Origin of the sequence: Algoriphagus aquatilis (assembly GCF_042657405.1) — a bacterium.
Lineage (GTDB): Bacteria > Bacteroidota > Bacteroidia > Cytophagales > Cyclobacteriaceae > Algoriphagus > Algoriphagus aquatilis.
Window position 1 is genome coordinate 1 of sequence record NZ_JBHSKS010000001.1, and the last position, 57,157, is coordinate 57,157.

At 45.4% G+C, this 57,157-nt stretch carries 54 protein-coding genes (1 of these 54 cut by a window edge); 24 read left to right on the forward strand and 30 right to left on the reverse strand.

Annotated elements, in window-relative coordinates; translation table 11 throughout:
* Positions 1-309 precede the first annotated feature (309 nt).
* The 3 genes from ACFPIK_RS00005 to ACFPIK_RS00015 are packed head-to-tail and all read right to left on the reverse strand — an operon-like array spanning position 310 to position 3,474.
* Complete coding sequence (locus ACFPIK_RS00005; protein WP_377910977.1) at positions 310-1,440, reverse strand: TIGR03364 family FAD-dependent oxidoreductase; 1,131 nt, start codon at positions 1,438-1,440, stop codon at positions 310-312.
* Positions 1,437-2,759, reverse strand: a complete 1,323-nt coding sequence (locus ACFPIK_RS00010; protein WP_377910978.1) for a DUF5690 family protein — start codon at positions 2,757-2,759, stop codon at positions 1,437-1,439. Before ACFPIK_RS00010 ends, ACFPIK_RS00005 begins: the two co-directional genes overlap by 4 nt.
* A 1-nt stretch (position 2,760) precedes the next feature.
* Positions 2,761-3,474, reverse strand: a complete 714-nt coding sequence (locus tag ACFPIK_RS00015) for an HAD hydrolase-like protein (protein ID WP_377910979.1) — start codon at positions 3,472-3,474, stop codon at positions 2,761-2,763.
* A 302-nt stretch (positions 3,475-3,776) separates the two neighbouring features.
* On the opposite strand from ACFPIK_RS00015, the gene ACFPIK_RS00020 reads away from it, so the two are divergent.
* Complete coding sequence (locus ACFPIK_RS00020; protein ID WP_377910980.1) at positions 3,777-4,346, forward strand: phosphonate degradation HD-domain oxygenase; 570 nt, start codon at positions 3,777-3,779, stop codon at positions 4,344-4,346.
* 106 nt (positions 4,347-4,452) lie between these two features.
* Here ACFPIK_RS00020 and ACFPIK_RS00025 read toward each other — a convergent pair whose 3' ends face one another.
* The 5 genes from ACFPIK_RS00025 to ACFPIK_RS00045 form a co-directional block, all read right to left on the reverse strand.
* Positions 4,453-6,171, reverse strand: a complete 1,719-nt coding sequence (locus ACFPIK_RS00025; RefSeq protein WP_377910981.1) for a metallophosphoesterase family protein — start codon at positions 6,169-6,171, stop codon at positions 4,453-4,455.
* Positions 6,168-7,259: a sulfatase-like hydrolase/transferase gene (locus ACFPIK_RS00030; RefSeq protein WP_377910982.1), complete on the reverse strand. Its 1,092-nt coding sequence runs from the start codon at positions 7,257-7,259 to the stop codon at positions 6,168-6,170. The genes ACFPIK_RS00025 and ACFPIK_RS00030 overlap by 4 nt, the downstream gene beginning before the upstream one ends.
* 75 nt (positions 7,260-7,334) lie before the next feature.
* Positions 7,335-8,885, reverse strand: coding sequence for a SusD/RagB family nutrient-binding outer membrane lipoprotein (locus tag ACFPIK_RS00035; protein ID WP_377910983.1), 1,551 nt, complete (start codon positions 8,883-8,885; stop codon positions 7,335-7,337).
* A 38-nt stretch (positions 8,886-8,923) separates the two neighbouring features.
* Entirely contained in the window at positions 8,924-12,139 is a 3,216-nt protein-coding gene (locus tag ACFPIK_RS00040) for a SusC/RagA family TonB-linked outer membrane protein (RefSeq protein WP_377910984.1), read from the reverse strand.
* A gap of 316 nt (positions 12,140-12,455) precedes the next feature.
* On the reverse strand, positions 12,456-13,139 hold the full coding sequence (locus ACFPIK_RS00045) for a GNAT family N-acetyltransferase (RefSeq protein WP_377910985.1): 684 nt from the start codon (positions 13,137-13,139) through the stop codon (positions 12,456-12,458).
* 391 nt (positions 13,140-13,530) lie between these two features.
* Here ACFPIK_RS00045 and pta point away from each other — a divergent pair, with 391 nt between their 5' ends.
* Both pta and ACFPIK_RS00055 read left to right on the forward strand, forming a co-directional pair.
* Positions 13,531-15,621 (forward strand): phosphate acetyltransferase, encoded by a 2,091-nt coding sequence (gene pta / locus ACFPIK_RS00050; RefSeq protein ID WP_377910986.1) that lies wholly within the window; start codon positions 13,531-13,533, stop codon positions 15,619-15,621.
* Between the two features lie 259 nt (positions 15,622-15,880).
* Positions 15,881-17,071, forward strand: a complete 1,191-nt coding sequence (locus ACFPIK_RS00055) for an acetate/propionate family kinase (protein WP_377910987.1) — start codon at positions 15,881-15,883, stop codon at positions 17,069-17,071.
* A gap of 515 nt (positions 17,072-17,586) precedes the next feature.
* On the opposite strand, the gene ACFPIK_RS00060 is transcribed toward ACFPIK_RS00055, so the two are convergent.
* The 5 genes from ACFPIK_RS00060 to ACFPIK_RS00080 form a co-directional block, all read right to left on the reverse strand.
* Positions 17,587-18,165: a YdeI/OmpD-associated family protein gene (locus ACFPIK_RS00060; protein ID WP_377910988.1), complete on the reverse strand. Its 579-nt coding sequence runs from the start codon at positions 18,163-18,165 to the stop codon at positions 17,587-17,589.
* Positions 18,166-18,264: 99 nt separating this feature from the next.
* The gene (locus ACFPIK_RS00065; protein WP_377910989.1) at positions 18,265-18,696 is read right to left on the reverse strand and encodes a VOC family protein; all 432 of its coding nucleotides are present in this window, start codon (positions 18,694-18,696) and stop codon (positions 18,265-18,267) included.
* 177 nt (positions 18,697-18,873) lie between these two features.
* Positions 18,874-19,281: a VOC family protein gene (locus ACFPIK_RS00070; protein ID WP_377910990.1), complete on the reverse strand. Its 408-nt coding sequence runs from the start codon at positions 19,279-19,281 to the stop codon at positions 18,874-18,876.
* A gap of 36 nt (positions 19,282-19,317) precedes the next feature.
* On the reverse strand, positions 19,318-19,617 hold the full coding sequence (locus tag ACFPIK_RS00075) for a hypothetical protein (protein ID WP_377910991.1): 300 nt from the start codon (positions 19,615-19,617) through the stop codon (positions 19,318-19,320).
* A gap of 438 nt (positions 19,618-20,055) precedes the next feature.
* Positions 20,056-20,985 (reverse strand): alpha/beta hydrolase family protein, encoded by a 930-nt coding sequence (locus ACFPIK_RS00080; RefSeq protein ID WP_377910992.1) that lies wholly within the window; start codon positions 20,983-20,985, stop codon positions 20,056-20,058.
* A gap of 297 nt (positions 20,986-21,282) precedes the next feature.
* Between ACFPIK_RS00080 and ACFPIK_RS00085 the strand changes: the two genes are divergently transcribed.
* A complete protein-coding gene (locus ACFPIK_RS00085) occupies positions 21,283-21,732 on the forward strand; it encodes a KTSC domain-containing protein (protein ID WP_377910993.1) in 450 nt (149 codons plus the stop codon).
* Between the two features lie 248 nt (positions 21,733-21,980).
* Here the strand turns inward: ACFPIK_RS00085 and ACFPIK_RS00090 are convergent, their stop codons facing one another.
* The 3 genes from ACFPIK_RS00090 to ACFPIK_RS00100 all read right to left on the reverse strand — a co-directional run bounded on the left by ACFPIK_RS00090 (position 21,981) and on the right by ACFPIK_RS00100 (position 25,933).
* A complete protein-coding gene (locus tag ACFPIK_RS00090; RefSeq protein WP_377910994.1) occupies positions 21,981-22,847 on the reverse strand; it encodes a cation diffusion facilitator family transporter in 867 nt (288 codons plus the stop codon).
* Between the two features lie 524 nt (positions 22,848-23,371).
* Positions 23,372-24,676: an APC family permease gene (locus ACFPIK_RS00095; RefSeq protein WP_377910995.1), complete on the reverse strand. Its 1,305-nt coding sequence runs from the start codon at positions 24,674-24,676 to the stop codon at positions 23,372-23,374.
* A gap of 288 nt (positions 24,677-24,964) precedes the next feature.
* Complete coding sequence (locus ACFPIK_RS00100) at positions 24,965-25,933, reverse strand: Kelch repeat-containing protein (RefSeq protein WP_377910996.1); 969 nt, start codon at positions 25,931-25,933, stop codon at positions 24,965-24,967.
* Positions 25,934-26,075: 142 nt separating this feature from the next.
* Here ACFPIK_RS00100 and ACFPIK_RS00105 point away from each other — a divergent pair, with 142 nt between their 5' ends.
* Positions 26,076-26,441, forward strand: a complete 366-nt coding sequence (locus ACFPIK_RS00105) for a four helix bundle protein (RefSeq protein ID WP_377910997.1) — start codon at positions 26,076-26,078, stop codon at positions 26,439-26,441.
* Positions 26,442-26,516: 75 nt separating this feature from the next.
* On the opposite strand, the gene ACFPIK_RS00110 is transcribed toward ACFPIK_RS00105, so the two are convergent.
* From ACFPIK_RS00110 to ACFPIK_RS00135, 6 genes are all read right to left on the reverse strand, one after another.
* Positions 26,517-27,365, reverse strand: coding sequence for a prephenate dehydrogenase (locus tag ACFPIK_RS00110; RefSeq protein WP_377910998.1), 849 nt, complete (start codon positions 27,363-27,365; stop codon positions 26,517-26,519).
* Between the two features lie 7 nt (positions 27,366-27,372).
* The gene (locus tag ACFPIK_RS00115) at positions 27,373-28,521 is read right to left on the reverse strand and encodes a pyridoxal phosphate-dependent aminotransferase (protein WP_377910999.1); all 1,149 of its coding nucleotides are present in this window, start codon (positions 28,519-28,521) and stop codon (positions 27,373-27,375) included.
* A complete protein-coding gene (locus ACFPIK_RS00120; RefSeq protein WP_377911000.1) occupies positions 28,518-29,342 on the reverse strand; it encodes a prephenate dehydratase in 825 nt (274 codons plus the stop codon). The genes ACFPIK_RS00115 and ACFPIK_RS00120 overlap by 4 nt, the downstream gene beginning before the upstream one ends.
* A complete protein-coding gene (locus ACFPIK_RS00125) occupies positions 29,339-30,571 on the reverse strand; it encodes a 3-phosphoshikimate 1-carboxyvinyltransferase (RefSeq protein WP_377911001.1) in 1,233 nt (410 codons plus the stop codon). The genes ACFPIK_RS00120 and ACFPIK_RS00125 overlap by 4 nt, the downstream gene beginning before the upstream one ends.
* 12 nt (positions 30,572-30,583) lie before the next feature.
* Positions 30,584-31,633 carry a 3-dehydroquinate synthase gene (aroB, locus tag ACFPIK_RS00130; protein ID WP_377911002.1) on the reverse strand — a complete coding sequence of 350 codons (1,050 nt, stop codon included), beginning with the start codon at positions 31,631-31,633 and terminating at the stop codon, positions 30,584-30,586.
* A gap of 79 nt (positions 31,634-31,712) precedes the next feature.
* Positions 31,713-32,810, reverse strand: coding sequence for a chorismate mutase (locus tag ACFPIK_RS00135; RefSeq protein WP_377911003.1), 1,098 nt, complete (start codon positions 32,808-32,810; stop codon positions 31,713-31,715).
* A gap of 607 nt (positions 32,811-33,417) precedes the next feature.
* Here ACFPIK_RS00135 and ACFPIK_RS00140 point away from each other — a divergent pair.
* Positions 33,418-34,596 carry a proline dehydrogenase family protein gene (locus tag ACFPIK_RS00140; protein ID WP_377911782.1) on the forward strand — a complete coding sequence of 393 codons (1,179 nt, stop codon included), beginning with the start codon at positions 33,418-33,420 and terminating at the stop codon, positions 34,594-34,596.
* A 157-nt stretch (positions 34,597-34,753) separates the two neighbouring features.
* A complete protein-coding gene (gene lysS / locus ACFPIK_RS00145; protein WP_377911004.1) occupies positions 34,754-36,460 on the forward strand; it encodes a lysine--tRNA ligase in 1,707 nt (568 codons plus the stop codon).
* 163 nt (positions 36,461-36,623) lie between these two features.
* On the opposite strand, the gene ACFPIK_RS00150 is transcribed toward lysS, so the two are convergent.
* Positions 36,624-37,370: a DUF4197 domain-containing protein gene (locus ACFPIK_RS00150; protein ID WP_377911005.1), complete on the reverse strand. Its 747-nt coding sequence runs from the start codon at positions 37,368-37,370 to the stop codon at positions 36,624-36,626.
* A gap of 212 nt (positions 37,371-37,582) precedes the next feature.
* Here ACFPIK_RS00150 and ACFPIK_RS00155 point away from each other — a divergent pair, with 212 nt between their 5' ends.
* The gene (locus ACFPIK_RS00155) at positions 37,583-38,797 is read left to right on the forward strand and encodes an arginine deiminase (protein ID WP_377911006.1); all 1,215 of its coding nucleotides are present in this window, start codon (positions 37,583-37,585) and stop codon (positions 38,795-38,797) included.
* 83 nt (positions 38,798-38,880) lie between these two features.
* Here ACFPIK_RS00155 and ACFPIK_RS00160 read toward each other — a convergent pair whose 3' ends face one another.
* Complete coding sequence (locus ACFPIK_RS00160) at positions 38,881-41,586, reverse strand: putative LPS assembly protein LptD (protein WP_377911007.1); 2,706 nt, start codon at positions 41,584-41,586, stop codon at positions 38,881-38,883.
* An 84-nt stretch (positions 41,587-41,670) separates the two neighbouring features.
* On the opposite strand from ACFPIK_RS00160, the gene ACFPIK_RS00165 reads away from it, so the two are divergent.
* From ACFPIK_RS00165 to ACFPIK_RS00175, 3 genes are all read left to right on the forward strand, one after another.
* Complete coding sequence (locus ACFPIK_RS00165; protein WP_377911008.1) at positions 41,671-42,471, forward strand: N-acetylmuramoyl-L-alanine amidase family protein; 801 nt, start codon at positions 41,671-41,673, stop codon at positions 42,469-42,471.
* Between the two features lie 135 nt (positions 42,472-42,606).
* The gene (locus ACFPIK_RS00170; RefSeq protein ID WP_377911009.1) at positions 42,607-44,223 is read left to right on the forward strand and encodes an acyl-CoA carboxylase subunit beta; all 1,617 of its coding nucleotides are present in this window, start codon (positions 42,607-42,609) and stop codon (positions 44,221-44,223) included.
* 36 nt (positions 44,224-44,259) lie between these two features.
* Positions 44,260-45,105, forward strand: a complete 846-nt coding sequence (locus ACFPIK_RS00175) for a transglutaminase family protein (protein ID WP_377911010.1) — start codon at positions 44,260-44,262, stop codon at positions 45,103-45,105.
* Here the strand turns inward: ACFPIK_RS00175 and ACFPIK_RS00180 are convergent.
* Together ACFPIK_RS00180 and ACFPIK_RS00185 are read right to left on the reverse strand one after the other, a co-directional pair.
* Positions 45,099-45,677, reverse strand: coding sequence for a thioredoxin domain-containing protein (locus tag ACFPIK_RS00180; protein WP_377911011.1), 579 nt, complete (start codon positions 45,675-45,677; stop codon positions 45,099-45,101). The two genes, ACFPIK_RS00175 and ACFPIK_RS00180, sit on opposite strands and share 7 nt — an antisense overlap.
* An 11-nt stretch (positions 45,678-45,688) precedes the next feature.
* Positions 45,689-46,318: a 4'-phosphopantetheinyl transferase family protein gene (locus ACFPIK_RS00185; RefSeq protein ID WP_377911012.1), complete on the reverse strand. Its 630-nt coding sequence runs from the start codon at positions 46,316-46,318 to the stop codon at positions 45,689-45,691.
* A gap of 36 nt (positions 46,319-46,354) precedes the next feature.
* Here ACFPIK_RS00185 and ACFPIK_RS00190 point away from each other — a divergent pair, with 36 nt between their 5' ends.
* Genes ACFPIK_RS00190 through ACFPIK_RS00205 form a run of 4 tightly spaced genes read left to right on the forward strand, consistent with a single transcriptional unit; the run spans position 46,355 to position 49,078 of the window.
* Complete coding sequence (locus tag ACFPIK_RS00190) at positions 46,355-47,275, forward strand: WD40 repeat domain-containing protein (protein WP_377911013.1); 921 nt, start codon at positions 46,355-46,357, stop codon at positions 47,273-47,275.
* On the forward strand, positions 47,272-48,249 hold the full coding sequence (locus tag ACFPIK_RS00195; protein ID WP_377911014.1) for a DivIVA domain-containing protein: 978 nt from the start codon (positions 47,272-47,274) through the stop codon (positions 48,247-48,249). Before ACFPIK_RS00190 ends, ACFPIK_RS00195 begins: the two co-directional genes overlap by 4 nt.
* Positions 48,249-48,614, forward strand: coding sequence for a dihydroneopterin aldolase (folB, locus tag ACFPIK_RS00200; protein WP_377911015.1), 366 nt, complete (start codon positions 48,249-48,251; stop codon positions 48,612-48,614). Before ACFPIK_RS00195 ends, folB begins: the two co-directional genes overlap by 1 nt.
* 5 nt (positions 48,615-48,619) lie before the next feature.
* On the forward strand, positions 48,620-49,078 hold the full coding sequence (locus ACFPIK_RS00205; protein ID WP_377911016.1) for a DUF4268 domain-containing protein: 459 nt from the start codon (positions 48,620-48,622) through the stop codon (positions 49,076-49,078).
* Here ACFPIK_RS00205 and ACFPIK_RS00210 read toward each other — a convergent pair.
* Both ACFPIK_RS00210 and ACFPIK_RS00215 read right to left on the reverse strand, forming a co-directional pair.
* Complete coding sequence (locus tag ACFPIK_RS00210) at positions 49,075-49,569, reverse strand: DUF6265 family protein (protein ID WP_377911017.1); 495 nt, start codon at positions 49,567-49,569, stop codon at positions 49,075-49,077. The genes ACFPIK_RS00205 and ACFPIK_RS00210 overlap by 4 nt on opposite strands.
* A gap of 36 nt (positions 49,570-49,605) precedes the next feature.
* Positions 49,606-49,920 (reverse strand): HesB/IscA family protein, encoded by a 315-nt coding sequence (locus tag ACFPIK_RS00215; RefSeq protein WP_377911018.1) that lies wholly within the window; start codon positions 49,918-49,920, stop codon positions 49,606-49,608.
* Between the two features lie 113 nt (positions 49,921-50,033).
* Here ACFPIK_RS00215 and ACFPIK_RS00220 point away from each other — a divergent pair, with 113 nt between their 5' ends.
* The 5 genes from ACFPIK_RS00220 to dtd are packed head-to-tail and all read left to right on the forward strand — an operon-like array spanning position 50,034 to position 52,795.
* Complete coding sequence (locus ACFPIK_RS00220; protein ID WP_377911019.1) at positions 50,034-50,555, forward strand: DUF7935 family protein; 522 nt, start codon at positions 50,034-50,036, stop codon at positions 50,553-50,555.
* A gap of 5 nt (positions 50,556-50,560) precedes the next feature.
* Entirely contained in the window at positions 50,561-50,974 is a 414-nt protein-coding gene (locus ACFPIK_RS00225; RefSeq protein ID WP_377911020.1) for a YkvA family protein, read from the forward strand.
* A gap of 32 nt (positions 50,975-51,006) precedes the next feature.
* The gene (locus ACFPIK_RS00230; protein ID WP_377911021.1) at positions 51,007-51,627 is read left to right on the forward strand and encodes a thioredoxin family protein; all 621 of its coding nucleotides are present in this window, start codon (positions 51,007-51,009) and stop codon (positions 51,625-51,627) included.
* Positions 51,627-52,346, forward strand: coding sequence for a Rossmann-fold NAD(P)-binding domain-containing protein (locus ACFPIK_RS00235; protein ID WP_377911022.1), 720 nt, complete (start codon positions 51,627-51,629; stop codon positions 52,344-52,346). Before ACFPIK_RS00230 ends, ACFPIK_RS00235 begins: the two co-directional genes overlap by 1 nt.
* Positions 52,343-52,795: a D-aminoacyl-tRNA deacylase gene (gene dtd / locus ACFPIK_RS00240; RefSeq protein ID WP_377911023.1), complete on the forward strand. Its 453-nt coding sequence runs from the start codon at positions 52,343-52,345 to the stop codon at positions 52,793-52,795. Before ACFPIK_RS00235 ends, dtd begins: the two co-directional genes overlap by 4 nt.
* Positions 52,796-52,850: 55 nt before the next feature.
* On the opposite strand, the gene thiL is transcribed toward dtd, so the two are convergent.
* Together thiL and mce are read right to left on the reverse strand one after the other, a co-directional pair.
* Positions 52,851-53,879, reverse strand: a complete 1,029-nt coding sequence (gene thiL, locus ACFPIK_RS00245; RefSeq protein WP_377911024.1) for a thiamine-phosphate kinase — start codon at positions 53,877-53,879, stop codon at positions 52,851-52,853.
* 260 nt (positions 53,880-54,139) lie between these two features.
* The gene (gene mce, locus ACFPIK_RS00250; protein WP_377911025.1) at positions 54,140-54,541 is read right to left on the reverse strand and encodes a methylmalonyl-CoA epimerase; all 402 of its coding nucleotides are present in this window, start codon (positions 54,539-54,541) and stop codon (positions 54,140-54,142) included.
* Between the two features lie 97 nt (positions 54,542-54,638).
* Here mce and ACFPIK_RS00255 point away from each other — a divergent pair, with 97 nt between their 5' ends.
* The 4 genes from ACFPIK_RS00255 to ACFPIK_RS00270 form a co-directional block, all read left to right on the forward strand.
* Entirely contained in the window at positions 54,639-54,965 is a 327-nt protein-coding gene (locus ACFPIK_RS00255) for a HesB/IscA family protein (RefSeq protein ID WP_377911026.1), read from the forward strand.
* A 145-nt stretch (positions 54,966-55,110) separates the two neighbouring features.
* Positions 55,111-56,205 carry a glycine cleavage system aminomethyltransferase GcvT gene (gene gcvT, locus ACFPIK_RS00260; protein ID WP_377911027.1) on the forward strand — a complete coding sequence of 365 codons (1,095 nt, stop codon included), beginning with the start codon at positions 55,111-55,113 and terminating at the stop codon, positions 56,203-56,205.
* Positions 56,205-56,912, forward strand: coding sequence for a 2-phosphosulfolactate phosphatase (locus ACFPIK_RS00265; protein WP_377911028.1), 708 nt, complete (start codon positions 56,205-56,207; stop codon positions 56,910-56,912). Before gcvT ends, ACFPIK_RS00265 begins: the two co-directional genes overlap by 1 nt.
* Before the next feature lie 62 nt (positions 56,913-56,974).
* Positions 56,975-57,157, forward strand: the start of a protein-coding gene (locus ACFPIK_RS00270; RefSeq protein WP_377911029.1) for a hypothetical protein. Its footprint extends 300 nt past the window's final position; only the first 183 of its 483 coding nucleotides appear in the window; its start codon is at positions 56,975-56,977; its stop codon lies beyond the right edge, outside the window.

A 57,157-nucleotide genomic window follows, 5' to 3' on the forward strand; every position in this document is an offset into this window, starting at 1 on the left:
TAGCAACCATGAACGCTCAGACAAAATGGAACGGAACCATCTTCGCATGGCCATCAATTAGAAAAGACCTAATCGCTTACTTTGAAGATCGATTTAACCAAACTGACACAGTTTAGTGAACACTCCCCTAAAAGCATTCTGTGAACAATTTTTAAAATAACTGATCTAATCAGACCCCTACATCGCACGATCAATTAGATTATTTCAACCGTATTTCCATTCTATTTCTACTGTATTTCAATTGTTGTTCTAAAGTAATTTCAGCTTATTTCCACTGTATTCCAACGGTATCTTCCATCTTTTCCATCCTCATTCCCCCATTCCAGCCACCACTTCTTCACCCAAACCAAAAGACAGGGTCATGCCATTTCCCCCCATGCCATTGACGATAGTGACGACCTCGTCAATTTGCTGAATCCATTCGGTAGCCCCATTAGTCATTTTGGGGTAAATGCCATGCCAAGCCGAGTCGATTTTCCAATCTTTAAACTGTGCAAAGCCTTTTAGAAAATCCAAGATCATTCGGTTCACATCTTCCCGATCGAAAGGGGAGAGGTCCAGCCCGTATTCATGACTGTCACCAATGGTGAGTTCTCCGAGGCCGTTTTGGGATACCATCACATGAATACCCCATGAAATCAGATCAGGGTATTGATGGTGATAGACTTCCTTAAGTTTTTCCAGAGAAGGCGCCACCTGAAATCCTTTGTAGTGGATAAAGCTCAATCCTGCACACAGCGGCGGTCCGATTCTCCAATTGTCAGGTTGCTTCACTAGTCGCATCATTTGAAGTTTACACTTGGTGATCGGAGTAGCCTCAAAAATCTCCGGATAAAGCGTCTCAAAGTCTGCCCCGCTGCACACAAAAATCCGATCAGCTGACCAGCTTTTTTGACCTGAATAGACCGTATTTCCCTCGATTCGGCTCACAGTCCGGTTCCATATAAATTCCACATTCGGAAGGCTTTCCAGATACTTGGCTGTTTTGAAAATTGCTTCACGTGGATCCACGATTACTTCTTCCTCCGTCCAAAGTGCACCTTTCAATCCCTTGGGATTAGCGGCAGGACTTTTCTTCACGGTTTGTTCTGGATTCAGAAGTTCGGCTGATTTGATCCCGCTCATAGCAGCGACATATTCTTCTACTACTTGTAGTTCCAGATCTGTGTAGGCTAAATGCAAGGAACCGGTCTTTTCTGCGAAAAATCCCGCTTTCTCGCTCATCTCCAGCCAAATCTCCCGAGATCGTATGGCCCGATCAAAAGCCGGTCCCTGAGGCTGACCCACTGGCCACACCATTCCAAAATTGCGGACGGAAGCACCTTGAGCTTTGGGATGACGCTCGATTACGGTCACTTTCCAGCCTTTGGCCTGGAGGGCTCTGGTCATGGACATGCTGACAATGCCGGCGCCGATTACGATGGCAGATTTTTGGTTCATAGCGAATTAAGAAGGGTTAAAGAGGGAGAATGAGGTTTGGTTTTTCGTTTGATCTTGGTTTGGAAGTAGAAAAAAGAACCTGCGATCAGAACCATGGAAATGCTCAGGAAAAGGATCACTGCCTGAGAGTAAAAGTGCAGCCAGGAAATGTCTCCAAAACCTCCAAGTTGACTGGCTACCAAAATCAGACTTGATCCCAAGTAGCCAAAGCTGTCGACCAGGTACATGAGAAAGCCTACATTACCGCCCGACTGAAGGGTGGCGATGAGACGATCAAAAAGGAGACTGTTGAAGGGAATATAGGCCATGTACACGCCCGTACCAACACCGACCATCCAGTGGAATGGTGAAATCCAGCCTGCATTCAGGGCAAGTGTGCATAGAATCGATAGCGCAAATCCGGAGAAAATGATCCAGTGATTGAGGAAAAATGCCTGTCTGTTGTTTTTGACCAGCACCAGTGAACTCATCAAAACCAACAGTGCGATCGTAATCGGAATTTCAGTTTGGGTGAGGAGCTCGGGTGCCACTTTCATATCCAGTCCGGCCCAGATTTCCATTACAAAATTGTCCCTCAGGTCCCGAAGTCCGGTGAGCATCATGTAAACCAAAATCAACAGGACAATTCCCGGCCAGAATTCCCTGAAAAACTTCCTTCGTTCGGTCACGTCCATGGCGGGTCGAGGACTACGAAGCTGCTTGTCTTCTTCGTTGGGTTCGGGGATATGATTGAGCAAATAAACTCCCCAAAAAAGCAAAGGGAAAAAGATCGCCCCGGTCCAGAAAGGCATCCAATATTCGGATACGCCAAGGTTTTGGATCAGAAAAGAGCCCACAGACTTTACCATTCCTGAAGAGAAAATAAAACTCGCCGCCAGCATGCTTCCCATCATTTCGGTAAATCGACGGCCCTCCATGTAGTGAAAAACTATCCCCCAAATCAACCCCAATGGGAAGCCATTGATCAAAAAGCACAAAATATTGACTGGTGCAGGCAGGATCGCAAAGCCCAACAAACCCAACCAGGAAACCCCGATCAAACCCACAATCAACCAAGCGCGGCCCTTTTCTTTGAGTTCGGAGATCATCTTGATTCCGTAAAATTTACTGACCATGTAGCCCAGTGTCTGCGCCAGGATCAGCCACACTTTCAGATCCAAACCTAAAAAAGTCTCTCCATCAAAAGTGCCGACAGCAAAAGGTTTGCGAAAAGCATACATGCTACTGTATACCAAAAAGCCCATCAATGCCGCAAAGACACTCATCTTAAAAGATCCGGCACGCTGCAGGCGGATCACCAAATCCGAATTGCGCTGCATTTCAACTCTTGGTTTGGAGTTCGTAGGCTTCCACGATTTGCAATACTTCCTTGAGGTTTTTGGCGAGGTGAGTGGGACGGTGTGGAATCAACTCTTCTTCAGAAAAAACTCCCGAAGTAATCCCGATGCTCATCAGGCAGCCTGCATTATGTCCCTCGTTGACGTCGACTTCTGTATCTCCGATTTTGATGACCGACTTGGGATCAGTCACGCCAAGCTCTGCCATGATTTTTTGGATCATGTGGGGAAAAGGTCGCCCCATCGGCACCTCATCGCTCGCCGCAGAGGCATTGACCAATCTACCGTCTGCCCAACCCACACGCTTGAGGATGATATCGGTGATGTCTCGGCTAAAGCCGGTGTCCAAAGCCACTTTGATTCCCATGTTTTGTAGGGCTTCAAAGACTTCTTCTGCATCGGCTACCGCGCGGATCGAAGGATCATTTGCATAAAAATCAAGCATTCCTTGTACAAAGGCGGAATGAATTTCCTCAATCAAAGAATCAGTGATTTTGTCCGAATCCGGCTCGTGAATAAGGAGTAAGTCCCGGATCGCTTGGGGTTTGGAATAGCCCATTTTTTCATTGGCTTCCTGAAGGGTCACTTTGGGATAGCCGTGAAGATTGAGCGCACGCTGAAAAGCTTTGGCTACGCTGTTTTCATCGTGGATCGTGGTGCCGGCCATGTCGAAAACAGCCAATTGAATCTGAGGCATTGGAGTAAAGAAAGAAGTGTGAAAAAGGGAAAGACACGCAAGGCATGCTCCCCCTTGATCGTGCAAAACCAACTTAATTAATGTTTAGCAAATCTAAACTTCTGTCAAAAATCTCCTAAAAAGTCTAGGTTAACCTTTCGTTATAAAATTAGGCTTTGGATTGATTTTGAGATAATATTTGACGGATAAAAGTGGCTTTTATCGCTTCTAAACTCAAAATAGGAATTCACAAATACTTAACTCGGGAAGATTGTTTATCCTTTTTTACTTTCTGAAATTTAGTATTCTTAAACAGCCTCTACATGGATTTCCAACTACTCACCAAAGAAGAAAAACTGGACTTGATCTTTGGACTTTATGAAAAACACGGACAGGAAGATTACATCGGAGAGCCTGTCTCCCAGATCGAGCACATGTGTCAATCTGCCCAGTTGGCGGAGGCTCAAGGCTATGACGAGGAAGTGATCTTGGCGGCATTTTTTCATGACATTGGGCACTTGTTTGATCACTTGGCTTCCTCAGAATCTATGGGCGGATTTGGAGTCAAAAGACACGAGCAAGTCGGCGCTGACTACCTCAGGCAGTTGGGATTTTCTGAAAAAATCGCCCGATTGGTAGAAAATCACGTCCAAGCCAAACGCTACTTGACTTATCGCTTTGCGGAGTACTTCGAAAAGCTCTCCGAAGCCAGCCGCCAAACACTTATCTACCAAGGCGGACCGATGAATGAGGAAGAAGCCAGACTATTTGAGACAGACCCTTTGTTTGAAGCTTCGCTGAAAATGCGCACTTGGGATGAGGAAGCCAAGGAGGAATATGTGCCAGTTCCGGATTTGAAAAAGTATCGAGAAATGGCTTTTAAACTGCTTTAAATTTGGATTTAGAAGCTGTCTTGGAAGTAAAGTTGTCACATTGAGCGAAGTCGAAATGTGGTCTAGAACACAAGAAACGGACTTCGACTCCGCTCAGTCAGACAAGTTATTGATTTATGAGACAGCCTCTTACTACTTTCACCTTCCTATTTTTAAAAGTGATTTCATCCAAAACCTCTCCTGTAATCCCGAAAACCTGAAGCTTAAACCCTTCTTTGTCCACCTCAGCAATCGCTACATGATTTTTTTTGATTACCCGATCCATTTTCGGAAAATTCGAATCCTGCCCTTCCGGTTCCAATCCGCCTCCTGCACCGCCAACGATCAAAAAGTGAACGCTATTCCCTGAAAATTCTCTGGTCAACCGCTCGTAATCGTGCGTATGGCCTGCCACGACCAAGTCGATTTTGCCTTGATGAAAATAGGGATCCAGTAGGTCACGAATGTTCTTTTCCCCATGATAACCAGGCCAACCCTGCGAATAGGGAGGCTGATGAAGCACGATCATTTTCCAGGGAAATTGAGTCCACGAATCTGAGTTCAGGACTTGTTCAAGCATTTTTCTCTGAGCAGAATTTTCGGGAATACTGACCGGGAAATTCTCATTGGGATCGAGTGTCAAGATCCCCACGGGACCCACTTGCTGAAATCCAAAGTGCGGTTCTTTCCGTCTGAATACATAGGATCGAAGCAAAACCGGATCAAGATCATCGTAAAATCCATCGTAATCGTGATTGCCCGGCACAGGTAGTTGGGCTGTCTGCATCAGGCTGAGTTTTTGGAGAAAGCGGGGATAGGCATATTCCTCCGAACCGTTATTGACCAAGTCACCTGCACCGATACTGAGGTCGACCTGCTTTTCCCAGACCAATCGGGCGATCTGATGAAAAGTAGCCCAGCCTCCCTGAGAATCTCCCCACAGGGCAAGCTTGACTTGATCCCCAAACTCAGGTCTGACAAACTCAAAACTTCCCTGAAAAGCCTTGTCTTGAAAAAGCTCAAAACGGATCGAATCTTCAAGTAAAGGCAAAGTGAAAATGCCATCTATTGCATTCAATTCAAGTTTTTCGCCATCTGAAATCCGAATCCTTGCCTCGCCGCTTTTTTCACTTACCCATCGGACAAACCAAGTTTGATCGGTCCCAAGCATCAGCACAGGATCTGTCATCAAGACCGGAAAATCCTCCAATTCTTGTTTCTTTTCCACCCAAGTCAGTTTCTCCAATTTTGCCCTTTGAACAGAATCAACCAAAAGTTGCACTTTGCGCACAGCCAAAATCGAATCACGAGAGTGCTTTTTTTGGTTTTGCCAGTCTGCAAAACTTTCCTCCGAAATCCAGCGGACTTTTCTCAATCCTCCTGCCATGGCATTGTTGACCACCCGAATGGTCAGGAGGGAGTTTTTTCCCGAAGGGACATCAAAAAACTCACCAGCAGATGCCCTCGGTATCCGATGCCCATCCATCCAAAGTTGTACACCATCGTCCCCGTCGATGAAGAGGATGCCCTTTTCTAGATTCACTTCCTTTAGGTACCAAAGGGAATGGTTGGGAAAAGAAACCCGATGCGGCAGATCCAGCTTTTCTCCTTTCCCAAACTCAGGAAGTACCCGTTCGATTCCAGGAAGGGAGTCTTTCCCCATAAAGATCCAGCCCGAATCCAGTGCAAGCATACGTTCAGGCCAAGCTTCTATCAAAAAGTCACCTACCAACTCCTCCTCAGCAAAAAATGCCTCCCGATAGGTCGGAGAGGCATTTTCAGTGGAGATTTTTGCACAGGCCAGAGTGGCTAGCCCGGCGATAATTCCGACAATCAATTTCTTCATTTGATCATTTCTTTCACCGCAGGTGCAGCCTTAGCGTCAGGGTAAGGAATGCCCAAAAGTTGGAAGACTGTTCTTGCCACCATTGCAGAAGACCACTGACCTTCGATTTTCATCTCACCAGTGGCTGGAGTATCCGGCCCTATGGCCATCAGCCAGATCTGACCGGCCTGAGGCACGTCGGCGCCATGGCTTTTCCAGCTGTTTTTGGTGATGCCGCGACCATGATCCACGCTGATGATCAAGGTTGTTTTGTCTTTGTATTGAGGATCGGCTTGGAGGGTTTCCCAGATTTCTTTGATGTATTGATCTGTCTGCTTGGCTGACCAGATGTACTGATCGTATTTGCCGCCGTGCGCCCAATCATCCGTTTCGCCATAGGCAATATAGAGCACTTTTGGTTTGTGCTTTTTGATAGCTTCGAGTGCGTAGTGATGCGTGAATGGATCCAATCTCACCCCGCCCCAAGGACCTCGGATCTCCTGCTGAAGACGATTGATGGTTTTTTCTACATCAGTAAGATTGTCTCCCGTGGCCAGGTCAAATCCAGCATTGACCGGAATGCCGCTACGCTCTTTGTTGATGATGTAGGGAAACACATCCCAACTGCCGAAAGCCATCACTTTTCCCTTGTAAGCAGGAGTTTGATTGAGGTATTCGAGAAAAGTCACATTGGGATTGTTGATCTTGGAGTTGGAATTGATGCGGGCATCGTCTGCAAAACCACTGAGGACTTCATTATAGCCCGGGTAGGAAAACCACATTTTGTTGCTGTTGTCCACCTTGTTGCCATAGGCACGGTTGCCATAGATCTGACCTTGCTTGGCGATGGTGTTCCAGAAAAAGGGAAACAGCATTTCTCTTCGCTTGATCGGATCAGGATGCCAGTAGTCTGCCAAGAGTGAACCCGCGCGATCGATCAATCCCGTGTCGTCCACCATAAGGGAATCAGCTCCTTTGAAGAGCTCTTGCCAACGCAGTCCATCAAAGGTAATCAGGACGATATTTTCAGTCTTGGTGGTCTTTGTTTGAGCAAAAGCCCCCAGGCTAAGTGCTCCTACCAAAAGAAGCAAAAGGGATAATTTCTTCATTTTTTTTTGGGTTTGAAAAGAATCTGCCGACCAGGTCGGCCGGCAGATCTGAAAGTCAATATAGAAGATTCTCGATTATTTCACATCCCACCATACACGGGTGGTGATGGCATCGGCACCCTGACGGGCAATGGCTGCTTTGTAGTTGTCACCATTGAGTGACTGCACACTGCCAGGATACATGAATCTAACCGGAACAGTCGCAATAAACGCCGCAGGACCTGGCTTGATGTCCGGATAGCCGGTGCGCTTCCAGTCATGCCAAGCTTCCATGCCGCTGAAGAAGAGTGCTAGCCACTTCTGGGTACCAATCTTAGCCAATTTTTCCTGAGTCGTGCCGGTGTAAGCCACTTTAGGCTGCGCAAAGTAAGTGTCATCTACTACCAATCGGCTGGCAATTGTAGGCAGATTGATCACGGTATAGCGGGCACGGTAGTAGTCTACGGATGCTTTTACTCCGTTTTTATAATACTCTTCTGCAGATCCTGTGGTGATAAAACCACGCTCTCTAGCCTCAGCAAGGATAAACTGTACCTCAGCATAGCTCATTAAGATCGCTTGGTATCCAATAGGGTTTGCCTGCGAAGTACATGCTTGACATGCCCATAGTAGACCCACTCGAGACAGAAAGTTAGAACCTCCCTTGGAAGGATCACCTGATGGGGCATACTTTAACGCTTCTTCATCCCCCAATCCATTTGGCACCCCTTCGTAGGCTGTTACAGGGCCAACCACACCAGCCGCAGAGTTGGTCGTAGGCTGTGCATAGGCAAACAATCTAGGGTCATTCAAATCCTTGAGTGTATTTTCCATCTTTTCACTTAGACGTACTTCGTCATAAGAACCAGAACGAGTCGTGTACAAGGGATGCTGATTAGGCACATCCTGAAGGTACTGAAGAACTGCCTCTTCGCTGGTAGAAGCGAAAATCGGAGACTGGGCAGGATTGCTTACGATCGCCTGCATCGCTTGGGATGGATTCACACGGTCGGAAAGACGCATCAGAATACGGAGACGGAGTGAGTTGGCAAACTTTTTCCAACGGGTCACATTTCCATTGAACAGGATGTCGCCGTCCACTCGTTCGGCGGTAGTACCCAAAAGCGCATTGGCTTCTTCGAGCTCTTTCAATACTCCCGCATAGATCACTTCCTGAGAGTCAAATTTAGGATAGTTGACACCGGCTTTTGCCTGAAGGGCTTCTGTGTAAGGGATCTCACCGTATGCATCTGACATGTAGGCAAACAAGTGTGCGCGCATTACTTTGGCAATACCCACATAGTTTTGCTGCTTGGCTTCCCCTGAGATTTGGATGATGTTATTGATGTCTCTGAGGGCATTGTAGAAGGAGCCGTATGGGCTTCCCTGAGGTCCCCAATTGTAGCGGTCTTCGTTGGTAAACTGGATTTTGGCTGTGTATTGCATCACGATATTGCCATATCCCCAGGAATTGCCTGCGATTTCATTGGTGGTGCTTCGCAAAATATTTGGGAGAAGCAATGCCGAAGAAACCTTCTCAGGGCTGTTTGGATTGACGTTGATTTTTTCAAAATCCTGGTCGCAGCTACTCACACTCAGTACGAGTGCAAGCGCCAATCCGGAAAAGTATCTTTTATTCAAGTTCATAAGTTCTGTCTGTTAATTGATGAGCGATTGATCTCAGATTAGAATTTGACATTCAGGTTAAATCCGATATTTCGGGTAGACGGGAAAGCCATATCTTCCACCCCAGGGATCAAAGTTCCTCCGCCCATAGCCATGGTCTCAGGATCGAAGTGAGGATTCTCTGTCCATAGCGCTAGGTTTCTGGCCACCAGGGAGATTTTCACATCTTGGATAGGCATTTTGCCAAGGATACTTTTCGGAATGGTGTATCCGATAGTCACTTCTCTCAGCTTCAAGAATGTTGCATCATACTTTGCTGCTTCCACGTTGTTTCGCTCGTAGTAGCGGTTGTGCCAGTTTCTGGAAGTGATCTTGATCGTATTTGGAGTGAAAGAACCGTCCGCATTACGGATCACCCCTTCGGAGATGATACCATTTCCAGGTTGAGTCAAATCGTACCCATTTTCCCGACCCAAGAGTGTCTCTGCCAACTGACCTGAGGTAGAACCGATGGTCTTGGTACGAGAAACCACAATGCCGCCATGACGGTAGTCAAACAAAAAGCCTAGGTAGATTCCTTTGTAACTGAAGTTGTTTTGAAGACCTACCATCCAATCCGGATTGTAGTTTCCTTGATTTACCAGCGTAGGGGAGGTGATCGGCGTACCTGAGGTATTGTGGATGATCTGACCGAAATAAGGAGAGGCAGGATCTTCTACTCGGGCAAATCCAGCACCGTAGATATTACCCATTCGCTCGCCGATTCTGGCTTGAATGTTCGCACCGTTTCTGCCTGTCAAGGTGTAGGTAGTCAATCCCTCTGTCAACTCAAGCACGTAGCCACGGGTACGGGTGAAGTTGGCCATGAAGTTCCAATTGAAGCCATTGGCAGATCTTACAGGATTACCGCTTAGGACCACTTCGATTCCTTTATTTTGGATCTGTCCGGCATTGATGATTCGGGATGCATAGCCTGTAGCGATATCCAGTTCGATCGGGATGATTTGGTTTCTGGTACGGTTATCAAAGTAGGTGAAGTCCAATCCGATTCTTCCATCCATGAATCTTACATCGATCCCTGTCTCAAAAGAGGCAGTTCGCTCAGGCTTCAAGTCAGCATTTGACAGTCTGTTGGATTCAGCTTTTGCCTGGATACTTCCCCAAGCCACCGCGGTATTGTAGACATTGGAAAGGGCATAAGGGTCGGTATCGTTACCTACTTCAGCGTATGCACCTCTCAATTTCAAGAAGGAAATAACTTTAGGCATCGTGATCATATCCGAAACCACTGCACTCAAGGTAGCTGATGGGTAGAAGTAGCTGTTGTTGCTCACAGGAAGTGTACTTGACCAGTCGTTTCTTCCGGTTACATCAAGGAAGAGCACGTTTTTGTATCCGATCTGACCAAAACCATATAGCGAGTTAATTCGCTTTTCTGAGGTAAATTGGTTTACCTGAAGGTTGACTGCCGTATTGGTGAAGTTGTAAATACCTGGAATCAGCAACTGAGGAGCTACTGTCTCCACGTATCGATTGTCCTGACGCATGGCATTTCCACCCACAGCCACACTGTAAGACCAGGTAGGCTTGGTCGTCTCAGAGTAAGTCAACAGGAAGTCGGAGTTTTGCTCGGAGAAGAACAAGTCGTCCTCTCTGTAGCTTCCTTTCGGGAATCTTTGGGTACTGAAAGCACGCTTACGGTCGCGAAGTTCATTGTAGGTGTCGAGACCTGTTCTCACCATCAAGGTCAACTTTGGTGAAATCTTGTACGTGGCCATGATATTGCCGAAGATTCGGTCTTTAGCCTGCCCGTTGGTATTTTCATACACGTTGAAATACGGGTTGTCATGGTAGTTGTAGTTGTAGTTATACTGCTGGATTCCTTCCAGTCCCGGCATCCAGTAATTTCTCAGACTGCGGGTATTTACCTGTCTGCCGTACCAAATCCAGAGGTACATCAAGCTTTCTGTACCGTAAGAAATGCTCGGTCTATTGCCACTTTCAGTACGCTGGTAGTTGATAGCAGAGTTGACAGTAAGCTTGTCGGTTACATTGATTCCACCGTTCATAGCGATGGTATTTCGCTTCAGGTCGGTGTTTGGAATCGTACCTTTTTGATCCAGATTGGTCCAGGAAAGGCGGATGTTGGACTTTTCGTTTGCTCCCTCAAGTGCAAAATTGTTGGATAAGGTCACCCCTGTTTGGAAGAAGTCATTGATGTTGTTTGGCTGAGATACCCAAGGAGTAGGGGTGATGGTGCTTCCTGCGGGAGCATTCAAATCACCGCCTCTGAATCCAGGAACGGATCTCGGAGAATCAAACTGCGGGATCAAGGTTCCTTTGTCCAGTTCAGGGCCCCAGCTTTCGTCCACGCCATCAGCTACACCCGAACCAGCACCATTGACAAAGGAAAACTGTCCATTGTTGCCCTGTCCATACTTGTCCTGCCACTGGGGTAGTCTCAAGATGGTGTCAAAAGTTGTGTTGGAGTTGATGGTTACGCCGAGACCTTTTTTGCCTTTGCCTGACTTGGTGGTGATCAAAATCGCACCGTTTGCCGCTCTTGAACCGTATAAAGCAGCTGCAGCTGGACCTTTCAATACCGTCATGGAGGCAACGTCGTCCGGGTTGATTTCACCGGCAGCGTTTCCGTAGTCAGTTTCCTGATTGCCACGGCCTGATGAACCTACGATATTGTTAGAAATAGGCACGCCATCCACCACAAATAGCGGCTGGTTGGCATTAATGTTTAGGGAAGATTCTCCTCGGATGGTCACTCGGGTAGACCCGCCGATACCGGAGGAAGAGTTAGTAATCTGCACACCCGCCACTCGACCGCTGAGGGAGTTGATGACGTTGGTCTCTCTCGCTTCGGTAAATTGACTTCCGTCGACTGCCTGTACAGAATAGCCTAAGGCTTTGGTTTCTCTCTCCACACCCAAGGCAGTGACCACGATTTCATTGAGCGCCACACCTTCAGAAAGGGTGATATTGATGATGGAAGAAGCTCCAACTGCAAGCTCTTTGGTCTCGAATCCTACGAAGGAAAACACCAATGTCTCTCCACCGCCAGCTTGAATGGTGTAAGAACCGTCCACATCAGTCACCGTGCCTCGGCTGGTACCTTTGACCAAGACAGTAGCGCCTGGTAAAGGTTCGTTGTTCACATCACTTACTTTTCCTGTGACCCGTGTTTGTTGGGCGAAGGAAAAATTGAGGACAAGCAGCATACATGCTGTTATGATCCCCTGCCAAATGCTTTTTTGAGCAATCATGTTAAGGTAGTAGTTTGGAATAGGTAAACTTTTTTGGTTAAAAATTTTACCAAAACTATACTCCCACTGTTCCCTCGGGATTAATCACTCTTTACCAAAAAATGAATTAATTCTATGTTAAATCGGTAATAAGTGCCTAAAAAACATCGAGAATGCTATTTTTTGACATTAACCCTTCTTAATATATCGATAAGCGTTCTATATGCTTTAACTATTTCTGATGTAAAAGTGTAGCAATTGTAAACAAAGTGGCTTGCTTAGTTGAGGTAGGCAAGGATCGCCCTCTTTAAGTCTCTCAGGCTTTCGTAGGCTTGGTTTACCCAACTTTCTCCAATAAATACACTCTGAGCATAGCCCGTGACACAAAACCCAAGCTGGTATACAGCCTTAAGGCAGGAGTATTGTCCGGATAAAGGTGGAGAAACGGAGTTTTGCCACGCTGCTGAATCGCCTGAAGGACAAAGGGCATCACTTTCTTGGAAATTCCCTGACCCGTAAAATCAGGATGAGTGCAAACTGCACTCACTTCGGTGTAAGGACTTGGACTCAGCCTCGAGCCCGCCATAGAGATCAATTTTCCTTCTGAGAAAAAGCCAAAGTAGTCTCCGAATTCAATGGTCCTTCTTACGAATGGTCCTGGCTTGGTCAGTTGGGTCAAAGCTACCATTTCGGCTACGTGCCTTTCATCGAGGGGATGAATTTCTTCTTGGGGCACTACTGAAGAAAAATCCCGCTCGCATACCAGCTGCAGAAGCTCACGGTCGTTGTGTACTTTCCATTTTTCATCCAGCGGAAGATGATCCGGAGGAAAAAGAATGACCCGCTGACCTGCTTCTAAATAGTCGTACAGGTCGTCCAAATTCTCTTGCTGATAGGCTGGCATACCTGCAAAAAAGCCCATTTCCCGATCAATCAATCTCACCCGGTCCGTACCAAATGATAAGGAGTGGCTTCCTGTGTTCAGGGCGTTCCAGATAGGATTATCGAGGGGATGAGACATAAATGGGGGAAATCTGAAGTCAGAAAGTTGAATGATGGTTTTTCGAAAGCGAAAGTAAAAAGCTTATATGAATATCCGCAATCTTACCACTAAGTAGGTCGTCGGCTCTAAAGATCGCGGATATTCGTTGACTGACCACAGACGACAATCCACAGCACCTATAATCGGACTTCAACCCTTATCTTATTTCGTTACTTGTAGAAAAGCGGATAATCACTAATGCTTAAATCAGAATGCCGGAAAATGCTCAAAAAAATCGCAAGTGGTTTGGGTTCCCAATTTTCACCTGACCAAATTGAGGGAATTAGCTGAGTTTTGTCAGGCTTTTAACGTTCAATTATTCCCTATTTTGGGCATTCAAATTTACTTTTAAAGCTTCCGCAGCCCATTTATGACAAACGCCATTTACCTCACTACCACAGAACCCTTTTCAGGGAAATCGATCTTTGCACTCGGCTTGGTCAATTTGTTAGCCTCAAAAACAGATAAAATTTCCTATTTCAAACCCATCGTCACGGTCAAAAAAAACGAACGTGACCGGCGACTGGAACTGATCAAGAAGCACTTCAAATTGGCCCTTCCCTATGAAGATATGTATGCTTTTACCATCGAAAAGGCATTCAAGGAAATCAACCGAAACAATGAAGCCGGACTGATTGATACGATCATTGATAAGTTTCAGCGGATCCGGGAAAATTCAGATTTTGTGGTAGTCGAGGGGACAGACTTTGCAGGAGTAACCACCAATCTGGAGTTTAACGGTAACGTGGCCATCGCCAAAAATCTGGGCATACCAGCCGCAATTATTCTCAATTGTGCTCATAAATCTGCGCTAGAAATCGTTGAGCAAGGCTTAGCTACAGTCAATTCCTTTACAGCAGAGGGAGTTCAGGTGCTGACTTTAGTAGCCAATAAGGTAGAAGCGGGTAAGGAAACAGAGATCAAATCCAAGCTTCGTGAGGTGCTGGATCCCAGTGTCCTGATCTGCACCATTCCTTCTCATATGGAATTAAGTAATCCCACGATGGAGGAAATCAGAGAGTCAATGGGCGCAAAAGTGATTTTGGGCGAAAAGCATCTGACCAATCGAGTGGACCATACGATTGTGGGCGCCATGCAGTTGCGGAATTTTCTGCAGCGACTTCAAAACAACACGCTGGTCATTACCCCCGGAGATCGGGGAGATATCATCATTGGGGCTTTGCAGGCCAATATTTCCAAAAACTTTGGTAAGATCTCGGGCCTGATTCTTTCCGGAGGCATGGTGCCGGAGGATTCGATCGTGCAGTTGATTGAGGGTTTGGAGACGGTGGTGCCGATCCTACAGGTGGAGGAACCGACCTTCGAGGTGGTCACGGAGGTGAGCAATATCAAAGCGCGAATTGCCGCCGAAGACAAGGAAAAAATCGCCATCGCCATCCGCTTGTTTGAGCAAGCAGTGGATGAGAAAGCACTTACCGATAAGCTTATCGGGTTTCATTCGGATGTACTCACTCCGCGGATGTTCCAATACCAACTCGTCAAAAGAGCCAAATCTTCCATCAAACACATTGTATTGCCAGAGGGTGAGGAGGATCGGGTTCTCCTGGCTGCCGATCAATTGATCAAGCAGGGAGTAGTACGACTTACCCTTTTGGGGAATAGGGAATCCATCGAGCTCACCGCCAAGCGATTGAATTTATCCTTGGATCTCAATTCGATTCAAATCGAAAGTCCGCTGAGCTCGCCACGCTTTGAGTCCTATGCAGAGACGCTGTATGAGCAGCGCAAGAGCAAAGGACTTTCACTCGAAATGGCTCGCGATCTGATGCAGGATGTTTCTTACTTCGGCACCATGATGGTCTATCGAGGTGATGCAGACGGCATGGTGAGCGGTGCGATCCATACGACCCAGCATACCATCAGGCCTGCTTTACAGTTTGTGAAGACTAAGCCGGGCAATTCAACCGTTTCTTCCGTGTTTTTCATGTGTCTACCCAATCGGGTGTCGGTATTCGGAGATTGTGCAGTGATCCCCAATCCTAGTGCTGAGCAGCTGGCAGACATCGCCATTTCTTCGGCTGAGTCGGCACAGATGCTTGGGATCGAACCCAAAATCGCGATGCTGTCTTACTCTTCGGGTACTTCGGGCGAAGGAGAAGAGGTGGAAAAAGTCCGAAAAGCTACCCAACTGGCAAAAGAAAGAAGGCCTGATCTGAAAATTGAAGGGCCGATCCAATACGATGCCGCGGTGGACCCTGTCGTAGGAAAGCAAAAACTCCCTAACTCGGAAGTTGCCGGTCAGGCAAGCGTGTTGATTTTTCCTGATCTCAATACCGGAAACAATACTTATAAAGCTGTGCAGCGGGAAACAGGTGCCATTGCCATTGGGCCGATGCTCCAAGGCTTAAACAAACCCGTCAATGACCTCAGTCGTGGCTGCTCCGTGGTGGATATCTTCAATACCGTGGTCATTACAGCGATTCAGGCGCAAGAAGGGTGATTTACGAAGTACGATTTACGAATTACGAGATCTTCTTAAGAGTAAAGGATGAAATCTTATTCCTTGCTTTACCCCATTAAATGAAAACCGTATCATCAAAATATAGCTTCTATTTTCCGGAACATCGGTCACCGGACACCCGATATCGGACTTTTCTCCCGTCTTCGATCTTCCGGCTTGGCAACCATCGGTCATCGGACGTCGGTCATCCGACGATTAATCTTCTGTCTTCTGTCTCCTATCTTCCGTCTTTTCAATCATGAACGTCTTCGTCATCAACTCCGGCTCCAGCTCGATCAAGTACAAACTCATTTCCATGCCTGAGGCAAAAGTGCTTTGTTCGGGTCTCGTGGATCGTATAGGACTGGAGGGCTCAAAGGTGGAGCACAAGTCATTTTTGCCACAGGGAGAAGTGAAAAAGGTGCTGGACATCCCCGTTCCGAATCATTCGGTAGGACTGCAGGAAGTGGCCAAATTGCTTACCGACTCAGAAGTTGGGGTGATTTCCGATCCTTCAGAGGTGGAGGTGGTTGGTCATCGGGTGGTGCATGGTGGAGAAAAATTCGCTTCCACCCAAGTCATCACTCCAGAGATCAAAGCTAAAATCAAGGCTCTTTTTCCCTTAGCCCCATTACACAATCCCGCTAATTTCCTGGGAATAGAAGTAGCAGAAAGTATTTTTCCTCATGCCCGACAGATCGCAGTGTTTGATACGGCTTTCCACCAAAGCATGCCGGCACAGGCCTATCGCATGTCAATTCCGAATGACCTGTATGTCAACCATGGCATTCGGGCTTATGGATTCCACGGCACGAGTCACAAGTATGTGAGCGAGCGGGCACAAGAGTTTTTGAAGAAAAAGGACTCCAAAGTCATCACCATCCACCTTGGAAACGGCTGCAGTATGGCCGCAGTGGCAGATGGGAAGTGCGTGGACACCAGCATGGGTTTGGGCCCGATGAATGGACTCATCATGGGAACCCGAGCAGGAGACATCGATCAGTCAGTAATTTTTTACTTGGTGCGCGAGCTCGGCTATTCCCTGGATGAGGTGAACAACCTGCTGAATAAAAAAAGCGGGATGCTCGGTCTGACCGGGTTCAGCGATATGCGGGACATCGGCAAGCTGTATCATCAAGGACAGCCCGAGGCTATTTTGGCCTACCAGCTGTACGCCTATCGGATCAAAAAGTACATCGGATCCTTTGCTGCGGCGATGAATGGACTGGATGCCATTGTCTTCACCGGTGGAGTGGGAGAAAATGATCAACTCACCCGAACATTGGTCTGTGAAAAGATGGATTTTCTTGGCATCCAAGTCGATCCGGAAAAGAACAAGTTGCCCAATTCGGGCCTTCGTGCGATTCAGATAGACTCCTCATCCGTACAGATTTTGGTCATTCCTACCAATGAAGAGTTGGAGATTGCGAGGCAGTGTGTTGGGGTATAGGACTAAAGACCGATGGTTGCTAAGCTGGAAGATCGAAGACGGGAGACCGAAGATTGATTGTAGGAGGACCCAAGTCCGATGTCTGAAGGACAACCAGCTCCAACGGAGCGTCCTTTATCAGCCAGATGGCCAGCGGTTTCAACCGCTGGATTTCTGGATGGATCTCAAAATTCTCCCTCGCTGGCGCACGATTTTCGGTTTGGAACGTGCAGGAGATCGACAGCGAAACGGAGAAGATGAAATAATTTAAACCATTCAGTAAGTTTAGGGGATTTAGGTCAATGCACCAGAAATTGTGAATGTCTGCCACACGCAGGCACTCGCGTAGATTTAGCTCCAACGGAGCGTTTTGTACTAGCCTGGGGTGCAACCCTTGGGATAAATCATTTTTAAACCATTAAGTATGTTTAGGGAATTAAGGTCTATGCACCAGAAATTGTGAATGTCTGCCACACGCGGGCGAAGAATCCTCTCTCATTTTCTGAATTTCCTTAATTCCTAAATGGTAAAAACCCTCAGCTCCCTTTCAATTTCTCTCCTTTTCCTGACAACTCGGCAAGCTGCTGAATTCTAGCCGTTCGGGTCTTTTCAGTTTTGGCGAGTTTGAGCCAGCGTAGGACAAAGCGCTTGCTTGAATCATTGATGCGATGAAAAAAATCACTCGCTCCGGGTACTTTGTCCAGTCCGTCCTGCAAATCCTGAGGAACTTCCAATCGATCCACATCTTCCATAAAATCCCAAAGACCGACTTGCTTGGAGTACTCAATTGATTGAAAACCTGCGGCATGCATCTTTCCCTCCCCGATCAACCTGGCCGCACGATCTTTATAGCTTTTGGCCCAGTGTTGTACTCTTCTCGGGGAAATCAGCTGCATCGTGCGTTTCTCGTCCAGTTTTCTTCGGATGCCATCGATCCAGCCAAAGCAGATCAATTCATCGAGTACCTCTTCCCTCGACATGTACTTTTCAGGAACGGCCTTCAAAAAAGTCACCAACCAAACCGATTCTTCTTGCTGATGATTTTGCTCCAACCACTGCCGTAATTCTGCCTGGGAAGTGACTTCCACTTTCTGGAAATGGTCGGTTTGGATCATGGGGGGAGGATAGTTTTGGTGTAGTATTCAGGATAACTCGCCTCAATTACCGACTGTTTTTATTTCGGATTGGTTTCTAAAGGTGATCCATATCAAAGTTTATCCAACCTGACTCATTCCTCTGAATATCCACGACACCCCAAATTGATCGGTCAATTGTCCATAGACGCCAAAGGGGGCATTGTTTAGTTCCATAAAAAGTCGCGTATCCCGATCAGCCCCCACTGCCAATCGGTCAAACACAGGCTTCAACTCCTCGTACCTCTCGCCCGTGAGGTAGATGCTAAAGGTATTTCCGGGTTTGGGTTCCAGCATGGGAGAGGCCATCCAGTCGGTAGCTGAGAACTCAATCAGGTTATTTTTGAGGTGAGCGTAAATGATCCGATCGTGTTTTTCCTCCGGAAACTGTGCCTTCATCGGCGTATCTCCCACTCGGGTGAGGGTGAGTTCGCCCCCCAGACATTCCTGGTAAAAACTCATGGCTTGCCGGCAGTTCCCGTCAAATAGTAGAAATGGGGTGGTCTGGAGCATGGGGAGGGTTTTTTAAGTGTTTGGTTAACTGATTTTGCAACCAGGCGAATTTGCGGAAATCGAAGCACAAATATTCAGTTTAGCACAAAAGTTCAATCGAAGAACTGCCGTTGATTTTAGCACTGAACCCGCCATTTTGGCAAACTGCTGATATGGGCATTTTTTTTATCCATTTTGTTACTCCGTTGGAATCTTGCTCATATCCATATAGAATATTTCCCAAGTATGTCCGTCAAAATCTTCGATCGTTCGTTGTTGCATAAAGCCATAATCTCTCATTTCATTTGGTTCTATTCCACCAGCTTGAAGTCCATTAGTCATTAAGCTATTTACCTCGTCAATGCTGTCTAGCGACAATGAAAAAAGTCCTGCAATTTTTGTTTTTGTGTCGGCAATCTGCTTGGTAGTAAAAGATGAAAATTTTTGATAGTTGAGTAACATCACATAAATATGTTCGCTCCAGACCATACATTTTGCAGTATCATCAGAAAATTGAGGATTGTTTGTAAAGCCTAATGCAGAATAAAAGGCCATAGATTTTTGAAGGTCTTTTACCGCTAAATTGATGAATATTTGTTTTGCCATTTTTTTAAATTTTAATGATAGTGCTTACCCAGAATTTTATTCTTCTTCATAGTTAATTATTTTTTTTGATGGTGATAGCAAAGTATCTAATTGATTTAATCCCATTGTAAATTCTCCTTTTGCTGAACGATCAAATGGATAGGATCGCTCATGATCACATATCCTTATAAGTACAAACCCTTTTCCAACCGACAAAAAGAAAGGTTCTCCAACATCAAATCCCGATATACTTTTCTGGTAAAAAAATCTACCCATTCCAGCACTTGAAAAGTAAGGAAATAGGGCATTTCTTGATCCTGTATCTAATATGCCTCTTCCATAAAACAGTTTTGCCATTAAAGGCAAATTACATCCCGACTATTGTCGTGGATTGTTGGTATAGAAAGGTAGCCTGAAGCGTATGAAAAAGCCTTAGTAAAGCTTTTTAGTGAGTGGCCGGTTTGCAGGGTTGGCAAACTACACCTTATCCTAATCAAGATATTCTACACCCAGAAGGGAAAAAAATTGAAATTCTGTCCGGTGAGGCTAAGATGAGCAAATTACAAATTTGTTTGTATGGAAAGGCGTAGTCTCAAACTACGCCTAGTCCCAATATACCCTTCTACTCCCAGTGGGGGGAGATTTTTTAAATTTTCACCAAGTTGAGGCTTTCTGAGGTTGAAGGCTATTTGGGCTAAAATCTATGGTAATTACTAAACATCATTTAAACTCAAATTCCTCCAAAAGGACTGATCCCTCAAAGATGCAAACCCCATGGTGTAGGCAATGTGTTTATTAATTTTTAGAATTCTTGAAATTTAAAGTTTTCTGTTTAATCCATTGAACTGAAATGTCAAAAGGTGCAGTATTGCTGGCAAAAGCTGTATTATGTCCTAATGTTGGAAATAAAGCATATTCGAAAGGTTTGCCTTGGACTTTAAATGTGTTTAATTCCTCAATGCACAATTTCACAGGAATTTGGATGTCCTTCTCACCAAAAATCCAAAGTCCAGGAATTGAAATCTTGCTCAAAGATTTTTTTGGGTCAGTTGGCACAAATTGATACTTATCAGGGTCATTTTTAGTATGTTCTAGAGCATCTGCCTCTGTATGATTATCCCAAAAATCAGTATCTCCGTTTGTATAAAATTGAAATCTGAGTTGTTCTAAAGTTGTTATAGTAGGGCAACTAAATAAAACCATAAAATCAATTTGAGGATTTTTGCTTGCGGTAATTGGAATTATCCATCCTGCTTGACTAAAACCAACTAATCCAATCGGTATTTTTTTATTATTCAAATAGTTTTGAATTGCTTTTACTGCTTCATTTGCATCTCTTGATAGTAAATTAAGGTTGGTAGTGTCAATATTATTCGTGCCAACAGATGGTCCAGCATATATGCCCTCAGATTCTCCAACTCCACGTTTGTCATATGTCAAAACAGCAATACCTTCTTTAGCAAGGCGTTTTGCGAACTCAATTTCTCTTTTTACAGGGTCAGAACCATGAATAATTACAACTGCTGCTAATGGATTTTTGGGTTTTAAAATTGAACCAGAAAGAGTAGCACCCTGACTTTCAAACTTTACATTTTGAATGGTATAGTCAGTAGATTGTGAAAAGACTATTTCTGGTAAAATTATTAAGGATAACCAAATAAATATGTTACAAAAGAGATTAGTGTTCATTTTGAAGTATAAAGAAAAATTCTTTTGAATTTTCATTTTTAGAATTTTCTAATGTGATTGAGCTTGAAGACGGCGGGCTTTCGGAGCCGTTCTCTACCAGCCTTTTTGAAGATACCAAATTCTCTTATTTCCTCTGAACCGACCGCTGTTTCTAAGATGAGACAGGATTACAAATGCTGTAAAAAAGAATGGTGGAATTCCAAATCCCACCCAGCCCTAAAATGAACTTCAATTTTTGAAATGATAATCTTTACTCAGTAGGGTAAAAATGCCACTTACCTGTTCGAACCAGTTTATATCCCTACATTTGGCGATAATTCAAAAGAAGAAGCAATGAAGCGGATTAACGAGTACAAGAAACTTTTTAATATCGATGGACCCATCGACCTGAAGCAATTGAAGACCACCTACCGAAATCTGGTGAAAGAATGGCATCCTGACAAGTTTAGAGAAGGGGATGAACTCGCCAAGGAGGCGGAAGAGAAAAGTGCCAAAATCATCGATGGTTATCACTTTTTGGTCAGCATCGCACCGGAAACCATCGCCGCCAATCTGGAAGAATACACCAAAACCGCAACCGAATCAGGCATTGCAGACTTTCAGTACAAAAATCAAGTGATGGAAATTACCTTTCTCGATGGGAATACCTATGAGTACTTTGGGGTTTCTAAAAACACCTATACCAAGTTTCTCAGTGCAGATAATGCTTATCGCTTTGCCCGCCGAAATATTCTTAATTCCCACCTCTACCGTAAGTCGAAAAGGACAGCAGAGACGGTTTAGTAGCTGGTTTTGAGGTTACCTCTTATTGATCTATTTTTTTATGTCCTTTTGGCTTGATCCAAAAGGACCAAAAGATCAAGATTTGGCAAAGCTCCCACCGCACGAGGCCAGACGCTGGCCCGCTGCCAAATCTTCCCCCGCGCCTATCAGCGGCGTGTTTGGTAATAATTTGGTATTTTCAGCTATATGTGAAGATCTGGATTCGACTCCTTCTTAATTCCTTACTAGTAAAAAATTGATCCCTAAAATCACGCGGGCTCAATATGAATCAGCACATGGCCTAGCTGGGGAATTTCCCGACGGAGGGTATCTTTGAGTTCGTGGGCGATGTCGTGTCCTTGGCGCACGGTTAGTTTGCCATCCACATGGGCATGAAGGTCCACATGGTATTTCATCCCGGCCTTTCGGATAAAGCACTTTTCCGTATCGCTCACACCGGGGACGCTGAGGGCAACTTGTCGGATTTCCTCGACCAAGTCCTCGTGGTTGTTTTCATCCATCACCTCACTCAGCGCGGGGCGAAAGATTCCGTAGCAGTTGTACAAAATAAAGCCACAGGCCAGCAAAGCGGCGTAATCATCCGCCACCTCAAATCCCTCCCCTCCAAAAAGGGCAATTGAAATCCCGATAAAGGCTGCCACGGAAGTAATTGCATCGGATCGGTGATGCCAAGCTTCCGCTTTTAGCGAAGAACTCCCGAGTTTTTTACTTCGTCGAAGCACTACTTGAAAGCTGATTTCTTTCCAAAGAATAATCCCCGCCAACACCCACAGCGTCCAGGATTCGGGCAAGGCATGGGGTGTTTGGATGTTTTGGATGGACTGCCAGGCGATGGTAAAAGCAGAAAGGACCAGAAAAACCACCACGGCAAAGGTGATCAAAGGCTCGGCTTTTCCGTGGCCGTAAGGGTGATTTTCATCTGCTGGTCGCGCGGCATAGCGAAGGCCGAGCAAGACCAGAAAGGAGGAGAAAATGTCAACAGTAGACTCGATTCCATCCGCAATCAGCGCATAGGAATTTCCAAAGATTCCTCCCAAAAACTTGATCACCGCCAAAGCCGCATTTCCAAGCATGCTAAAAATGACGGTTCGTATGGCGAGGTTGGGAGAGGACATGCCGTGAAAGTACGAATTACGAATGACGATTTACGAGATGGTGAGGGAAAGGAATCTTCATCATTCGAAGTTCATCTTGAAAAGTACGAATTACGAAGTACGATTTACGAGATTTTTGAGGACTTCAAACTGGCGCGGGATTTACGAGTTACGAATTACGATTTACGAGATGATAAGGGAAAGGAATCTTCATCATTCAGCGATTGATATTTCTTTAAATGAAAGAAGATGGGAATTTTTTAAAATGAATATACGGAATCTTGCCAGTAGCATTTCTAAAGGTCAGAAGACCAAGTTAACGCCATATTTTTGGGAATCTTCGGTCTTCGGTCATCGGTCTTCCAGCCCAAAATCAGTGGAATATTCGTCAACTGGCAGAATAGCGTATAATCAGTTTTTTTAATTATGAATGTCGAACACCGAATGTCGAATAGCGAAGTTCGATTGAACACTGAACACCTAAAGTTGAATAGCGAAGTAGGTTTTGATAAAAAAATCCGAAATCCGAAATCCCAATTCTGAAATCAACTCTGCTTTTTCCCCACCCAATACAAGCCGGTACCAATCCCCACAAAAATGGCCGTCATCCAGATGGAGCGTTCACTCACTTGCATCATCAGCCACAGACAGGCCAAAATCCCCAAAACAGGAATCAGGTACCCTCCTTTCAAAATAAATCTACCTTCCCCACGAAACTGTGGCCTGAGTTTAGGGATCGCCGCGCAACTCATAATGAAAAGGAAAAGTCTGGAAAGAACCGTCATGGCTGCCAAGGCAGTAAATGACCCAAAAGCCGAAAGTAGAAATGCCGCCAAACCGAAGAAAATGACGGAGTTGGCCGGAGTCAAATACTTTGGATGAACTTCTCCAAACCAGCGCGGTAATGACTTTTCCAAAGAAAGTGCATAGGTTACCCGAGTGGCGGAAAACATGGAACTAATCAAGTTGGCAATCACCGAAGCGGCCACCCCAATCATCAAAATCAATGCACCGGGACTGCCAAAAAGCGTGGCAGACACATCCAAGAGTGGGGTTTTGGAATCGGCGATATTTGGAACTGCGGTCTGTGAAACAACCTGAATCAGCATGTACAGCACCGCTACCACTGCCAACCCAAGCAACAGACCCAAAGGCATGTCCCGTTCCGGGCGTTTGGCCTCTCCGGCTGGCACCACTGCGCCTTCAAAACCCACAAAGGCATAAATCAAAAGCAAAGCCGCCGCTCCCAAATCTGAAACCGGTGGGAGGGGAGAATCAAAGCTTGGAATCACCGAAGGGCCAAGCAGGATAAATCCTCCGACAGGCAGGAGAATCAAAACAGCAAATTTGATGACTGTAAAAAGGGTCATCGATCGGATGGACTCGACCGAACCCAAGACATTGATCAGACTCAAGCCGATGCAGATTACTGCCAAAGAGATCAAGCGGCCTGTGCCTTCACCCGCTCCGGCGATGAAGTAGGCAATGGAATCCGTGAGCAAAACCGTATTGGCAGAAAAGGAAATCAATCGGGCTAAGTAATACAACCAACCACCCTGAAACCCCACAAATGGCCCAAATGCCAAGGTGCCATACCGAATCGGTCCACCCGTGCCCCGGAAGTAGCTTCCCAACTCCGCAAAACACAAGATCACCGGCAAAATCAGCAATGCACAGAAGGCATAGACCAATACGCTGTATTCTCCTGCCAAAGCAGCAGCCCCACTAGGCAAACCAAAAATCCCTGCGCCAATTAGGCCATTGACCACCAGCATCCAAATGCCCCATAGGCCAAGGTTTCGGGGGAGTTTTTCTTCAGAAGAGGGATTTGGGTTGGTGACTAGTGACACTGAGGTAGCTTCAATTGAGTTTGGAAAATAAACGAAATCCCTCTCGCAGGAAAGGGATTTCAGTGGATTGCTGCAAGTTAATTGCTTTTCAAAATTCTAAAAGCGTTGATTGATTTTAACCATTAAGGGATTTAAGATCGTTAAGATGAATTCCTTTTCTCGGAGCATTGGTTTCCAAAGGATAAAGGCATTTTATCCTTCTTAATTTCCTCCATGACCTTAATGGTTAATCAAAAAAAGGTTGAATTGTCTTTCGCTAATTTATTTTGGATGTGAGGACTTTGGGCTTTATTTTTTCCACTCCAGCACTTCCATGGTGCTGATCTCAGGGCCTCCGCCACGGTTGGCTGAACCTGCCTGCACGTATATTTTCCCATCCAAAAATGCTGCTCCGGTGCCGTGTCTTCCTTGATTGAGATTAGGCAATTTACTCCAGGTGTGGGTACGGGTATCGAGTACTTCCACTTCCGCATGGGCAGAAGTCTGAGCTTGGCTTTCTCCATTTAGAATGACCAAGTAAGGGCCAATTCCGAGGTTTGAGTTGCCGGCACGTGGGGTTGGGATTTCCGCCTCAATCGTGGTCCAGGTGTTGGTTTTGAAGTCAAAGTAATCGATCTCATTGTTCGTCAACTCCAGCACCTTTCCGATTTTGGCATAGGAGGTTCGTCCACCTGCGAGGTAAAGTCTGTCTCCGACCAAGGCTGCACTGACGTGGTCACGGGCTCGAGGCGCGCTTGGGAGCGATTTCCATGTCCCTGTTTTGGGATCCAGTTCATCAAACCAGCGTACAAAACCATCAAAATGGCCGTCCTGAATTCCACAGACTAGGTAGATTTTGTTGTTTCGGACAAAAACGCCCGCAGAACCTCTCATTCGGTCTTTTGGAAGGGAGGGTCCATCTCTCCAGGTTTTTGATTTGGGATTGAAAATCACGATGTTTGGAATCGGTGTTTCGTGGGGATATTTTCCCGTCAAGGCACCTACGACCCAGATTTCGCCCTGATAACTGATAGCTTGGAAATGGTGGATTTCCATCGGGGCGTCGGCCAGTTTGGTCCAGGTATTAGTTTTGGGATCGTATTCCTCCACCGGTCTTTCGCCTCGGCCACCGAGTGAATAGAGCTTGCCCTCGCATTCTACAAAGGAGTTTTCATGACGCGGGGTAGCTTCGGTTTTTGGAGTGATGGTCGTCCAGGATTCCTGAGCGAAAAGGCTTGATGAAAGAAGGAAGAAGAGAAGGATTAGGCTGGGTTTCATAGGTTTTTCAATTTCGGATGTGGGATTTCGGATTTCGGAAATGCACCAAAAAGACCCACTTTATCAAGTGATTGATTATTAATAAATTGAATATTGTTTTATTTCTGATTTTTCAAATCTATAACCTTAAAATCAAATCCCTATGAAAGAGCAATTGAAAATTCGTTTCAAGAAATTTGCCTTAAGTATTATTCAACTTTGTGACACTCTTCCCAAAAAGAATGCGACTTTCGTAATTAGCAATCAAATCATAAAGTCATCTACTTCAATGGGTGCGAATTACAGATCTGCATTACGAGGTAGGTCTACCGCTGAATTTCTTTCCAAATTAGGAATTGTGGAAGAGGAATCTGACGAAACTCTTTACTGGTTAGAGCTAATTTCTGATTCAGGTTTGGCAAATCAGGAACAAATAGACCCACTTTGGAAAGAATGCAATGAATTGTTAGCCATCGTAGTCTCCACGATAAATACTACGAGAAAAAATCAAAAAACCTCAAAGCAATAGGTATTAACTCTGAGGTTCTTTTTCCAAAATCCAAAATCCAAAATCCAAAATCCGAAATCTGAAATCCGAAATCGTCTATTTTCCCAAATCCAAAATATCCCGAATCTTATTGATCTCGGCCATTTCATCATACAATCCCTTCGTGTCGTCTGCGGCGATTTTGTTTCTGAAATCGGTCAGATTTTCGATAAATCCATCTAAAGCCGCCAATACATTTTCCTTGTTTTCGATAAAGATCGGCGCCCACATCGCCGGGCTTGACTTGGCCAGTCGCACGGTAGATGCAAAACCCGAACCTGCCATATCGAAGATGTTTTTGTCGTCCTTCATTTTTTGCAAGACGGTCTGACCTAGCATAAACGAAGAAGCATGGGAAAGGTGAGACACGAATGCCAAATGACGGTCATGCTCCTCCGGATCCATGAAACGCAACTTCAGATTGAGCGCGTCAAATAGCTTGTAGGCTTTTTCTTTCAGATGAAGGTCCGTATTTTCGAGTTCGCAGATGATGGTTACTTTTCGATCCAAGAGGTCAGCAAAAGCCGCTTTTGGACCTGAATATTCCGTGCCTGCTATCGGGTGGGCAGCCAAATACTGTCTTCTTTTCGGATGATTTGCCATCAAGGCGCAAAGCTTGGCCTTGGTCGAGCCTACATCAAAAATCAAGGTGTTTTCACCGACTTGATCCAAGGTCTGAAGCAAAAGATCGCCGAGCGTATCAGCCGGTGTTGCCAAAATGACCAAATCGGTATCGGCATCAGGGGTTTCTTTAGCCTCGGTGATAATGCCCAAAGTCAAGGCATCCTTTAGGTTTTGTGGATTGGAATCATGTCCGGTGATGCTGATTTCTGGGAATTTTTGTCGTGCTCCCAGTCCAAAAGAACCTCCCAAGAGTCCGAGTCCGATGATGTGTATTTTTCGCATAGCAAGGTTAAGGTTTGATACGGTTGATAGCCTCCAGGATTTTGAATTCGGGCATGCAAAGGGAGAAACGCACGTAGTCGTTTCCTGCAGTGCCGAAGATTTTTCCCGGAGTGATGAAGATGTTTTTTTCGTAAAGCAGCCAATCGACTAGCTCTTCAGGAGATTTTTCTCCGCTTACTTTACACCAGACAAAGAGTCCGGTGCCTTTGGTATCGTAGCTGAGGCCGAGGTGATCGGCAAGTTTCCAGACGAGCTTTCTACGGTTGGTGTAGATTTCGTTTTGGTCGGTAAACCAGTTTTTGCCTAAAGAAAGGGCTGCTATGGCGCCTTTCTGAAGTCCTAAAAACATGCCTGAATCCATGTTAGATTTCACTTTGAGCACGGCGGCTACATAGTCTTCCCGACCGCAGAGCATGCCCACTCGCCAACCCGGCATGTTGAAAGTTTTGCTGAGTGAGTTGAGTTCTAGGGCGACCTCTTTTCCACCCGGAATGCTCAAAATACTCAAAGGCTCTGGATTCAGGATGTGGCTATAAGGATTGTCATTGACGAGGATGATGTCATGCTTTTGGGCAAAAGCAACCAGTTCGGTCAGGATTTCTACCGAACCAGCCGCACCGGTCGGCATGTGGGGATAATTGATCCACATCAACTTGACCTTGGAGAGATCTTTTTGCGCCAGCTCTTCCAGATTGGGTCTTCCTTTTTTCTCCAGATCCAAGGAATAGAAGATCGGTTCGGCTTCCAGCAACCGAGTCACCGAGGTGTAAGTCGGATAGCCAGGGTCGGGAATCAGGACTTGGTCGCCGGGATTGAGGAAAGCCATGCTGATGTGCATGATCCCTTCTTTGGAACCCATTAGGGGAAGGATTTCCTTGTTGGGAACAAGTTCTACTCCAAATTCGCGGTGATAGAAGGAGGCCATTGCAATTCGCAACTCGGGAATTCCCTGATAGCTTTGGTAGCCATGCGCCTGACCGTTTTCAGCGGTTCCTTTAAGCGCTTCGATCACACTGCGATCGGGAGCGAGGTCGGGGGAACCAATCCCCAAATTGATCACGGGTTTGCCTTCGGCAATGAGTTGGTTGACTTCCCGAAGTTTGGCCGAAAAGTAGTACTCTTCGACGCTGTTAATTCTAGTTGCAAATCCCTTCATCCTTTTCTGCTGCTGTATTCTCCGAATATTTTTAAGTCGCCAAAATCTTTGACGACCAAGTTCATGGCCTCATTAAACTGACCGTAATCCCCAAACTCTGCATCGATAAAAAAGGCGTATTCCCAAGGTTTTTCCATGACCGGAATCGACTGGATTTTGCTCAGATTGAGCCCTTTTTCTGCCAGTAACGTGAGCAATTTGGCCAACCCCCCGGCTTCATTTCGAATGGTTATTTTGAAGGAAGCCTTATTGGGAAGGGTAGAGGTTTGGACCTTTTCCTTCTGTAAAATGATAAAGCGGGTGAAGTTGTCCTTTACCGTTTGAATGTCTCGCGCCAAAATCTCCAAACCATAAATCTCCGCTGCGATTTCGCTGGCTATTGCGGCAAGTCCGGTGAGTTTTTCCTCCGAAATCCGCTTGGCTACTGATGCTGTGTCTACGTCATCATTTTGCTGAATATGGGGAAATTTTGCCAAGAAAGCCTTGCACTGAAGCAAGGCCATAGGATGAGATCGAACCTCCCGGATTTCCTCAATAGTTTGTCCAGGCAAGGCCATCAGTTGGTGGGCAATCGGCAAGTAATATTCGTCTCGGATAAAGAGCTCATACCGGTCGATCAGGTCGTAATTGGGCAAAATGGCACCTGCAATGGAGTTTTCAATAGCCATCACCCCAAAATCTGCCTCACCCTGAGCGACTGATTTGGCTACGGGCTCGAAGGTGTTGAATGCTAAAATATCGGCATCCAGTCCAAAGTTTTTCAAAGCCACCTGATGGTGAAACGAACCCGGAACTCCCTGTATGGCGATTTTCAGACTCATACTTCGCTTGGATTATGTGCTTGGACCCCTGTCAGCGCCACATGCTTCCAAAAGCTTGGATAGGATTTGTTTACCACGTCCGGCTCCTCGATGACTACTTCTGTTTTGGTCAAAAGCGGCATGAAGGCCATGGCCATGCGGTGGTCGTCATAGGTATGAATTTGCACCTGGCGAGGCATGGTAACGGAAGGAATGACTTGGAATACTTCCGGTTCGATTTCCTTCAGTTCGGCGTTAAACTTGGCCAATTCCTGCTGCAAGGCGTAGATCCGGTCGGTTTCTTTGATTCTCAAGCTTTCCAATCCGGTGAATATGGCATTTTGTCCCAAGATGGCACAAGTCACTGCAACAGTTTGGGCGAGGTCAGGGCAATGGGTGAAATCCCAGTTTTTCAGGCCTTTTACGGCTTGTTTTTGGAGAAGCACACCACCGTTTTGGAAGGTGGATTTTACACCCAAGTGATCCATGATTTGTACAATGGCAGAGTCGCCTTGTAAGCTGTTTTCTTTCAGTCCTTCCAAAAATAGCTCTCCCAAATCCGCACAGGCCAAGAGGCTGAACCAGTAACTTGCTCCGGACCAGTCGCTTTCCACCGCGAATCGGGTAGGGGTATAGGATTGATGAGGGACCTGGATTTTGTTTCCTTCCCAAGTGTAGCTGATTCCAAATTGAGCCATCAATTCCAAAGTCATCTCGATGTAGGTGCGGCTCCCGACTTTTCCTTCGAGCTCGATTTCCAGACCCAAAGGCAAAATCGGCGCAATCATCAGCATAGCTGAAATGTATTGACTGGATACATCTCCGCGGATTTTCACCTTGTCGGTGGTCTGCTTAGGGAGTCCGTGAATGGCAAGAGGAGGGTAGCCTTCTTTGTTGAGGTAATGAATATCCGCTCCAATGGCCCGCAATGCATCCACCAAGATGCCGATGGGACGTTCACACATACGTGCTGTGCCGGTCATGACCTTTTTCTGATTGGTCACCGTCGTATAGGCCGTTAAAAAACGCATGGTTGTACCTGCATCGAGCACGTCAAAAACAGGAGGGCTTGTTTCCAATAAGCGAATCATCGTCTGTGTGTCACGTGCTTCGGCGAGGTTGGTGATTTGGTTTTTTCCCAACGTCAGGGCCTCGATGACCAAGGCCCGATTGGACTCGCTTTTGGAAGAGGGAAGAGGTATTCGTATGGAATCGAATTCGCTTTTTTGAGCAAGGCGAAGGAGTTGCATGGTGGAAATAGTCTAGGCCTGAGCCGCTTGGATTTGGTGGTAATACTGAATGGAGTGTTTGATTTCTTCCCGAGTCACTGGAATGTTGTAGGTGCAATTGCCAATGGATTCGAGAAGGGAAAAAAGGATAACGGAGCCCTCGTTTTTCTTGTCTTGGGTGCAGAGATCGAGAATAGGATCGAGTTCGTAAAGGGAGAAATCAACTTTTCCATAAACCTGAAGCAGGAATTGACTCAATTCTTCAAACTCCTCGAAGCTAAATCCCACTTTTTCGAAGGAAAGAAATCCCTCAGCGATCATACCCAAAGCGATGGCTTCTCCGTGGAGTAGGTGGTTTTTGGTGTCCAGAAAATAGGACTCGAAGGCGTGTCCGATCGTATGTCCGAAGTTGAGGATTTTGCGAAGCCCGTTTTCTTTAGGGTCTGCTTCCACGACTGCTTTTTTTATTCCCACCGAATGGCGGATCAGACTTTCCCAATCTTGGTTTTCCCAGTTTTGAGCTTGAAGTTTCTTGAAATAGGCTTTATCCCGGATAAGACCATGTTTGATGATTTCTGCATAGCCGGATCGCAATTCGGCTTGAGGCAAAGTCTTGAGAAATTCGGGAGCAATGACGACCGTTTCTGGTTCATTAAATACTCCAAGGTGGTTTTTTAGCCCTTTAAAATCTATTCCTAATTTCCCTCCCACACTTGCATCCACTTGGGAAAGCAGGGTGGTGGGGCAATTGATGAATCGGATGCCTCTTTTGTAGATGCTGGCGCAAAAGCCTCCCATATCTCCGATGACTCCACCGCCTAGATTGATCATCAGAGCTTTTCGGTCCAGCGCTTCCTCGGTCATTCGGCTCCAAATCAAGGAACAAGTGTCCAGGTTTTTGTGGATTTCCCCTGCAGCAACTGAAATAAATACGGTGTCAGTTGGGAGGATTTCCTCAATGATTGGCAGACAGTGGCGCTGCGTGTTCAAGTCGGTCAGGACTACCAATCTCGAAAAGGAAAGTTGGGCTAAAATCTCCGAAAGGGATTGCTTGATGTCTGAGGAGAAAATGACGGGTTCCACGGATTGACCGATTTGGTGAGAAGGCTAAGTTAGGAAAGCAGTCCCGATTGGGACGGCCTTCCTGGATTTGAGAGCAGATTTATTTTTTAACAGCTTCGGCCTCACGAAGTTGTTTTTCCTGGCGCTTTACCGATTCTTCATGAATACAGTAAAGTAATTCTTTCATAAACTTCTCACTGAGGTGCTTTTTGATTCCTTTTTGAGTACGGGAGTCCATCACTTCTTTCCAGCGATCCGATTGAAATACAGTCAGATGGTGTTCTCGTTTGTGTGCTCCGATCTGATCGATGACTGCAAATCTTTCCTGAAGGATATCCAACAGCTGATCATCTAAGTGATCTACTGCACGACGAAGATCCTGTAATCTTTCGTCCGGCTTCATGTTTTCCAAAGGCTGTTTGAAATCGATCGAATCGATCATTTCTTTCAGACGAGCTGGAGTCACTTGCTGCTTGGCATCAGACCATGCTTTGTCTGGATCGTGGTGGGTTTCGATCATTAAGCCATCCAAACCGAAGTTCATCGCGCTTTGAGCCACTTCGAGAAGTCCATCTCTACGGCCTACGATGTGCGAAGGGTCGTTGATCACTTCCATTCCCGTCCACTCACGCTTCAGGTGAATCGGCATAGACCAGTTGGGCTTGTTTCTGTAGCGCTTGTCGTAAGCGTCAGAGAATCCTCTATGGATCGCTGCGAGTTTATCGATGCCTACCGCGTACATTCTCTCCAATGCACCCATCCAAAGTTCGAGATCTGGGTTCATTGGATTTTTAATCATCACAGGCACGTCTACACCTCGGAGGGCTTCAGCGATTTCCTGCACGGCGAAAGGGTTTACGGTGGTTCGGGCACCAATCCAGAGCACATCCACTTTATGTTTCAAAGCTAATTCTACGTGAGCGGCATTTCCTACTTCTACCGTCACCGGGATGTTGAGGTGATGACGGACGATTTCCAACCAGCGCAAACCTTCCTCACCCACACCTTCAAAAGATCCCGGTCTGGTTCTTGGTTTCCATATTCCGGCGCGGAAGAGTTGAGGGACGATGTTTTCCTCCTTCATTTCCTTGCAGATCTGTTCGATTTGCTCGGGTGTCTCTGCAGAACAAGGTCCTGCGATGATCAGCGGGGTGGTGAGTCCAAGTCCCCAATCTTTAATCTGTTTGTGTGGCTTCATAGTACTGAGCGTTTGAAATGAAAAAAGCCCGACTCTTTCGAATCGGGCTTTTGTGTTTTTATTTTCTTTTAGTTTTTGGCTAGACAATACACAGCTCCGATTCGATTTTGGCTTCGAAAGTAAAAGTAAAAGAAGGTAAAATAGATCGCTGCTGTGATTAACATGCCGTAAATGTAGGAGGTGATTTTTTAAATCCAAAATTATTTTTCAAACATCTGATTGCTGAATTGCTAACTAATCGATGAATTCATTCAAAAAATTTCAATTTCGATCAAATTCCTAATCGATTTGGAATTTTCTCCATTTTTTTAAAATAAAAACAGAATAATATTTTTTAAAAAATCTATTCTAATTCAATAAGGATAAGAGTAACGTCTTATTGGTGATCAAAGATTTTGAGTTTGTTCTTTTATCAAGTGGTTTGTTGTTGGCCTTTTTTTAAAACTCGAATGGTGTGGATTGATTTAGGTCTTTTGGAGGCTCGTTTTCTTTACCCTATGTCTATCAAAAAACCTGTTCATTTATAAGGTATCTATGAACCCAATTTCCCAACAAAAACAAGGCCTTGAGGTTTTTTTAAATATCTTTGCAGCCTTAAATGAGCGATATGCCCGTCAAACCCAATATTTCTTTTGAGAATCTGGAAGTGGCCTTTGCTTCCAAAAGTGACGCCGAACTCAGGAAAATGTACCTGATTTTTGCAACGCTAAACAATAACCTGATTTCAGACTTGGGGATTGGTTTGGCCAACTTGGCCTTCAAACTCAAGCTACCTGTCAAGGGCATCATGAAAAAGACCATGTTTGGACACTTCTGCGGTGGCGAAACGATCGCGGAAAGTATTCAGGCTTGCAAGCATTTGGCAACTTATGGAGTACATTCCATTTTGGATTTGTCAGTTGAGGGTAAGGGAGACGAGGAATCGTTCGATCAGACTTGTGAGGAAATCTATCAGACGATGGTTGAATCTGCCAAGACGGATTACATGCCTTTTGGAGTATTTAAAACCACCGGTTTGGGGGATTTTCATATCATGGAGAAGATTCAGGCCGGTGAGAAATTGACTTCTGAGGAGGAACAGGCTTTTGCAAAAATGAAGGGCCGAGTAGACAAGCTCTGCAAAGCGGCCCACGACTTGGGATTGAAAATCTTGGTGGATGCGGAAGAGTCTTGGTTCCAAAATGTCATCGATGACTTGGCCTATGAAGCCATGGAGAAATATAATCGTGAACGATGTGTAGTGTATAACACCTATCAGATGTATCGTCACGACTCGCTGGAAAGGTTGAAAAAAGCGCATCAGGTAGCATTGGACAAAGGATATCTTCTAGGTGCAAAGCCTGTGCGTGGGGCATACATGGAAAAGGAACGAGAAAGAGCTCAGGAATTGGGTTATACGGATCCTATTCAGCCCAATAAGGCAGCCACCGACAGAGATTACGATGCAGCGATCAAATACTGTGTCGAAAATGGGGTTTACCTCGTTTGTGCCACGCATAATGAGAAAAGCAGTCTTCAATTGACCGAATTGATGAATCTTCATGCCTTGGAGCCTAAATCTGACCGGGTCTTTTTCTCACAACTCTACGGCATGAGCGATGTCATTTCCTTCAACCTTGCCAAGGCTGGTTACCATGTGGTCAAATATGTTCCCTATGGACCTGTCGAGAAAGTGATGCCTTACCTCACCCGTCGCGCAGCTGAAAATACCTCGATTGCTGGTCAAAGCAGCCGAGAGTTTGAGCAGATTAAAAGGGAAATGAGAAGAAGGAAAAGTGGGAAGTGAGCAGTGGTCAGTGTTCGGTGATCAGTAAGCAGTGTTCAGTGATTAGTGATCAGTAAGTAGTAAAAAGTGAATAGTAACGGTGACGAGTTCTCTGATTTGTTTTTAATCATCGGACATCGGTCATCAGAAATCGGACAACAATAACAACTAAACATAAATGCAACTTCTTAGCGAACAGGAATTAGAACGCAGAAAAGACCGGGAAGAACTCTATGCCTTGGGTATCAATCCCTATCCGGCGGAGTCTTTTCACATCAATGTCACTGCGGAAGACATCCATCGAAACTACGAAAACAACAAGACTGACTATAAAGACATCTCCATCGCGGGGCGTTTGATGAGTCGCAGAATCATGGGTTCGGCTTCTTTCGGAGAAATCCAGGATTCTACCGGTCGTCTTCAGTTCTACGTTCGTCGGGATGACATCTGTTCCGGTGAAGATTCTACCCTTTACAATACCGTTTTCAAAAAACTCCTGGGAATAGGAGACTTTGTCGGGTTGAAAGGTTACATTTTTACCACACAGACAGGAGAGATTTCCCTCCATGTCACTGAGCTGAAAGTGCTTTCCAAAGCGGTAAAGCCACTTCCAATCGTGAAAAGAGACGAGGAAGGAAATGTCTATGACGGTTTTACCGATCCTGAACAGCGCTATCGTCAGCGCTATGTAGACTTGACCGTCAATCCTGAATTCAAGAAAACCTTCATTACCCGGTCTAAAATCATATCCAACATGCGTCGCTACTTTGATGACCATGGCTGGTTGGAAGTGGAGACCCCAATTCTTCAGTCAGTTCACGGAGGTGCAGCCGCAAGACCTTTCCAAACGCATCACAATACCTTGGACATGCCACTCTTCTTGAGGATTGCCAATGAGCTTTACCTCAAAAGGCTGATCGTGGGTGGTTTTGACGGAGTGTATGAGTTTGGGAAAATGTTCCGTAACGAAGGCATGGACCGTACGCACAATCCGGAATTCACCTCCATGGAAATCTACGTGGCCTACAAGGACTATGTGTGGATGATGGAGATGGTGGAGGAGTTGCTCGAAAAAGTGACGGAATCCATCCATGGCAAAACTGTGGTGAAAGTAGGTGGAAAGGAAATCGACTTTGCCGGTCCATACCGAAGACTCACCATGTTTGATTCCATCAAGGAATACGCAGGGGTGGATGTCAGTGAAATGGACGAGGAAGGATTGAGAAAAGTGTGCGCCGAACTTGGAATCGAAGTGGATGCATCTATGGGTAAAGGTAAATTGATCGATGAGATCTTTGGTGCCAAAGTAGAAGCCAATCTCGTACAGCCAACTTACATCACCGATTACCCGATTGAGATGACGCCTTTGGCGAAAAAGCACCGAACCAAAGCCGGATTGGTGGAGCGATTTGAACTGTTTGTCAACGGAAAGGAAATCGCAAACGCCTACTCCGAATTGAATGATCCAATTGATCAGCGGGAGCGTTTTGAAGAGCAGCTGAAGCTTGCTGCCCGTGGGGATGACGAAGCCATGGCGATGGATGAGGACTTCCTTCGTTCATTGGAATACGGCATGCCTCCTACAGCTGGTTTGGGAATCGGGATCGATCGGTTGACCATGCTGTTGACAGATAATTCTACCATTCAGGAAGTCTTGTTCTTCCCTCAGATGAGACCGGAGAAAAAAGCCGTGGAACTCACTGAAGAAGAAAAAGTGATCATGGATTTGTTAAGCAAAAATCATCCAGCTTCCCTGCCTGACCTCAAAGCCCAATCCGGCCTAAGCGGCAAAAAATGGGATGTATCCATGAAAGGACTTTCTCAAAAAGGGTTGGTTAAAGTAACCAAGGAAGGGGAGAGCCTGATTGTTGATTTGGTGGGTTAAATCCCAATCGAAATAAGATCAAAAAGTCGCGGTGAGTGGGAACACTCACCGCTTTTTTTTGACTTCTCATTGTCTTCCATTCCTTACTTGCCAATCTCTTTGGGACCTAATCGAAGTCGAAGGTTCAGCTTTCTGACATCATTCTTCTGACTTTCAAGACTGCCTACTTCCTCTCCTTTTCCGCATATCCAAAGACCTTTTGAAGCAGTGGGCTTGTTCGGGCACTTACTTGCTGACGGATTTTGAGTTCTTCCTTGGCGATTTCGACAAAGAGACCTTGGATGGCTTTTTCGGTCACGTAGGCACCGAGATTGGTATTGACGGGCTTGACCATAGGAACCTTGTTGTATCGAGTCATCACATCATCCCAATATTTGGTGGCATTGACTTTTTTCAAACTGTTGTCGATGATAGGAGAGAATTTTTCCGATAGAGAACTGGTAGTAGTGCGTTGAAAATACTGGGTAGCGGCATTGTTTTCTCCCAAAAGAATCTGCTGCACATCCTGAAAACTCATCTGCTTGATCGCATCCGTAAAGATGGGTTTGGCTTCCTTGGCGGCATCTTCTGCGGCACGGTTAAGACTGGTGATGACCTGATCGCACATGCTTCCCAATCCGAGATTGCGAAGCGTTCGCTCGACTTGTCGGGCTTCTTCGGGGAAAAGTATTTTGACATCCAGGTTTCCTAAGTAGCCATTTTCCAGGGAAAGCCGGTCAGAACTGATTCCGGTACCTTTTTCCAAGGCTTCCTTCAATCCCGAAGAAATTTCAGATGAAGTGGGATTTCCGGTGACTTGCCCTGCTTTTTCCAAAAATTTCCCAATCTGTGCCGTGGATTGGCAAGAGGTGAGAGAGAAAATAACAAGGAGAAGGAAAGAAAAGGCTTTTGCGCCGAGTTGGAGTTTCATGGTAGTTTTTGAATTGGTCTTCAATTTATACCGAGAATGGTTGGTCGTAGTTTATTATTTATCCTAAATCCTGTTAATTCAGATTTTCTGTACCATACTTGTAAGGTCTAATTGGTAATTAAATCTTGATTTACTGATAAAATATCAATGAAATTGACTTTTTGTTTTTACTTTGAAATTAAATCTATTGAATAATTGAAAATTCAAAAAATATGAATCTTCGTATCAACTCTGAGTTTGGAACCCTTCGAGCGGTATTGATGCATCGCCCGGGAAAGGAAATTGACCGGCTTACGCCCTACAATAAGGATTACCTCCTCTTTGAAGATGTGCCGTATTTGGAGGCTTTGCAAAAAGAGCATGATACTTTTTCCAACTTGATCAAGGAGACCACCGGTGCGCAGGTGTACCAGCTTCGGGAATTATTGATTCGGGTGCTCTATGACCAAAAGGTGTTACTTCATTTGGTTCAGGAGTCGCTCAAGCGTTCCGGCCTCTCCCACATTGCAGAGGAGATTTTGGAGCGGTATTCCACGGCTGAGTGTGCTACCATTTTGACAGCAGGATTGAAGATTCATGAGCTCAAGCGCAAAATTCCTTCACTAAATGCCGGGGAGCTCATGGATTCGGCTTTTGCGATCGCTCCGTGTCCCAACTTGTATTTTCAGCGCGATCCGATGGCGTTGACTCCGGGAGGAATTATTTTTTCATCGATGAAAATGGAAGGCAGGCAGCGGGAGGCGAACCTCTTGAGGACTGTTTTTGAGCATCATCCCGAATTCAAAGATTATGTCAAAACACTCTACCCTATCAATGGACACGATTCTCCGCCAAGCATCGAAGGGGGAGATGTGATCATCCTTTCGCATGAAGCTGTGGCTATAGGTAACTCCGAGCGAACGGACGAAAAAGCGATTTATCATGCGGCAAAAGCACTTTTGGGCGAGGGTACAGTCAAGCGAGTGTATGAAGTTCACCTTCCCAAAAAGCGCCAATACATGCATTTGGACACGGTTTTCACCGTCTTGGATGAAAATCTGGTGTTAGCTTATCCCGACGCGATGAATGCCGTGTTGCAAACTTCCCTATATACCCTCAAAGACGTCAATGGAGATCGGGTGAATATCAAGCGAGAGGTACTGAAAGAGTCTTTGTTGACTGTGCTGGGGAGGGAAATACCTCACTTGGAAGTGCTTTCCACGGGTGATGGGAATTCGGATTACTCCCAACGTGAGCAGTGGTTTGACGGAGCCAATGTTTTTGCGGTCGGTCCTAGACGGGTGATTTCCTACAACAGAAATATTCACACCAACCGGGCTTTGAGAAATATGGGCGTGGAGGTTTTGGAGATTCCGAGTTCGGAGCTTTCCCGAGGCTTGGGAGGGCCAAGATGTATGACGATGCCGCTGAGTAGGGCCAGAGTTTGACTTGCCACGAAGGCGACAAGGCACTTATGATTTTGTGTCTTACCGCCTTTGTCGCAAAAAAATAAGATTTTTAATTGGGCTCCTTATCGATCAAAGAAGGATCTTCTTCGGGACACTTTCAGATCCTGTAGGATGCTTGACTTTACTCTGATGTCAATATTGTAGGAGGTAAATCGTCCAAACGGTACCCAATTGACATTCATCTGCCAGCAATGCAAGTCACGGGCGATCCCGATCATGGTTTGGGTAATTTCTTTTGAATCAAAATTGTACCCAGTATTGAAGTTGATTTTCCACATCTCAGAAATGGACAAATCTCCGCTTACATTCAAGGCCGAAGTCACATTGATCGTATTGTTGGTCTGTTTGGCGTAGGAGAGGTTATAGCCCATGGTTAGATTCCAAGGAATATTCCAATCGATGTACTGACTGGGATCGGCGACGATCCGGTTGATTTCATTTTCTACTACCTCATTCATAATTCCACCTCTACTCAAGAAGTCCTGCGTGAGTTCGTCGCGAACCTGTCCCGGATTTTGACCATTCTGGGGATTGAATGATGCATTGACATTGAGGGAGGCATTTCGGATTACACCAATGCCTTGACCTCTGTTCCAAGTATAGTCATTGATTCTGCGGAAACTAGTCGTACCGTTACTCAATACGGTGGATTGCACCGCATAGGGATCGAGTGATCCGCTTACGTTAACGGATACTTTTCTATCGAAAAAGCTGGTACGGGCAGAGAGTTGGAATGGGGCAAGCTTGAACGAATCCGCAGCAAAGTTGTAAGCCGTGTTGATGTTAAAGGATTCCAAGAGAGGAATTTTCTTGGTTTCGCCTTCGGTACTGTCACTATCGACTTTGATTTTTGCCTCCACGACATTTCTCAGTCCGATGCTAAGGGCTCTCGATTCTCCTCTAGGTGCTTCTCCAAAAATCAAACCTTGGTGTCTTGAATATCTTTGGATACGTCCACTGGCATTTTCCTGAACTTCTTGATAGTATCCGTATGCTGGATCAGAAAAGTCCGGGTTGAAATTAAACGAAAAGGTAGGAGCGATGTGGTGTCGGATGGTTTGTAGTTTTCCGTTTCCTTTGAAATTGTAGAATCCATAGAAGTTGGTATTCATCGCAAAGGAAGTCGTGTAATATCCCACTCTGTTAAATCCATCTTGGGTAATTCGATCGACCCGCTGAGTGGCAGGATTGTAGAAATAGCTGTAGCGCTGCATGTACCACAGCTCGGTGTAATCCGCCGAGGCAGTCCCGGTGAAGTATTTGAACAAGGTGAAATTGGAACTCAGCGGGATGGTATTTCTGGCCCCGTTGTTTCCGTTTCTCAAGAGCAATCCAAAGTTGTCCACTGTAAACGGAATGGTGCCTGGCCTAGAGCCTGTTTCGGGATTGTTTACCCCAAACTGCTGTTGGATTCGGTTGGAGATGGAATTTTGAAGGTTGAAGTTCCAGGCAATATTGAGCGTTTTGAGCGGTTCAAACTTCACGTTTTTGAATGGACTCTGGCGGTTCATGTTGACACCTATGGTAGGCAAGTCCATTCTCACTTCACCTGTCTGTACACTTTGAGAATGCCTCAGGTTGGCTGACATGGAAAAGGGCGTTCCTGCAAAAGTCTTGGAATAGGAAACATTCGAGCTTAGGTCGGAAGTGACGTTGTTGGTAAAGTTGTTCGGGTTGACGATGTTGTTGAAATAGCTGGTGGAGCCAGCATTGACTGAAGCCGAAAACCTGCCTGTGCCTCTAGTTTGTGGGGTGTGAGTCCATTGCACCCGAAAGGTGTTGTAGTCAACAGGATTGAGCTCGGTCTCCGGGCTGACAAATTTTTGAAAGTCCAGGTTGAACCCACCATTGAATCGGTAGCGTTTGGTGTACATGGATTGGGACTTGACTCCCCAGCCGCCTTTGGAAAAGATGTCCGCAGTCACCCGCATGTGGATGTAATCATTGAAGGCAAAATAGTACCCGATGTCCCTCAAGCTCAAACCTCGAACCTGCTCTTTTCCATAGGATGGAAAGATCACCCCGGATGCCTTTTCCTCAGGAGTGTCAGGAATCAACCCAAAAGGCAATCCCAGGGGAGTAGGGATTCCATTAAAATAGAGATTAAATGGTCCTGAGACGACTTGCTTTCCGGTAATGGACTTGATTTTGGAGGAGGAGATGTGCCAATGTGGCTTGGTCAGTTTACAAGTGGTGTAGTATCCGTGGTCCAGGTAGATGCTTCCATCTTCGGTTTTTTTGATGGTTGTACCTCTTAAAACACCGTCTTGCTGCTCGGTGACGACATCTTTGATGATGGCTTTTTGAGTTTTGAAATTGTACCGCATCTCTTTTCGGATTTCATAGACCGAGTTGCCATCCTTGAAAAAAGGATTTCCGGATACATTTCCAAGACTATCTGTCAAGCCGTAAGCGTAGAGTTCGGAGTTTTTCCAGTCAATTACAATGCGGTCCGCATCGAGTCGCATCTCACCGTATTCAAACCAGGCTTTTTTGTAGAGGTAAACCTTGTTTTCGGTAAAATCCGTGATGATGCTGTCCTCGGCGAAATAAAGAATATCCGTCTTGATATCGCTAGTAGGCATAATATTTGCCGAATCCAGCTTGACCAAGGTGTCTGCTTTAGCCAGAAGAGAATCCGAAGTCGGGATATTTCGGGCAGGAGGAGTAAGGGTGTCAGATGCAATCAGGCGTCTTTCCCTCGGAGGCCGTCCCTGCCGCTGCGCTTCCGCCGATTGGGGTAAAGTACAAAGCCCTACAATAATCAAAAAAAGGATTCTGAAACTCGACACTGTTGCCTGCGCTTTGTTTAATTTGTAAATATTTCGTGTAAAGTTAATTCGATTGCCCTCATGGAACGGTTCAACAACAAAAAAATTCTCTTAAGTTTTGTTATAGCGATCCCTTTTTTGTTTGGAGGTTTTATTCCCAACGAAACGATGATGCCTGCATTTCGGATGAAAAAGATCGTATTGGATGCCGGTCATGGAGGAAGTGACCCAGGAAATATTGGTTCAAGAGCCAAAGAAAAAGATATCAATCTTGCAGTCACCCTTCTGGTGGGGAAATACATTAAAGAGAATCTGCCGGATGTCGAAGTGATCTACACTCGAAGCGATGATAGCTTTCCCACACTAAAGCAGCGTCCTAATATTGCCAACATTAATAAGGCAGATCTTTTTGTTTCCATTCACTCCAATTCTGCTCCAAGTAAGTCAGCCTATGGTACAGAAACCTTTGTAATGGGAACCAAGCACTTTGAAGCCAATTTTGATATAGTGAAAAAGGAGAACTCAGTAATTCTTCTGGAAGAAAATTATCAAGAGGAATACGAAGGATTTGACCCTACTTCTCCAGAGTCTTACATGCTGTTCAATCTTACTCAAAAAGCATACATCGGCAACAGCATTACGCTAGCAGACCATATTGAAACACAGTTTAGAGATAAAGTAGGTCGAAAAAGCCGTGGGGTGAAGCAAGGACCTTTTTATGTGCTTTGGACCCCTTCGATGCCCAGTGTATTGGTCGAGCTGGGCTTTTTGTCAAACTATGAAGAGGAAAAATTCCTGATGACCAAGGAAGGTCAAGAGTATATGGCTTCGGCGATCTTCCGCTCCATCCGTGATTATAAAAATGAGATTGAGATAAATTGATTTCTTGCTGGATATCAATTCATTTAAGCCCTTTTCTGTTTAGAGAAGGGCTTTTCTGTATCTTGAATTCCAAACTTCTTTCGGTAGGATGTAGTTTGAACTCTTATAAACCCAACATCACTTCTTCTTTTTTCCATGGAAAATTCCCCATCCACTTTAGATAATCTCCTCAGCTTACTTCGTGAAAAAACCGCCCAAGTCAAGCTTGGAGGTGGACAGAAGCGCATTGACGCTGAGCATGAAAAGGGCAAACTTACGGCAAGAGAGCGCATCGACTATTTGATCGACACAGGGTCTGAGTTTTTAGAAATCGGAGCATTTGCGGCGGATGGCATGTATGAGGAGGAGGGAGGCTGTCCTTCAGCCGGAGTGGTGACTGGTCTTGGGTATGTAAGTGGGAGGATGTGCGTCATCGTGGCTAACGATGCCACCGTGAAAGCAGGGGCTTGGTTTCCCATGACTGCCAAAAAGAACCTCCGCGCCCAGGAGGTAGCCATGGATAATCGCCTTCCGATCATTTACCTGGTTGACAGTGCGGGAGTTTACCTTCCGATGCAAAATGAGATTTTTCCAGATAAAGAGCATTTCGGTCGTCAGTTTCGCAACAATGCGAAAATGTCAGCGATGGGAATCGTGCAGGTGGCAGCCATCATGGGCAGTTGCGTGGCAGGAGGGGCTTATTTACCCATCATGTCGGATGAAGCCCTGATCGTGGACAAGACAGGTTCCATCTTTTTGGCAGGCTCCTATTTAGTCAAGGCGGCGATTGGCGAAAATGTGGATAACGAGACGCTCGGTGGAGCTACGACGCACTGTGAGATTTCCGGTGTGACCGATAATAAGTATGCTAACGATGAGGAGTGTTTGGATGCGATCCGGAGAATTTTTTCCACTCTAGGCGAGCATCCCAAGGCTGGATTTGATCGGGTGGAGGCAAAAAATCCAAGCATTTCAGGCGAAAATTTATTGGAGATCTTCCCGACAGATCGGGCAAAACCCTATGACATGCACGAAATCCTTTCAGGGTTAATCGATGAGGGTTCTCTGGATGAATACAAAAAAGAGTACGGCAAAACACTGATCTGCGGAACCGCTCGTATCCACGGTTGGGTGGTGGGAATCGTCGCCAACCAGCGGAAGATTGTCAAAACAGCTAAAGGCGAAATGCAGATGGGAGGCGTGATTTACTCGGATTCTGCGGATAAGGCTGCCCGATTTATAATGAATTGCAATCAGCGCAATATTCCCCTGGTTTTCATTCAGGATGTGAGTGGGTTTATGGTAGGGTCCAAAGCCGAGCATGGAGGCATCATCAAGGATGGCGCTAAAATGGTCAATGCCATGGCCAATTCGGTTGTCCCCAAATTCACCATCGTGGTTGGCAATTCCTATGGGGCCGGCAACTATGCCATGTGTGGCAAAGCCTACGATCCTAGGTTAATTTATTCCTGGCCAACTGCCCAGATGGCGGTGATGTCAGGTGCCTCAGCTGCAAAAACACTGCTTCAGATCAAGGTGTCTTCTCTGAAAAAAACAGGTAAAGAAATCACACCTGAGGAAGAAAAGAACCTGTTGGAAGAGATTGTCGCCAAATACAATGAGGAATTGAGCCCATACTATGCAGCGAGTAGGCTGTGGGTGGATGGCGTCATTGATCCTCGGGAAACCCGCAAAGTGATCAGCATGGGAATCGAAGCGGCAAACCATGCCCCGATCACAGAAAGATTCAATGTGGGTGTCATACAAACCTGAACTTTTGATTAACTTATTAGAATAGAAAAGCAGATCATGAACGAGTTGAGTCCTTCACAACTGGATGCGTTGGTTTCCCTATTGGATGACCCGGATTGGGAGGTAAAGTCCCATGTTCGAAACAAAATCATTTCGTTGGGATCAGAGGTGATTCCTTATTTGGAGCAAAAATGGGAAAGTGCTTTTGACCCTACCATCCAAAAAGAAATTGAGGAGTTGGTTCATGAGCTTCAGTTTGGATTGCTGAAAAAAAGGTTGGCTGAATGGAGAGATTCAGAGGATCGGGATTTACTTACCGGTTTATGGATCATCAATACCTATCAGTATCCCGATTTGGAGTTTGCCAAGCTCAATGCCGATATGCATCAGATTTACTTTGAGGTTTGGACGGCCTTCAACAATGAGTTGCAGCCTTACGATCAAGTCAGGGTGATCAACAATGTACTTTTCAATACCCTCCGCTTTTCTGCCAATACCAAAAACTTCCATTCTCCTGGAAATAGCATGCTTTCCAATGTGCTGGATACCAAAAAAGGTAATCCAATCAGCCTTTGCGCGGTGTACATGTTGGTAGCAAAAAAACTGGGTTTACCCATTTACGGAGTCAATTTACCCAATCTGTTTGTGCTTACTTATAAAAGTGCTGATGTGACCTTTTACATCAATGCTTTTAACAAGGGGCTGGTTTTTAGTAGACAAGACGTGGGAAATTACCTGGAGCACCTCAAAGTGGAGCCTAAAGAGGAGTATTTTGAGCCATGTTCGCACATGGATATTGTCTTGCGTACGCTAAGAAATCTAGGTAATGCCTTTGAAAAATTGGGCGAAGTCAGCAAGGTCGAAGAAGTGAGACAAATGATCGCTATTCTGGAAAATCAATAAGTGCGGATGTTGCAACCTACTGGTCTCACCTGAGCGGCCATGGGGTTTTCTCCTTTCAAAATCTGATTCAGTGCGCGTTCGAGGTGCCTTTCCGACACAGCGCTTTCCGCTTGTGGATTGTTATCGATAGCACCTCGATACTTGATTTCAAGTCCATTCGGACCTGGTACCAGTACCATGACTTCGGGTATTTTGGTCGCTTCAAACTTTTTGGTCCAGACCTGACCTGCATCGATGAGATAGGACATATTCAGTCCGCTTTGGTCGATGTAAGTTCTCAGAGGAAGCTGATCCGCTTCGCTTGTGGTGACTTCTGGATTGATCAGTGCGAAACTTATTCCTTGACTTTGGAAAGTGGATCTCAAGTATTTAATGCGCTCCTCATACATTTTGGCGAAGGGACAGTTAAGACTGTGAAAAATCAAAACCATTCCTTTGCCTTTCACCATTGCACCAAGTTCTTGGACCTTTCCTGTCACAGCATCAGTTGCAGTAAGTTGGTTGTAGCCTTGTGCATTTGATCCAAGCCAAATGCCGAATAGTAGTATGAAACTTAAGATTAGCTTTTTCATAGTCTTTTAATTTACCAGAAGGTATAAGTCAGGATCACATTTTCCAGCTTTCTCACTTGGATATGATAGTGATGATCGGCAAAATCCGTTCCCCTTATTTTTCCTTTGATTATAGAGTCTTGAATATCAAAGGGTTCGAGGAGGATGTTTTCTCTAAATGACACCCCTCTTTTCCCTTGGCATTTGAAGATAGATTCCTTGGCAGACCAAGCCATGGTGTAATGAACGGGGTCATTTTCTAAGAAATCCAACTCGGAGTTGTCCAAAAACCGAAAACCTATCTTCAGGATTTTTTCCCGTATCAGATCCATGTCTATTCCCACAGGCTGTTCACGGTGAAAGATAGCAGCGGCATATCCTGGCGTATGTGTCAGGGAGACAAAGCCCTGTCCGTTCATGGATTGAGACTTGCCGTGTTCATCTTTGAAAAAGCCCGGGTAGGGGAGTTGCAATTCCTTGAGTGCTTCGTGAATCGCCAGTCTGGCGGTGGCCCATTCGCGACGCTTTTCGGGATGGGAAATATTGGTATAGGATAGCTTTTCTCTGAAACTAAGGAAATCCAAGGGCTCCTCATCCGGTCTCCCGATTATCTTCACGGCCAAGGCAGAGGAAGAATCAATTTTTTCTATTTTTGTTTGCATAGGCCTAGGTGGCTCTGCTGAGTGATTTCCGAATATATGTCAAAAATCCAAGTAAATAAATTACATACCCTTACCGGACACAACGATTGCATCTATGCCTTGACCGAGGGTAGTGATCCCCGATTTTTTTATACCGGAGCGGGTGACGGGATGGTAGTAGAGTGGGATTTGGATCATCCAAAAGATGGAAAACTGATTGCAAAACTACCACATTCGGTCTATGCCTTAGTCGTAGACAGAGAGCGGAATTTGCTGGTCATCGGACATAATTTTGAAGGAATCCATGTCATTGACCTTAATGAAAACAAAGAAATATGGAGTCTGAAACTTACCGATCAGGCAATTTTTGATCTGAAAGTATTTGGTACAGAGTTGTTTGTGGGGACAGGTGATGGCGTGTTGATCATTGTGGATATGTTGGAGAAGTCCATCAAAAAACACATCAAGCTCAGTTCAAAAAGTATCCGTGTCATCGCTGTCGCACCGATCAAAAGGCAATTGGCATTAGGGCTCAGTGACCATTCTATTAAAGTCTTGGATCTCGCCAATGAAAGCCAGCCGATCGCAAATCTTTCCGGACACAGTAACTCTGTATTTGCATTGGGATATTCTCCGGATGAAAAGACGTTGATTTCGGGAGCTCGTGATGCCCATTTGAAGTTTTGGAATACCATTAATTATTCCCTTGAAGAAAACATCGTGGCACACATGTATGCCATTAATTATTTATCTTACCGTGAGGACGGAAAGTACCTGGCCACCTGCTCCATGGACAAATCGATCAAGATTTGGGATGTGGAAAATCGCAAGCTTTTGAAAGTCATAGATAAAGCCCGAAATGCAGGTCATGGTACTTCCATCAACAAAGTCCTTTGGAGTTCTTATTCAGGTAATATCGTGTCTGTCTCGGATGACCGCACCATATCTATCTGGCAACTTGAAACAGACAACAAATGAAAATATCCCCAACCGCCATTCGCCAAAAAGCCTTTGAAACTGCCTTCCGTGGTTTTGAGAAAAAACAAGTGACCGATTTTCTGGAAGAAATGAGTGTCGCCATGGAGCAGATCAACCAAGAAAACTTTGAGCTCAGAAGCAGGCTACAACAAGTAGAAGCAGAGGCGAAGCGACTCAAGGATGTGGAGGATTCTCTTTTTAGAACCTTAAAGACAGCAGAAGATACTGGGGCAAGCATTATCACAGAGGCTTCAGAGGCGGCAGATCAGATCATAGGAGAAGCAAACCAAATCGCAGAAAATACCACCAAGCAAGCCCATATCTATGCAGAGCAGGTGAAAAAGCAGGCAGATGAACATGCTCGTGTCATCACTGCTGCTGCAGAGGCAAAAGCTAAAGATACCATCAAAGAGATACGTGAGAGCATGCAGAGCCTTGTGAGAAGCTATGATGGACTACTCGAGCAGAGAGAAGCTATTGTGAAGAGTCTAAAACGACTTTCGCAGGACGCTTTGAATCAAATAGAACTTTCAGATGCTCATTTTTTCAGAATTGATGCGAAGGCCTATCAGCGTGCGATCGATGAACTCAGCCGTTCGAATCATTTTTCAGTTGCCAATGTAAACTCGCTGGCATCTACGGTTCCAACGCAAGTTCCTCCAATAGAAGAAGAGCCAGAAAGCCAGTTTGAGGAAGATATGAGCGCTGCACATCTCGATGACGAAACACAGGAAACCATTGAGGCACTGCAGCATGATCTCGAAGATATGGGCGAACTGACAGCGGAGGAAGAAATACTGATGGAGGAAGAACCTATCCAAGAGATTGAAGAGGAGCCTGTGATGGAAGAGGAAGAGGAAATTGTAGAAGAACTACCCGAAACACCTCAAGCCGAAGCCGCACCTCTTCGTGAAGAACCTGCTCCGGAAGACCCGAAAAAATCTTCAGGATCCTTTTTTGATCAATTTGACTGATGGGCAAAGTTGCGCTGGAGGGGATAGAATTTCACGCCTATCATGGAGTCTATCCTGAGGAATCCATTCTTGGTAATCGCTTTACGCTGGATCTGGAATTGGAGACTGACTTTAAAGATGCCATGCTTCATGACAGCCTGAAGGATACTGTCGATTATGCCAAGTTGTATAAACTGATCAAGGCTCGAATGGACGTCAAGGTGAAGCTGTTGGAGCACTTGGGGCATTTAATCGTGGGTGATATTTTGCAGGCGTATCCAAAAGTAAAAAGCGTCAAGCTCACTCTAAAAAAGCATCATCCTGCGCTGGGAGGTATTGTGCAGTATTCTGCGGTGACGGTCTGCTACCCTGAAGATTTTGTCTGAATCTCATGTATTCAAGAGCCGAACTTTCCAAAATCCGGACAGACTTCTGGATAGCTTTTGGGCAGTACATGAAGCCCGTGCCCAATGCCCAAGGCCGAAAGATCAACTGGCCCAATTACAAGACAGGAATCAAGGATATTTACTTTCGCATGCGTGCTGAGCGCGGGTTTGCTTCCATCGGTATTGAGCTTGGACATTCCGATCCAGAGCTTCAGGAGTTGTTTTTTGATCAGTTTATGGAGCTGAAAAACTTGCTCAAAGGAAGTCTTGGAGAGGAGTGGGATTGGAAGCTTCATGAGCGAAATGAATTTGGTCAGCCTGTTACCAAAATCGAAAAAATCCTTCCTGATGTAAATGTTCTGGAGCAGGAGGACTGGCCCAAAATCATTTCCTTTCTCAAACCCAGAATCATTGCTTTAGATGAGTTTTGGGACAATGTGAAGCCGGGATTTGAGGATTTTTAAAGCGTTTTTTTGCTATACGTAAATGTCTCAACCATTGGCTCACCGCCCTCTGAAATGTTTACTTGAAAAATCAGCTGATCTCCTTTTCGCTCGATGGTCATGCCATTGAGGTAAGCCTTATTTACTCCTAACTCGATCAGTTCAAAGGTGGTCCATTCTTCTTTTTCTTCCCAGCCCAAGAGGTCCGATCCGAAATGTTTGAGTTTCATTGTCACACTTTCTCCATCCTCAACCAAATTCATGAATTCAGAAAATACCAGCTTGCCATTTTCCCAAAAACGAAATGTGCCGATCATGTGACCATCTACAGCTGGAGCCCAAATCTCCTCACAGTCCCCGCCGAGACCAGTCCCGCTCCAATATCCCACCAGCCAATCAAAGTCTGCAATGGTTCCATTTCCGGGACTTTGACCCGGGGATAGCTGTCTTACCTGAGCAGTGGACCAATGACTAATTGTCAGAAAAAGCAAAAAGCTTAAAAGTACCTTCATGTGATTTTGGTTTAAAGGACAGAAGGTACAAAAAAATCAGTGATCGTGGCGTTTGGGAATATCGGGATTTACAAAAGTGAAACCCCTGGCCTCGTCTCCTTCAAAGAAATCGATCTGCATTCCCATCAAAAACATGTAATGCTTTTTCTCGATCAAAACAGGAATACCCTGGATCTCAAACTGCTGATCCTCAGGCTTGGCTTTATCAAATCCCAAAGCATAGGACATGCCTCCACAGCCTCCTCCTTTGACCCCCACACGCAGGAAATAATCCGCTGGAATATTTTTATTGGCCATGATGTCTTTGATCTCGGCTTCTGCTTTTGGAGTGATTTGAATAGGAATCAGCATGCGGTGAAAATCAAAATTGGATAGCTTTGGTTCATAATTCGTGGCAAAAATATGCGTTCGGCCGGTTTTTTGACAAGGTAGAATTACTGATATTCGAACAGAAACTTTAACACATGGATTACCTTCTAGATCTTCTGAAAATCATCCTTCCTGCAGGCGCTGTCTTGTATGGCATGTATCTCGTCGTGATTTCTTTTCTTTCCAAGGATCGGGAAAAAATGCTGGTTGAGCTAAAAACTCAAAATACACAGGTGATTCTTCCCATCAGACTTCAGGCTGCTGAAAGGCTTTGCCTTCTACTTGAGCGAATCACTCCCAATAATTTGGTGAGGAGAGCCAATCCCTCCCAATTCAGCGCTTCTGAACTTCACCCGATGTTACTCTCTGAAGTCAGAGAAGAATTTAATCACAATCTGAGTCAGCAGGTATATTTCTCTGAGGAGACTTGGGAAGCCGTGCGAAGAGCGGTGGAAGAAGTTACCACCATCATCAACCTGAGCAGGCAATCACTTGATGGAGAAGCATCAGGAATGGAACTGGCTAAAGCTATTTTTGCCCAGTCTTTGGAGCGAAAAAATGATGCAATCAATTTTGCATTGAAGCAAGTGAAATCTGAAATCCAACTTTATTTCTGATCAAGATGACTGCCTTTTCAGAACCTAGGCCGGGGATTGTGGAAAAAGCGAAAGCTTTGTTTGGAAAGCAAGTGGAAGTCATTGTCCGGCAGGAGCAAAAACTCATCGAGCTCGTTCAAAATGTAGTAGCCAAGCTTTCTAAAGTCGCTAATAATCCCAAAGTCCAGAGGTTCATTCAGCCTATCCAGATTTTTATCCGGATGATCAAGGCTCACTTCCGAGGTGAGCACAGAATCGCCCTAAGTACCTTAGGACTGATCGTATTGGCTTTGGTATATTTTCTTTCTCCGGTGGATTTTATCCCGGACTTTTTGGGAGTCTTGGGTTTCGCAGATGACCTCTCAGTGGTCATGGCGGTATATGCCAAAGTCAAGGACGAGGTCGAGCAATTTTTGGAATGGGAGCGAACCCAAGGTTGAGCTAATCTGTTAACTCCCAAAATCTAATTTTAATGGAATTTTTGAGTCACCCCGTTACTGAACAAGTAATAGAAAAGGGGTTTTCTTATTCGGAATTTGTTGAGTTTACTGAAAAACTCGTCGAGGAAAAAAGAACCACCGGAGCTAATCAAAGCGAAGCCTATCTGGATTATACCCGAATGTGCCTTCAGCGAATGAACCGTTGGAATAAAACTGCCAAGGTTTCGGCAAAAATGACTCATCTGATGGAATCTATCCAAGAGTCGCAAATCTGGCTAATTATCACGGAAGCTTGGTGCGGGGATGGGGCACAGTCCATTCCCTATTTGGCCAAACTGGCCGAACTCAATCCGAAGATTAAATTGAGAATCATCATGCGGGATGAGTATCCCGAGATCATGGATGCCTATCTTACTAATGGTGCCCGATCAATTCCCAAGTTGGTAGCGTTTACGGAGGACCTGAAAGTGGAGCTATTTACTTGGGGACCAAAGCCGCTTTACCTGATGAACCGGCATAAGGAGTACAAGCATGAACCCAAAGGCCTTTCCTATTCGGGGTTTTTAGAGGAAATTCACCTTTGGTATGCCAAAAACAAAAATCAGGATCTGGAGGCCGAGCTTTTTCCACTAATCCAAGCATCTTTACTCTAATGAAAATCGCGATAATCTCAGGAACCTCAGGACTGGTGGGCATGCAATTGCTGCATCAGCTGATGAAAAGTGCACAATATGATTTTATCCTCAGTATAGGTCGAAGAAAGCTTGCGCTTAAACATGCCAAGTTGATCCAAATTGACGGAGACTTATTCAAACTCTCTTCTTGGGATTGGGAAGGGAAAGTCCGCTCTGAGTCACTTGGGGGTGAGTACCATGATCTACTGGATGCGATTAAGGAAAAAAAAGCTGAAATCCATGCCTTTTCCAGTATTGGGACTACCATCAAAGTGGCGGGTTCGAAAGAAAAGTTTTATGCCGTCGATCATGATTTGGTGATTGGGTTTGCCGCTTGGGCGAAAAAGCTTGGCGCGTCCAAGTTTCTTTATGTCTCTGCAATGGGTGCAGATGCGACCTCCTCTATTTTTTACAATAAGGTCAAAGGAGAAACAGAAGAAGATCTAAAAGCCTTTCAATTTGATTATTTGGGTTTATTTAGACCTTCGCTTTTGTTGGGTAACAGACACGAATTCCGCTTTGGCGAACAGGTGGCTACCGTTTTTATGAAACCATTGGTTTGGTTAAAAGTGGCAAAAAATCTACGGCCAATCTACGACTATCAAGTTGCGAAGGCCATGGTAAAAACCGCTCTTTCTTCCCATTCTTCTTCGGTTGAAATCATTCTTTCCGGACAAATGCAAGACTTAAGCAAATGATAGCCGTCATCCAGCGCGTCAGTGAGTCTTCGGTGAAAATCGAAGGAAAAATCAAAGCCCAAATAGGCCTTGGATTGATGATTTTGGTGGGAATCGAAGAGGCCGACGGGCCTGAGGATATTGAGTGGCTTTCCAAGAAGATTGTCAATCTCCGCATTTTCCCGGATGAAAATGAAGTAATGAACCGAAGTCTATTGGAAGTAAATGGAGAGATTTTGCTGATCTCTCAATTCACCCTTCATGCCAGTACCAAAAAAGGAAATCGACCTTCCTACATCAAGGCAGCTAAGCCGGATATTGCTATTCCGATTTATGAAAAAATGATTGTTGCTCTCGAAACCGAACTCGGGAAATCGATCGGAACGGGAGTTTTTGGCGCAGATATGAAAGTCAGTCTAATCAATGATGGTCCCGTGACAATCGTGATGGATACGAAAAATAAGGTCTAAAATTTAGGATGTCGGATTTTGGGATTTACCGAAATCCGACATCTCAAATCCGATATCAAAAATGCTTCCAACCCTGTGCTTTCAGTTGCACGGCAGTTCCACTTTTGGTCACTAGGTATTTTCCTTCTTCAGGTTTGGTGATGTGTCCGATAAAATGGATATCTGGATGCTTTTCCAGCTTTGCAAAGTCCTTTTGATCGATGGTGAAAAGCAATTCGTAGTCTTCTCCTCCATTGAGCACACAGGTGATGGGATCCATGTTTAGCTCCACCGCAGTATCAAAAGTCTGCTTATCGATCGGAAGTTTGTCTTCATAGATCGTTGCTCCAACGCCGGATGCTTTGCAGATATGGAAGATTTCCGAAGCCAACCCATCCGAAATATCCATCATGGAAGTCGGTACGACACTGAGTTCTCTGAGTTCATGGATGATGTCCATTCGGGCATCAGGGCGAAGTTGACGACCGGTCACCACGGTGTATTTTTCCAATTCGGGTTTCATGTCAGGGTTGGAAAGGTAAACTTGCTTTTCCCGCTCCAAAATCTGCAAACCGACTAAAGCTGCACCCAAATCTCCTGTCACGCAAAGGATGTCATTTACTTTAGCTCCAGATCGATAGCTGAGTTGTTCTTTTTGGGCTTCGCCGATAGCGGTGATTGAAATGACCAATCCGCTACGGGACGCAGTGGTGTCGCCACCGACCAAATCCACTCCATAGTGCTCACAGGCCGCGTTGATCCCTTCGTAAAGCGCATCTACTGCTTCTACCGAGAATCGATTAGAAAGCGCGATGCTGACAGTGATTTGTTTGGGAATGGCATTCATCGCTGAGATGTCGGAAACATTGACCGCTACTGCTTTGAAACCCACATGAGGGAGTGGAGCATAGGCCAGATCAAAATGCACGCCTTCTAAAAGCAAGTCGGTGGATACGACTTTCACGTGATCCCCTGCGTCGATAACAGCGGCGTCATCTCCTATGCCTATTAGCGTAGAGGAGTTTTTGAGTTGTACTCGGGTATTGATATGGTCAATCAGGCCAAATTCACCCAATTCACTGATTTCTGTTCGTTTTGCTGACATTTGAATTTAAGATTTACGAATGACGATTTACGAGCCCTAACCTAAAGTTTGAGATACATTCGATGATTAATACACTCTTGTAAAATTCTCTGGATCTATTTACTAACTAAATCTCTGTATGTTTTTTGACTCTGCGACTGATCACTTTTTCCAGACTTCCGAATTCTGCTTTCTTGCCAACTGCGACTGACCACTGCTTACTTCTTTCAGACTTCTGAATTTAGCTTTCTGACTTTCTGCCAACTGTGACTGACCCCTGATTACTTCTTCTCCTGGCACAACTCCACCAAAACACCATTCGTGCTGCGTGGGTGCAAAAATACCACTAATTTATTGTCGGCACCTTCTTTTGGGATTTCATTCAGAATTTCAAATCCTTCTGCTTTGAGTCTTGCCATTTCTGCGTGGATGTCTGACACATCAAAAGCGATGTGATGGATACCTTCTGACTTTTTCTCCAGGTACTTGGCAATCGGGCTGTCGGGACGGGTGGCTTGGAGTAATTCTACCTTCGTTTCTCCGACCTGAAAAAAACTGGTTTCCACACCTTCACCTTCGACGATCTCTGTTTTAAAGTGTTCTTTTCCAAGAAGTTTATGGAAGAGTTCGTTTGATTTTTCGAGATCTTTGACAGCAATTCCGATATGTTCGATTTTCCTCATGCGGTTATTTTGTATCTTTGGGTTGAATCTTTTTTCAAAGGGGTATGTTTTCCCCACATTCGAAAGCATTATACAATTAAGTAAAGGTATAAAAGATATGATCACCGTTTCTGACAAAGCCAAAGAGAGAATTCTCGAACTGAAGAAAGAGGAGGGCCGGGCTGAAAATGAAAACATCCGGGTTTCTGTGAAAGGAGGGGGCTGTTCCGGCTTGATGTACGATTTGGGATTTGATGCCACACTGACGGAGACTGACCATGTCTTCGAAGACAAGGGAGTCAAAATTCTGGTGGACCGAAAAAGTCTGCTTTACCTCGCCGGGACGACCTTGGAGTTTTCCGATGGTTTGAATGGCAAAGGTTTTCAGTTTGTCAACCCAAATGCAAGCCGAACCTGCGGATGCGGGGAAAGCTTCTCGGTATAATTCCATTCCGTTTTACAAACTCTATATGAAAGCAGCCCAAAATGGCTGCTTTTTTCATGTAAAAACTTTAGCATAAAATCAGTTTTACAGCGCCTTAATCGTACTCAATCCTTACCTTTGCCCACGTTAAAAAAACGACCCAAATATGGATACTACCGTCAAAAACATTCCTTTAAATGACCTTCATATTGCCCTTGGTGGCAAAATGGTTCCTTTCGCAGGTTACAATATGCCAGTTCGTTACAGTTCGGACAATGAGGAGCATCTCTGCGTAAGAAATGGAGTAGGAGTGTTTGACGTGTCCCACATGGGTGAATTTTTTGTAGAAGGTCCTCATGCCTTGGAACTGATCCAAAAAGTGACCTCCAATGATGCTTCCAAGTTGGTCGTGGGACAAGCGCAGTATTCCTGCTTTCCCAATGAGACAGGTGGGATCGTGGATGACCTGATCGTGTATAAGTTTTCTGATGAAAAGTACATGCTCGTCGTCAATGCTTCCAACATCGATAAAGACTGGGCTTGGGTGAATAAATTCAATACCATGGGTGCGAAGTTGACTAACGCTTCCGATGAGTATTGTCTTTTTGCCGTGCAAGGTCCAAAGGCTATTGAAGCGGTGCAGTCTCTTACTTCCGTTAATCTTTCAGAAGTAAAATTCTATCATTTCACTGTCGGTGATTTTGCAGGTGTACAGGATGTGATTATTTCCGGTACGGGCTATACCGGTGCAGGTGGATTTGAGATTTATGTGAAAAATGCAGATGCTAAGCACGTATGGAAGGCCATTTTTGAAGCTGGGAAAGACTTTGACATCAAGCCTATTGGATTGGGCGCCAGAGATACGTTGAGATTAGAAATGGGCTATTGCCTGTATGGCAATGATATTACCGACACCACTTCTCCGATTGAAGCGGGTTTGGGTTGGATTACCAAGTTCACCAAGGATTTCACCAATTCCGAAGCGATCAAAAAGCACAAAGAAGAAGGTGTTTCCCGAAAATTGGTTGGTTTCATCATGCAGGAGCGAGGCATTCCAAGAGGTCACTATCCTATCGTGGACGCAGCCGGCGAGGTCATCGGTGAGGTAACCTCTGGTACCCAATCACCTAGCATGGGCGTAGGTATCGGAATGGGCTATGTGAAAACCGAATTCAGCAAGCCCGGAACCGAGATTTTCATCCAAATCCGAAATAAAAACCTAAAAGCTCAAGTCGAAAAACTTCCGCTTTTGAAAGCCTAATGAAATCCATCGAAGTCTGTTTCAGTCCCGAACTGATTCATCTCCATGAAGTAGAAGGCAAAATCGTGGTCGTGGTCGATATTTTTCGGGCCACCTCTACGATGGTTGCCGCCTTGGCAAGTGGAGTTAAAGAAATTTTGCCTTTCGCGGATTTGGAGGCTTGTCGCGCCATGCAGGCAGAAGGCTTTTTGATCGGTGGGGAAAGAAACGGTTTGACCGCGCCGGGATTTGAAATGGGAAATTCGCCAGTGGCTTACCTTTCTGGTGAATACGCTGGCCGAAAGCTAGCAATGACCACAACCAATGGCACGCAGGCCATAGAGAAATCAAAAGGTGCGGCGCAGATTCTCATCGGAGCTTTTCCCAACCTTCAGGCAACGGTCTCTTACATCCAAGACAAGGGACTGGATGTCTTGGTTCATTGTGCAGGTTGGAAAGGACGGTTTAATCTGGAAGACTCCCTGTATGCAGGCGCTTTGGTCAAATCCCTTGAGTCCACACATCAAGCAGATGAAGACGGTGCTTTGGCGATGAAGTCACTTTTTGAGCGGGAAGGACATCAGTTGAAAAGTTACCTCTCCAAAGCTTCCCATGCCAAGCGACTTCAAAATCACGGCATAGAATCGGATATCGATTTTTGTTTGACCTTGGATTTGTACCAAGACGTGGTAAAAGTGGATGACCGAGGCTTTTTGGTTCGGATTTGATTTAAAACTAATTTTTAATTCATAGAGGATGTTTCTAAATTGAGCGATCTAACTTTTGGTTTATGATCTTTCTGCTCTGGAGTTTGCTCAATCTTTTCCTCATCCTGTCTTTTTACTACTTCACTATCGGACTGATCGTTAGGGGTAGGAAGTTCCTAGCCACTTATTTCAAGCCTTATGTACTTTTTGTGATGGTATTTGGAACTTATGGGTTTGTAAAATCTGCATCCAAGTTTCTTCAGCAG

Coding starts and splice junctions, on each gene's coding strand:
- ACFPIK_RS00005 (WP_377910977.1), bottom strand. CDS start 1,440: ATGAACCAAAAATCTGCCATCGTAATCGGCGCCGGCATTGTCAGCATG.
- ACFPIK_RS00010 (WP_377910978.1), bottom strand. CDS start 2,759: ATGCAGCGCAATTCGGATTTGGTGATCCGCCTGCAGCGTGCCGGATCT.
- ACFPIK_RS00015 (WP_377910979.1), bottom strand. CDS start 3,474: ATGCCTCAGATTCAATTGGCTGTTTTCGACATGGCCGGCACCACGATC.
- ACFPIK_RS00020 (WP_377910980.1), top strand. CDS start 3,777: ATGGATTTCCAACTACTCACCAAAGAAGAAAAACTGGACTTGATCTTT.
- ACFPIK_RS00025 (WP_377910981.1), bottom strand. CDS start 6,171: ATGAAGAAATTGATTGTCGGAATTATCGCCGGGCTAGCCACTCTGGCC.
- ACFPIK_RS00030 (WP_377910982.1), bottom strand. CDS start 7,259: ATGAAGAAATTATCCCTTTTGCTTCTTTTGGTAGGAGCACTTAGCCTG.
- ACFPIK_RS00035 (WP_377910983.1), bottom strand. CDS start 8,885: ATGAACTTGAATAAAAGATACTTTTCCGGATTGGCGCTTGCACTCGTA.
- ACFPIK_RS00040 (WP_377910984.1), bottom strand. CDS start 12,139: ATGATTGCTCAAAAAAGCATTTGGCAGGGGATCATAACAGCATGTATG.
- ACFPIK_RS00045 (WP_377910985.1), bottom strand. CDS start 13,139: ATGTCTCATCCCCTCGATAATCCTATCTGGAACGCCCTGAACACAGGA.
- pta (WP_377910986.1), top strand. CDS start 13,531: ATGACAAACGCCATTTACCTCACTACCACAGAACCCTTTTCAGGGAAA.
- ACFPIK_RS00055 (WP_377910987.1), top strand. CDS start 15,881: ATGAACGTCTTCGTCATCAACTCCGGCTCCAGCTCGATCAAGTACAAA.
- ACFPIK_RS00060 (WP_377910988.1), bottom strand. CDS start 18,165: ATGATCCAAACCGACCATTTCCAGAAAGTGGAAGTCACTTCCCAGGCA.
- ACFPIK_RS00065 (WP_377910989.1), bottom strand. CDS start 18,696: ATGCTCCAGACCACCCCATTTCTACTATTTGACGGGAACTGCCGGCAA.
- ACFPIK_RS00070 (WP_377910990.1), bottom strand. CDS start 19,281: ATGGCAAAACAAATATTCATCAATTTAGCGGTAAAAGACCTTCAAAAA.
- ACFPIK_RS00075 (WP_377910991.1), bottom strand. CDS start 19,617: ATGGCAAAACTGTTTTATGGAAGAGGCATATTAGATACAGGATCAAGA.
- ACFPIK_RS00080 (WP_377910992.1), bottom strand. CDS start 20,985: ATGAAAATTCAAAAGAATTTTTCTTTATACTTCAAAATGAACACTAAT.
- ACFPIK_RS00085 (WP_377910993.1), top strand. CDS start 21,283: ATGAAGCGGATTAACGAGTACAAGAAACTTTTTAATATCGATGGACCC.
- ACFPIK_RS00090 (WP_377910994.1), bottom strand. CDS start 22,847: ATGTCCTCTCCCAACCTCGCCATACGAACCGTCATTTTTAGCATGCTT.
- ACFPIK_RS00100 (WP_377910996.1), bottom strand. CDS start 25,933: ATGAAACCCAGCCTAATCCTTCTCTTCTTCCTTCTTTCATCAAGCCTT.
- ACFPIK_RS00105 (WP_377910997.1), top strand. CDS start 26,076: ATGAAAGAGCAATTGAAAATTCGTTTCAAGAAATTTGCCTTAAGTATT.
- ACFPIK_RS00110 (WP_377910998.1), bottom strand. CDS start 27,365: ATGCGAAAAATACACATCATCGGACTCGGACTCTTGGGAGGTTCTTTT.
- ACFPIK_RS00115 (WP_377910999.1), bottom strand. CDS start 28,521: ATGAAGGGATTTGCAACTAGAATTAACAGCGTCGAAGAGTACTACTTT.
- ACFPIK_RS00120 (WP_377911000.1), bottom strand. CDS start 29,342: ATGAGTCTGAAAATCGCCATACAGGGAGTTCCGGGTTCGTTTCACCAT.
- ACFPIK_RS00125 (WP_377911001.1), bottom strand. CDS start 30,571: ATGCAACTCCTTCGCCTTGCTCAAAAAAGCGAATTCGATTCCATACGA.
- ACFPIK_RS00135 (WP_377911003.1), bottom strand. CDS start 32,810: ATGAAGCCACACAAACAGATTAAAGATTGGGGACTTGGACTCACCACC.
- ACFPIK_RS00140 (WP_377911782.1), top strand. CDS start 33,418: ATGCCCGTCAAACCCAATATTTCTTTTGAGAATCTGGAAGTGGCCTTT.
- lysS (WP_377911004.1), top strand. CDS start 34,754: ATGCAACTTCTTAGCGAACAGGAATTAGAACGCAGAAAAGACCGGGAA.
- ACFPIK_RS00150 (WP_377911005.1), bottom strand. CDS start 37,370: ATGAAACTCCAACTCGGCGCAAAAGCCTTTTCTTTCCTTCTCCTTGTT.
- ACFPIK_RS00155 (WP_377911006.1), top strand. CDS start 37,583: ATGAATCTTCGTATCAACTCTGAGTTTGGAACCCTTCGAGCGGTATTG.
- ACFPIK_RS00165 (WP_377911008.1), top strand. CDS start 41,671: ATGGAACGGTTCAACAACAAAAAAATTCTCTTAAGTTTTGTTATAGCG.
- ACFPIK_RS00170 (WP_377911009.1), top strand. CDS start 42,607: ATGGAAAATTCCCCATCCACTTTAGATAATCTCCTCAGCTTACTTCGT.
- ACFPIK_RS00175 (WP_377911010.1), top strand. CDS start 44,260: ATGAACGAGTTGAGTCCTTCACAACTGGATGCGTTGGTTTCCCTATTG.
- ACFPIK_RS00180 (WP_377911011.1), bottom strand. CDS start 45,677: ATGAAAAAGCTAATCTTAAGTTTCATACTACTATTCGGCATTTGGCTT.
- ACFPIK_RS00185 (WP_377911012.1), bottom strand. CDS start 46,318: ATGCAAACAAAAATAGAAAAAATTGATTCTTCCTCTGCCTTGGCCGTG.
- ACFPIK_RS00190 (WP_377911013.1), top strand. CDS start 46,355: ATGTCAAAAATCCAAGTAAATAAATTACATACCCTTACCGGACACAAC.
- ACFPIK_RS00195 (WP_377911014.1), top strand. CDS start 47,272: ATGAAAATATCCCCAACCGCCATTCGCCAAAAAGCCTTTGAAACTGCC.
- folB (WP_377911015.1), top strand. CDS start 48,249: ATGGGCAAAGTTGCGCTGGAGGGGATAGAATTTCACGCCTATCATGGA.
- ACFPIK_RS00205 (WP_377911016.1), top strand. CDS start 48,620: ATGTATTCAAGAGCCGAACTTTCCAAAATCCGGACAGACTTCTGGATA.
- ACFPIK_RS00210 (WP_377911017.1), bottom strand. CDS start 49,569: ATGAAGGTACTTTTAAGCTTTTTGCTTTTTCTGACAATTAGTCATTGG.
- ACFPIK_RS00215 (WP_377911018.1), bottom strand. CDS start 49,920: ATGCTGATTCCTATTCAAATCACTCCAAAAGCAGAAGCCGAGATCAAA.
- ACFPIK_RS00220 (WP_377911019.1), top strand. CDS start 50,034: ATGGATTACCTTCTAGATCTTCTGAAAATCATCCTTCCTGCAGGCGCT.
- ACFPIK_RS00225 (WP_377911020.1), top strand. CDS start 50,561: ATGACTGCCTTTTCAGAACCTAGGCCGGGGATTGTGGAAAAAGCGAAA.
- ACFPIK_RS00230 (WP_377911021.1), top strand. CDS start 51,007: ATGGAATTTTTGAGTCACCCCGTTACTGAACAAGTAATAGAAAAGGGG.
- ACFPIK_RS00235 (WP_377911022.1), top strand. CDS start 51,627: ATGAAAATCGCGATAATCTCAGGAACCTCAGGACTGGTGGGCATGCAA.
- dtd (WP_377911023.1), top strand. CDS start 52,343: ATGATAGCCGTCATCCAGCGCGTCAGTGAGTCTTCGGTGAAAATCGAA.
- thiL (WP_377911024.1), bottom strand. CDS start 53,879: ATGTCAGCAAAACGAACAGAAATCAGTGAATTGGGTGAATTTGGCCTG.
- mce (WP_377911025.1), bottom strand. CDS start 54,541: ATGAGGAAAATCGAACATATCGGAATTGCTGTCAAAGATCTCGAAAAA.
- ACFPIK_RS00255 (WP_377911026.1), top strand. CDS start 54,639: ATGATCACCGTTTCTGACAAAGCCAAAGAGAGAATTCTCGAACTGAAG.
- gcvT (WP_377911027.1), top strand. CDS start 55,111: ATGGATACTACCGTCAAAAACATTCCTTTAAATGACCTTCATATTGCC.
- ACFPIK_RS00265 (WP_377911028.1), top strand. CDS start 56,205: ATGAAATCCATCGAAGTCTGTTTCAGTCCCGAACTGATTCATCTCCAT.